This is a genomic window from Streptococcus sp. SGI.013 (assembly GCF_050315295.1).
GTDB classification, from domain to species: Bacteria; Bacillota; Bacilli; order Lactobacillales; family Streptococcaceae; genus Streptococcus; species Streptococcus porcorum.
In genome coordinates this window covers 57,672-109,759 of sequence record NZ_JBNPOS010000002.1, presented here as the reverse complement: position 1 = coordinate 109,759, position 52,088 = coordinate 57,672, and the positions used below count along the sequence as shown (strand labels likewise).

Genomic DNA, 52,088 nt, shown 5'->3' with positions numbered 1-52,088 from the left:
AAAAGTGTTCAACACTCAATCTCCCTGATATTTTACTACTGTTTATTAGATTACTCAAACGAACTAAAAGCTAATTTTTTAGATGACACATTGACTCAGAATAACACGATTCACTTTGTCACACAACATCCCCTTTTAATCGATAACATTTCACCTCTGTTTGTTATCAATATTTGGAATATTCCTCTAACAACTTCTGATATTTTTCTTGCATATCAGAAGGTGCTTCGTCGTAAGACTCTTCTGAGCTTTTCGGAGAATAATGGCTATTTATGTAAACCTTCCCATTAGTTGCTAATAAAATTTGGTAGCTTGGTTTACTCGTATCTATAACACTATCGTATAAATAACCATAGCCACTATAATTTGTTTTATTGTAACGCTCCTCGACAGGAACAAGTTCACTAATAACTGCTTCCTTCTCAGTTTTTAGATCAATAAGATTACTTTGACCAGAAGGAAGGTAATACAAACGAAATACACTTCTTGAATTTAAATCACTTATTTTATTACTTGATAGATCGACACCTAACAATGATACAGCATAGTTATCTTTTAAACGAATAAATTCTGATTGGCTGACGGTTTGACCTGTTTGATCATAAAAAACAACACTGTCTTGCTTTTGACTAATATCTCCATCGTCATACAATCCACTAATTCTCGTGAAGATAGAAGCATCAGAAGTTTCTGCTGTTATCATATAGACGTGACCACTTTGGAAATTCTTGTCATAGCTAATATCGTTAAAACCACCGTTAACAACCATTGCATCTTTTCCATAACTACTCTCCTTGAGCCATTGCCCAAAACGTCGTGTGATATTATTGATATCATTACTACTAAGACTGACACTTTTCAAGGTTGCGTCCTCTTCAATATCTTGGCCAACATCCTTAATATCAGCCCCTTTTACGATTTTACTAGAATAAGGTACAGGTTGATATAAACCACTACTTACCATCGTTAGAGTAACACTAGACCAAGGAAGGGATTTTCTTAATAATAATGAACCTTGATTATTTGGTAAAGGAAGTCGGAGACTTGTTTTAACTGTAGCTTTCTTAGATGTCTCATGAACCTCACCGGTACTCAGATTACTAATTTGATAAGTGCTGTCTTCAACAATATATCGCACTTGGAAGCTTTCAACTTCATTTGTTTTTAGGTTCCTCGCTTGAGTCACATAAGCTACTCCTGGTTGCTTCAAAGCCTTCAATTGAAATAACTTACCAACACATACAAACGAAATAAAACAACTAAACAATAGTACCGTATAAAACTTCTTACCCATTTTTCCTACCTCTCTATATAAGATTATACCATTGTAAAAAGGTCTGGAGCAAAATTTACCAGACCTTTTTACGTTTAATTCCATTTTCTTAGCGCTATCAATTGACTTGACTAACATAATAGTTTGTTTTATTTCGCCCACCTGTATAAGATTTGTCATTGGCTTTTATTGAAATAGTTTTATAAGTTTCTTTTGTTGCACTTGATAACACAGGAACCTTGATATCATCACCTTCTTGATGCCAGTCTGTTGGTTCTGACACAACTAGAGAAGGAGCCTCCATCCCCATAGGAGCTCTCATGATATAAACTAAGGTATTGTCCCCCTTAAATAAGAGATAGTGGGCTGATGATTTCTCTTTAGCTAGTGCTTTTAATTCATCAAGTGATAAATCAGTATAATTTTTCTCAATATTTTCTAGATTTGATAGCTCCCCTAATACATCTTCTTCATTATAGGTACCGCTATCATAAGTATTATAATAATCAATAATTTTTGGCAAATCTTGTTTGTAAATCCCTAACATCTCACTATCTGAATAAGCATAGATAGGATCATCAAGCCCAAAATTCATCAGATAATATTTTCCAAAGACAGATGCATTTAAGGCAAGCTCCTTGATTTCAGAAATCTCTGATGATGATAATTTATCTGTTATCGATGCCTGACTAGATGATGTACTTGAAGAAGAACTTACCTCAGTTGAAGAACTTGAAGAAGAACTTACCTCAGTTGAGGAACTGGAAGAACTGGTGCTCTCTTTTTGTTCTTCGATAACATTGTCTAAAGAGGTGAGTTTTTGGTATTCTTTAAGTAAACGTGCATATTCTTTCTGCATGTCATCTGGAGCTTTTTGATAAACATCATCACTGTCTTTATTGGTATGGAAATAAACGACACCATTTGACCCTAAAATAATGCTGTAAGTTGGAACATCTTTATTGGTTAATTTATCAGCAACATAGTAGCGTCCATAATCCATCGCGCCAATTTGCTGTTCTTTAGGAACCGTGTTCGCAATAATGTGCGTAAATTCTTCATTTTTATCCGCATAATAGGCATGTTTTTTTTCAATCAAAGTATAGATGTTAAACGCCACTGCATTTTTAGTATAATCTTCTGCCTGATTACTAGCAAGATTATTACCAAGCACAGTGAGGTCGAATTGATCTTTTTTCTCAATAAGATTTTCTCCCCCAAGCTTCTGTGCATCAGCTAAATGACCACCAGGATACCACCCAATCGTTGTTAACAATGGACCATCGACTGTCTTAACACTTAAAACTGTTGGAGAGCCTGCACCATGATCAGGAGCTAGATGAGAACGAACCGTAATGGCATCTTGTCCATACTTGCTACTGTATAACCATTTCCCAAAGTGTTTCGTAATTTTATCAACTTCTTCATCACTTAAAGACGGAACTTTAGACTCTGTTTCAGTTTTTGAATCTGAACTATCCTTGGTACTAGATTTGGCAGATGTGCTAGATTTGTTAGATGAGGACGTTGTACTTTCTGACTGAGACGTACTAGAGGAAGAACTAGACGTTTGACTGGTATCTTTTTGCTCTGTAGAAGCATCTTGTGACGAGCTGCTAGAAGACGCTGTCTGATTAACCGTTACATTTTGAACAATAGAGGTATTTTCGACTTGCTCATAAGTTGTAGATTCTACTAGAGTCAATTCTGCATACTGCCAAGGGTACACAGACCTCTGTAGGCGTAAGGAAATATCTTGATCAGGAATCTTAAATTGAACAGCCTTATTTGATCCTGTGTCAACTTTACTGGTATAGCTTTCACCTGTTGTCGTATTAGTAATTTTATAACCTTGATTATTTTTCATCCGTTGAACTTGATAAGTGACTTTCTTACCTGTCTTCTTATCTTTGACAGTGGTGCTATATACCACATCTGCGCTTGTTAATGAAGTGCTTTGCGTATACTTACCAAATGCTCCCGAGACTAAAAATACAGCAACTAATAACCCTAAATACTTTTTATTTTTCATACTTATCCTCCTAAGCAAATAAGTAACCTACAATAAAACCAAAAACAGCTACCAAAAAGACAATAGCTACTTTGAGCACTAACATCCATGTTTGGTTTAACTGTATTGTTGTTGATTGTGGCAAAACTTCAGAGGTTGTTCCAGGATGGACATCTCCTTTAGCACTAATAGGGCTTGGAAAACCAAGGTTTTTGGCATTTATAAACTCTTGTGGTTGGGGATCTCTGCCATAAACAATCTGAAATTCCTTTGTCCATTCTTGTCCAGTCATTATCGTCTCCTATTTCTTTTTAAACCTCATTAGTAAAACAAATACTCCTGCATATATGATAGCATGAATTAACAAAATTATCCAATAATCCTCTATTGTACTTGATTGCACCTTAAACCACTGTAATTGTTCTTTGGGGATAGGAATGCCAAATTTTTGCATACTAGATGGCAAATGATAAAGATCATGGCTCATTGCAAATAAACGATGACCATAGCCCAAAAACATCATCTGCTCTATTCCCTTTATTGACTTTGGCAACTGCAAAATTGTACCAGCTAAAGAAAATTGAGAAATTCCTACAATAACTGCCAGAATAACAGAAGTAATTTCACTTTTTCCACTGATAGCAGAAATAATCAATCCTAAATAGTGAGCAGATAGAAACACCAAGATAGTGGTCAACAGTATTTCAATACCAAAATGAGATAACAGCTGTCCTTTATTTGGATAATCAAAATCAAACCATTTTAAAAGAACGAGATAAAATAACACAAAGACTAAACTTTCAACAATCGCTAATAAGCTATGAAAAAATATAGTCGCCAAAGAAAATTTTATTCGATCCAAGCCTGAGAAAAAATCTCTATCTAAAATCGCCCTCTCTTTACTGACCGTTATGCTAGTCTGAACTAAAATCAATAAACTAGATGAAAAAAGTAATAGAAAGGTCGTCATGCGACTTCCCTCAAAATAGGTTAAAAAATCTTTTTCTTGAATAAATAAAATTAAAGATTCAAAAGCCACTATCCCAATAATCACTTTAAGAAAATCTTGGTAACTGTTTTTAAATTTGTACCACTGTAATACCAATCCAGACATTGCCCCTCCTATATTTTATAAATACGCCCTGAACTATCTAGTTCTTGATATAAGTCTGCAATATTCAAATCTAAATATTTTTCAATCGCATAAGCATCCGTTGTCTTAAATTCCATCAAAAGATCTTGATAGCTTCCAACAAACTTAGGCAGTCCCTTAGAAAGAAAGATGATCCGATCAAAAATACTTAAATTTTCTGTATTATGTGTGATGACAATAATAGATTTTTCTCTAGTTTTTGCCAAAATTTTTAAAGTTCTTAATAAATTACGATCACTTAAAGCATCTAAGCCACTGGAGGGTTCATCTAAAATGAAATAAGGACGTTCGCTGAGCAACTCTACACCAATACTAACTCGTCTTTTTTGACCACCACTTAACTCTGAAATTTTTTTATCAGAAAATTCACTCAAACCTAAATCTGACATCGTTTTATTTATTCTATCTTTTCGTTCTTTCGGATCTACATGTGAAAGATGGATGCGACCATAATAATCAAAAGTTTCTGAAACTTTCAGATAAGTCCTAAGTAAGTTAGCTTGCGGCACATAACTCCAGTATTTAGCGTTTCCACTTAAAAGTTGACCATTTTCTAGTATCTGAAAATCTGAACAAGTTGGCTGATGTCTCTGCAGAAGAATTTCTGTGAGAGTCGTTTTTCCACTGCCTGAGGCTCCCAGTATTCCAACTAATTCTCCCGTTTTAACCGAGAAATCTAATTGATTAAATAATAACTCTTTACTGCCTTTATACTTAAAACAAATATGCTTAAATTCTAAAATACGTTCTCTCATAACTCTCCTAAATTAATACAAATAACAAGAAAAATACCAAAGCTAGTATCACAATCAAACTAGGACTTAACCCCAAGTAGAGTAAACCCACTAGCAAGACAAGCAGACCTGTCATGGAAATCAAAACATTTTTAATAAGATATGATGTCTGAAGTGCTTTTGTTGGAGTTAGAGAGGAATTTTGAGAAACGCTGGACAAATAAGCTTCTTTGATGGCTTGATCATATTGAATCTTGGTTTCATCATTGATAAAAAAAGTTTTAGCTTTTTCTATAAAATCGATCATCTCTTGTGCTTTTATATGATCTAAACTATTTTGATTATTAATAGAATGTTGTCGCTGAGCTAATTCCTCTTGTTTCCGACTATAAAAATTATAAATCGTAGCAGCCGAATCCTCATAACTAAATTTATAGCCCAATTCATCCACAAAGGGTAAATTTTGTTTCCTATCTAAGTCATAACAAGTATAAAAATCAATCATGATATAAATTTCTCAAAAATCAAGCGAAGTTGTGTATCTTCCTCAATTTTTTCCACTTTTTCTCTTTTTAAATCAGCATCTGCTGTCACAGATAGCAACTCTTTTTGTGTCAAACTATCATAAATAGTAATATGAATAATCTGCTCATCATCGAAATGAAAAACAACCTTTCCTAATGCTTGACCCTTTAAACGTGGCTGATCTAACCTTGCTTCCAAATCTCCTAAAAATCGAACACTCATAGGATTGGTATAGTTTCCTTCTGTTACACGAATTTTAAACTGCTGTTGACCATCAGCAACTGCAAAAAATTCTTTTTCCTTTGTATGTGGAATTTGTGTATTCTTATCAACAATGACACTATTATAATAATCACCAACAAAATCGAAGGCTTGATGATCCATCTTTTTAAAGAGGATTCCCAATCCATGTGAGGTAACATCTCTGATATGATACTCTTCCTCCTCATCGTCATCGTTAAAGCTAACATGATGGTTCACCATTAAGTCAGCGATAATACTTGCTCCTTCGGACACTATAGTATCAGGATTTAAGTCATATCGGGGTTTCTGACCGCTAATTTTTTCAATCATTTCACGAACCACAGGCATCCGTGTTGAACCACCGACCAATAGAACATGATCAATTTCAGACCAAATAAGACCCGCGTGCATCAAGGCATCCTCAGTCTTAATCTGAGTATCTTTCAACAACTTTGATGTTATCTGCTTAAAGTCATCACGTGTAACCTCTACACCATACGAACCTTCTGCAGTCACTTTTTCATAAAAAACTGATGAATTAACAGACAGTTGTATTTTCATTTTTTCAGCTTGATAACGTAATTGCATTCTTTCTTGATCCGACAACCTTGTCATGTTCAAACCTTGCTTTTCTAATTCGGCACTGATAAACTTGACCAACTCTTGATCAAAATTCAATCCACCTAAACGGTGATTACCATCTGTTGCCAAAATATCATAGCGTTGATCAGAAACATCCATAATCGTCACATCAAAGGTACCCCCTCCTAAATCATAAACAAGGACCTTTCCTGAAATGTTATGTTGAGCCACATAAGCAATAGCTGCAGCAGTTGGCTCATTGATGATTCTCAAAACATTAAAGTTCGCCAAGCGCCCTGCTAATTTCGTCGCCGCACGTTGATCTGATGTAAAATAAGCTGGTACGGTAATAACGGCATCTGTGATTGGCTCTTCTAAATTGAGCTCTTGTGAAAACACATCTAGTCTCTTTTTAAACTCATGGAGTAAGAGAGCAGATAAAACAGTAGAATTTAACCGTGTTTTATCTGGTGTCTCACTTTCTATATTTTTAGCAATATCACGCTTGAAATCCTGCTTAAAATACTCTACACGTCCCACCTCAGTGCCACGATGAATAGCATCACTACCTGTAAAAACTCTGTCTTTTCCAGCTATCTGAGTAAAATATAAAGCCGATTTCAAGACCTTATCGTCTTGAGCTCCCATCGGGATAATTCTTGGTTGGCCATTATCGATGATAGCCATAGAAGAATTTGTTGTTCCTAAATCAATTCCTACTGCTCTTTTCATATTCTGATCTCCTTTTTGATCACGCATCATTTAGTAAAAAGAGAGCTAGGTTTCCCCATCTCTCAATTGATTATTTATCGTAACGTACTAGTTGAGGATAATTGTTGGCTAGCACCATTTGAGCCGCTAATTAAAAATTGCGTATAATAATCTGAACTATCCATATCAACACTACCATCTCCAACATAGTTAACAATACTAGACCAAGAAAACTCTTGGATTAGACTGCCCGAATTCCTGTGTTGACTAGTATAAGTATAATAAAAATCATAGGTTACTGTGAAGTCAACTTGGTAACTATACTTTCCAAGTGCTTTGACATCTGTAATCTTGATATTGGTAAAATTGATGCTATCTGCCGCTCTATTTTGCGCCTTTTTCATATTAACATCAATCACTTCTTTAACATCTCTATAAAATGAGTTTTCAGTCGTATTCTCAAAAACGGCCTCTAGTCCATTTGGAACAATAAACGTATCTGCATAACTCTCCATTTTAGAGTAGGCCAATTCGATTACCTTTTTAGCAGAAAGTTCATCTAATACCCCTTCTGCTTTTAGTGAAACAATACCACCATCACTAATATCTGATGCTGTTATTGCTTGTGTTTTTTGTACATCCTGACCAAGTTGTTTGGTCACATACAGTTGCTGATCATTGGTCATCAATAATTGGTTAGTTTTATATTCACCATTTGTTAATTGACCAATTTTTTTATCTTCTAAATAAAGATCACCATCTTTTAGATTACTAGTTACTGTAAAGCTTTTTTTCAAAAGGTCCAACGAGAAGCTGGTATTTTGATCTACAATCTTACTATTTTTTAGGTTAATCTTTTGATGATCAATTTCTCCCTTAGCTGAAACACTGTACTCTCCAGGATATTGATGTTTCAAAATCTTACGAAATTCAGAGGAAGTTGTTTTAGAGAACGCCTTATCATTGATCAAAACTTCTAGATTTTTGGTATTTGATGTCACTTCAATATCAACTGGTGTGACAGCGACTTTCCAATCTGGAAAAATCAAATATTTTCGACCAGCCTTCACCATAGTATCCCCAGATAAAAGGTCTTTTTGTTGATGAGGGACTGTCGAGGAGGGACGATGATAACGTAAATCAGAAGTTTTTATAGGTTTTTTAGTGTCACTCCATACCTCATACTGAAGAGAGGCCTCAAAATCATGACCAGCCACTTTCAAATAGCGCTCTGCCACAGCTTTTCTAGAATAATACTGACTTCCTAATAAAAAAACTGATAAGAAAAGGACACTAAATATCATCAGCGTAGTCAGAATGCCCCACTGAAAAGTGGTCAGTTTTCTTTTCTTTGATGGTTGAGATAAAAATGGTGTGATGGTTGTTAATTGAAATTGATTCGCTTTCGCTATTTGAAATTCTTCTATAGACGGCTTACGCCCAACGTACTTTTCAAAAGCATCCAACCATTCCATTTGTGCTTTCTGTACAGATACAGTTTGATGAGATAATTCCTCAAGCGAGAAGCCCTTTTTCTTCGCCTGTTCAAATTCTGGAAAATAAGGATCTCTCCCATGAGCCTCACGAAAGGCTGATAACCATTTATCTTTATTGCTCATATTGCCTTACCGTTTAATAAAAACTAATAAGATTAGAAAAAAGATTTGCCACGTATTCAGCAGCAATGGTTGAAGCAATTAAACCAAAAATGAACATCACCACAGCATTGACCAAAATAGCTAGAATATATTTATAAAACATGTCCATTTCAGAAACATCTCGTGAATGCGCTAGAGCAAAGACGCTTGCTATGCCAAATAAAACAATGCTAGCAATCACCAACAAACTAGACAAACTATAAACACCAATAAGAGTAAACAAGCTTGCTAATCCCATCAATAAAACGTTAATTGAAAAAAGACGACCATACCATTCAATACTTTTAGCAAACGTAAATTCTGCATCACGATACACTAAACGCTTCGCTACAAAGCCTGAAAAGACAACAGAGAAAATATACAAACCTGAAGCTACAAAAATCGCGATAAAAGCAGAAAAACCTACTGGATTTGATGCTGTCTGTGCTTGATTAAATAATGAGCTGAGGTTATTTTGAAAGCTTGCACCTGTACTCCCTATTTTTCTAGCCACAATAAAAATGGTTAAAGTATAAAATAAGGTTAGAAATCCAAGTGCTATCCATCCATTATAAGCATTGGTCTCAACTTCTGATGTTGGAGATTTCCATGCCGAAAGTAACCATTTCCAAAAATCACCTGCTGTTTTTTTAGTTTGCTGCTGAAATTCAGGGTTTAACACAGGAGAGGGTTTTCCTACTTGGGCATTCATAGTCTGTTGAGTCGGAACCTGCTGAGAACTAGCATATACTTGTTGATTTAGCTGCACAGTGTTAGAAGATGGAATTGGCTCCTCAGCAACATCATAAATAGGCGACGTCACTGATTCTACTAAAGGGGATTCCTCTTGAAAATCTCCATTAGCTAGAGCTTGTGCAATTTCCACATCGGTTGCTGCTCTTCCATTGATAGCCTCAAAATATTCCAACCAATCTGTCTTTTTCATCTTTTTCTCCTTTAGTTTGACAATAAAATTTCCTTTATTATATAATTTTTATTCGCCTTTTTCAATATCATCAGCTATCCTAAAAATTTAAAAAGAAAAAACTGATCTGATTATTAGAAAATCAATCTAACAATCAAATCAGCTTATGAAATCTCAAATATTTCTTATTTTGCTTCAATCAAACCTAACTCGCCATCCTCGCGACGATAGAGAACCTTAGTCGCATTGTCTTCAGCATCAGTGTAGATGAAGAAATCATGTCCCAATAAATCCATTTGAAGAAGGGCTTCTTCAACATCCATTGGTTTTAAATTGACATGTTTTGTCCGAACGACTTGAAGTCCTGTTTCCTCTTCAACAACCTCAGCTTCAAACTCTGTTGTGAAGACTTGTCCAGCGGATACTTTCTCACGATGCTTTTTAGCAATTTTTGTTTTATTCTTACGAATCTGACGTTCAATCTTGTCAACAACGAGGTCAACTGAGCCATACATATCTTGAGAAACATCCTCTGCACGAAGTGTGAGTGAATCAAGCAAAATAGTTACTTCCACTTTTGCAGTTTTTTCACGATAAACTTTCAAGTTCACGCGCGCATCCAACTCTTGATCAGCATGGAAATATTTCTCGACTTTGCTAAGCTTAGATTCAACATAGCTGCGGATAGCATCTGTTACTTCAATGTTTTCACCACGAATACTATATTTAATCATAAGATACCTCTTTCTTGTGCTTTAGCACTTTCTTTACACTCTTATTATAACGCTTTCACGAAAAATTGCAAGCGTTTTTTATCTTGAAAGAGAAAAACTTTTGATTTTTTTCACATTTTTTTCAGTAAAGAGCGTTTTCATTAGAGCGATTGTACTTCCTGTTGTATAAATATCATCTACAATAAGTATTTTACTGGGTAAAGCTTGATGTTTTCTTAATCTAAATATCTGATGACTAGCTAAACGCTCTTGTTTTGTTTTACTCGATTGCTTTTTAGAGTCCTTTTTTAACACCAAGTTTTGATAGGGTAATCCTGCAAACTCTAAAAGAGCTGTTACTTGATTAAATCCTCTCTCTTGATAGCGCTCTTCACTCACAGGAACTGGCACAATAGTGTAGCCTTTATATTTCTTTAAAACTTGCTTTAACTCCCTTGAAAAAACAGCAGCAAGATGGTAATCACCTTGAAATTTAAAGCGGCTAAAATACTCTTTCATTTGCTTGTCATAGACATAGAGTGCTTCATGTGCAACTAGCTCTCCCTTCTTTTCCCACATTAAGCAATCTTGACAAACTGAATCTTGATGAGCTCGAAAACATCTTAGACAATGCTTGCCAGTAATTCTTTGAAATTGATTTTTACACTCTTGACAACTATTGTTTCTTTCTGAGCGTAACAGAAAAATATCTAGAAAACCTATTTGATAAGAAATTTCTTGATGACATAGTAAGCAAAGCATCAAAACCCACCTTTTTTATTCATAACTTTAATCTCATGAATCGCTTTTTTCATTGCTCGGCTAATACCATCATGAAAAAAGAGCAATTCTCCATAAGGGCGCTCACTTGCCCGTCCTACTCTTCCCGAAATCTGAACCAAAGAAGACGATTGAAATAAACGATGATTTGCCTCTAGTACAAAAACATCGACACATGGAAAGGTCACTCCCCGTTCTAAAATTGTTGTGGCAACTAGGACATTCAACTTCCCTGTTCTAAATGCTTCAACTTGCTCTGAGCGTGTTAGTGTTTGACTAGAAACAAAACCTATAGCTTCTTTGGGATACAGCTGTGATAAGAGCTTAACAAAATGACTCCCTTCTTCAATATTAGGATAAAAAATTAAGAGAGGGTAACCTGTTTTTCTTTGTCGTTCAAAATAATAACGCCATTTTTTAGAAAGTCTTTGCTTTTGTCTCAACTTCTTCCAATCTCCTAGCCAAACGGTTTTAGGAACCACTAAGGGATGACTATGAAATCGTCTTGCTAAATCCACCTTTTTGATAACTTTTTTTCTCACTTGTTTATCTAGTTCATCTGTTGAAGTAGCAGTCAAAAAGACTTTCACTCCTTCTTTTTTCAAACTACTGTCCACGGCATGATAGAGCATTTTATTATCGACAAAAGGAAAGGCATCCACTTCATCTATAATGATTAGGTCAAAGGCTCGATAAAATTTCAAAAGTTGGTGAGTCGTCGCAATAACCAAAGGACTTCTAACATAGCGCTCGCTCTCACCATGTAAAAGAGAAATAGGACAGGAAAAATCCTTACTCAACCGTTTATATAACTCAACGCAAACATCACGCCTGGGGCTAACTAAGGCAATGGCATGCCCCTTTTTTAACTCTTGATTTAAGGTCTGATAAATCATTTCTGTTTTACCTGCACCTGTGACAGCATGAACTAAAATCGCTTCTTTTTGATCCACTGCTTTTAAAAGAACGTCTGATACTTCTTTTTGATAAGGTGTCAGTTGGCCTTTCCAAATCAGATAATCGTTTTTTGGAAAAACATCTTGCTTAAAATAATAGATAGGCTCTCCTTCAGTCACCCTTCCAAAGACCAAACAAACCCGACAATACTTTTTTCCACTAGGCAAAACATACTTGACCTGATTAGCGCAACGGCCACACCACCATTGACCTCTTTTCTTCTTTAGGGCGGGAAGCTGACTTGCTAATTCTTGCTCCTCTAAGTTTAGTTGAGATTTAACAAACCAGCGACCGTATTTATTTTCTAACATTTCCATCACTATTTTATTCGTTATCTCTTTGTCAAATGAGCTAAAAAATTGTAAAATTTTCTTATGAACTATAAAACTATCAAACAAAACGGCTCTGCCGAGGAAGAAATTAAAAAATCACGGTTTATTTGTCAGCTTAAACGGATTAATAGCGAAGAAGAAGGACGAGACTTCATCGCTCAAATCAAAAAAGAACACTACAAAGCCACTCATTCCTGCTCTGCTATGATTATTGGCGAAGACGGCCAACTCAAACGCTCTAATGACGACGGAGAACCTAGCGGCACTGCTGGTGTTCCTATGTTAACCGTTTTGGAAAAACAAGGGATCACTAATGTTGTTGCTGTTGTCACACGTTATTTTGGTGGGGTTAAACTGGGGGCCGGAGGGCTTATTCGCGCTTATGCAGGTAGCGTTGCCAATGGCTTGCGTGAAATTGGTATTGTTGAAGTAAAAGAATTACAAGGCTTAAAAATTGAACTCACCTATCCCCAATATCAAAATTTCTCCAACTTTTTACAAAGCGAAGGCTTACAAGAATTTGATCCTGATTTCTCTGTCAACGTCACAACTCAGATTTATCTAGACGATGAAAAAGTTACCGAAGTGTCCAATAAACTCATCGAATTCTATCATGGGAAGGTCGTGATTGAAAAAGGTGATAAAAAATTAGTCGAACTTCCTATCCCAACTAACTGATAACTTCTCTTTATCACGGTGATAAAAAATAAGTATTTTACTTTATATCTTATAGGGACTATACTGATATCTATAAACTATTATCGAGGTAAAGCACATGACAAAAATTTATCAAAATATCACAGAATTGGTTGGAAAAACTCCTATTATCAAATTAAATCATCTCGTACCTGAAGGTGCAGCCGATGTTTATGTCAAACTAGAAGCTTTTAACCCAGGGTCTTCCGTTAAAGATCGTATTGCCTTAGCCATGATCGAAGATGCTGAAAAAGCGGGAACTATCAAACCAGGAGACACCATTGTTGAGCCAACAAGTGGAAATACAGGAATTGGGCTAGCTTGGGTCGGAGCTGCTAAAGGATATAAAGTTATCATCGTCATGCCTGAAACTATGAGTGTCGAGCGTCGAAAAATCATTCAAGCTTACGGGGCAGAGTTGGTTCTAACTCCAGGTAGCGAAGGGATGAAAGGAGCAATTGCTAAAGCTCAAGAAATTGCAGAAGAAAAAAATGGATGGGTTCCTTTCCAATTTGTCAATCCTTCTAACCCTAAAATTCACGAAGAAACAACAGGTGTTGAAATCATTGAAGCATTTGGAGAAACAGGACTAGATGCTTTTGTTTCTGGAATTGGAACTGGCGGAACAATTTCTGGTGTTTCCCACGTTTTGAAAAAAACTAATCCTGATGTCAAAATTTATGCCGTTGAAGCTGATGAGTCAGCAGTTCTCTCAGGTGAAGCTCCTGGACCACATAAAATCCAAGGAATCTCAGCTGGCTTCATCCCAGAAACACTTGATACAGATGCTTATGACCAGATTATTCGTGTAAAGTCAGATGATGCTCTTGCAACAGGACGTGCAATTGGAGGTAAAGAAGGTTTCCTTGTGGGAATTTCTTCTGGAGCAGCCATCCATGCAGCACTCGAAGTGGCAAAAGAATTAGGAGCTGGTAAAAAAGTACTTGCAATTTTAGCTGATAATGGTGAACGCTATCTCTCTACAGCTCTCTATGATTTTGAAGTGTAGTATATTATGAAGTAAGGTATTTATCCTTACTTTTTTTATGCAAAGAAAACAAAACTCAGGCTAGAAATCTAGCCTGAGTTTATTAATCTTTATTCAAATGCTCTAGAGCTTCCTTAGTCCAAATTGGTAAGTGTTCCTCTAAAGGTTTAAATCCAATCTTATAGCGACTATTTGAAAAACGGTGACGATGTTGAAAGTGATGCTTTTCCTCCTCAAGTGTTCGAAGGGAGAGACTAGCTTTTTGAGTAAATTCATCAAAATCAACCACTTGAACCAGCACATCTTGCCCAACACTTAAGACATGGTAAATATTGTCAATATAACCTGTCTTAATTTCTGATATATGAATCAAACCCATCGTACCATTTTCAAGACTGACAAAGGCACCATAAGGCTTAATCCCTGTAATGGTTCCTCTGACTTTTTGACCAATTTTCATTAGTCCACAACCTCTACACCAAGAATAACAACATCTTCTTTTGGCTTATCGGCACTATCTGTTTCCACTGCGGAAATGGCATCTAGCACTTCAAATGAAGCCTCATCTGCTAACTGACCAAAAACAGTGTGGCGACGATCTAGGTGAGGAGTGCCACCATTAACATAAACCTCAGCAATTTCTTTTGGCCATCCGCCACGCTCTAACTCCTTAGCATTATAAGGGAAGTTTTTATTTTGAACAATAAAGAATTGACTGCCGTTAGTATTTGGTCCTGCGTTTGCCATGGAAAGAGCCCCACGTAAATTATACAATTCTTCTGAAAATTCATCTTCAAAGCTCTCGCCGTAGATGGACTCTCCTCCCATCCCTGTTCCTGTTGGGTCACCACCTTGAATCATAAAATCTTTAATAATGCGGTGGAAAATGACACCGTCATAGTAGCCATCTTTTGACAAAGCAATAAAGTTTGCTACTGTTTTAGGGGCTTGTTCAGGGAATAATTTAACGACTAAATCACCGTGATTCGTTTTAATAGTGGCTTTTGGACCATTGTGCGCTTCTAAGTTTAATTGTGGAAAGTTTAATTCTTTTTCTACCATACCTAATTTCTCCAAGGCATTAAAAATGCCATCTTCTTCTACTTTATCGGTTACATAATCTGCTTTTTCTTTTAGCTCATTGACAGCATTTCCCATGGCAATTTTTAAACCAGCATAATCAAAAATTTCCATATCATTTGGACCGTCTCCAAATACTAAAAGATTAGCAGGAGTTAATTGTTCCTTTTCTAGAACTGAATTAACGCCAGAAGCTTTCGATATCCCCAATTGAACGACATCTGATGAGTGCTTGTGCCATGGAACTAAGCGAACTTGCTCAGCTAACTCTTTTGGCAATACCAAGTTATCATTGTCTTCTGAGAATGTCCACATATGATAGACATCATTGGTCAGATGAAAGTCTGGATCGACATCACACATGCCATAAACAGGCATCATGGCATCATCAATCAAGCGACAACGGCTAGAAACAACTGGCTTGTCTTTTCCTGCAAATCCATATTCAATTCCTATCTCACGACACCATTTGACATATAATTTAGTAATTTCTGGTGCCAAGGGTTGATTGACAATTTCCTGACCTTTTTTGTCCCGAACATAACTACCATTAATCGTTACAAAATAATCAGGATCTAAGTCACGAATCTCAGGAACAATACCATACATGGCACGTCCTGAAGCAATCCCTGTCAGAATTCCTTTTGCCTTTAAACTGTTAAAAACAGCCGTAACAGATTCTGGCATATAGCCTGTATCTTTGACTCGTAAGGTATCATCAATATCAAAAAAGACAGCTCTTATTTTTTTAGCTTTATACTTTGTCTTTGCATCCATATCGCTTCTCCTTTTATTCGCTCCTACTTATTATAACATGGATTTTAATCTTGTGGGACCAAATGATGTTGAAAAGCATAGACAACTGCTTGTGTGCGGTCATCTACCTCTAGTTTGGCTAGAATATTTGAAACATGTGTTTTTACTGTTTTTAAGGAGATAAAAAGCTCATCTGCAATAGTTTGGTTATCATATCCTTTCGCTAATAAGGCTAATATATCGCGTTCTCTAGCCGTAAGAGACTGATGAAGTTCTGGATGGTTTTGATAATCCTTAATTTTTTTATCTACCTCTGTTTCAATCGCTAATTCACCACAGCTAACCTTACGAATCGCATTTAAAATTTCAGCAGCGCTAGAAGTTTTTAACATATAGCCCTTAGCTCCTGCTTTAATCACGGGATAAATTTTTTCATTATCAAGATAAGAAGTTAGAACTAAAATATTAGCTTCTTTCCATTTTTTTAAAATAGCCAAAGTAGCTTCAACACCATTCATCTCAGGCATGACAAGATCCATCACCACAACATCTGGTTTTAAAGCAAGAGCAAGCTCAATGCCTGCTTTACCATCGCTCGCCTCACCAATAACCTCAATATCAGGTTGTAAATTCAGAAAACTCTTTAACCCCATTCTAACCATCTCATGATCATCTATCAAAATAATCTTAGTTATCTCCATTCTTTTCTCCTTCTACTAAGGGAATGCGTATATCCATCGAAACTCCCCTATCTTTTGCAGACATCAACTTAATTGTTCCTGCCATATCTTTAACTCGATCTTCAATATTTTTTAAACCGTAACTGAGCTCTCTTACTTGGGCTAAATCAAAGCCTTTTCCATTATCGACCATCTTTAGCTGGATATGATTTTCTGTCTGATTCAGGTAAACTTCTAGACAAGTAGCATCTGCATGGCGTAGCGTATTACTAATAAATTCTTGAGCAATCCTAAAAAGATTCGCCTCAATGGTCTTTGGAAGCTTGGTGACATTTTCATGGTAAACCACTTCAATCTCACTTTTGTCTGTCAATTCCTTTAGAATCATTTCAAAACCTTGAGAAAGGGTCTTACCCTCTAATTCAGTGGGTCTCAAATGCAACAAGAGAACCCTAAGATCACTTTGAGCCTTATTGATAATCCCCTCAATACCAATTAACTGCTCATTTAACTGCTCCTTGTCCAAAAAATCCAAGCTAGTTGCTAGACCCGATACCATCATAGCAGAGGCAAACAACTCTTGACTAACAGTATCATGGAGATCCCTTGCAATCCGTTTTCGTTCTTTTTGAATAATCTCTTGCTTGTCAATAATCTCTAAATTGACCGTGTTTTGCAAATTCATGGTTAACTGATTCATCTTATCGGATAATAAGGTCACTGTTTTTCCCAAATCTGTATCATCTTGTTTAGAAATCGGCTTGTTATTTAAAATATGACGAAGGTCTTTATTCAGCAGCCTTTTGGAATTATAATCTGCCACAATGGAAACAAAAAGCAGCATCGCTGTCAATGAAACCGTCAACAAAATAATAGAAAAAATGAATTGCTGTAAGGCAAAAAAATCTTCTGAGATGGTCTTGATGGTGAGTCCAAAACTATCAAGGATGACAGAAACAATGCAAAAGACTGTCACACTAGCATAGAAAAAGAGCAATAAAATCTGACTTTTTTTCATGCTCTCACCACCTCAGTTTGACCTGCAATAATATTAATCACGACTTTTACCTTTTTCACGGCATCTGGGTAGCCACTACTCTGTAATTTGATAGCCTCATTACGCAAGTCATAATCAGTTTGATCGAGAAAACTAATATTACCATAAATACAACTCAAATCCAATTTTACTCCCACATCAACAGGAACGATAATCTTTGTTGGCCCATAGACTTTACGAATAACAATAACATTGTCACAACCTGTCAAAATAACATCATTCAAATTAATGACATCTGTCCCACTTAAGCGAATGACATTAATATCATCAAAAACATAAGAATCATTATCCAGATGCATCTGATAGCCAATCCATTGATGCGGATTATGACGTAAAGCAACTCCATTTTCAACAAAGTGTAAAATCGCTTCACGATTTTTTTTCTTAACTTGAGCAAAATGATTGATAACAGTGTAAGCAACAGCTAATAACAAACCAGCAATCACATAAGGATTTAACATGACAATCATAAACAAAATCAACAAACTAGTCGTCAACCAAAAATTGATTTTATCTCCTAAGTTATAAAATTTTAAAGCAATAAAGGTTAATACTAAAATTAGAACAAAGCGTGACACACTATTTGCTAAAATTGTGACAGCTGCCATTGTTAACAAGAGGGCTTCTGCCAATAAAAATAATTGAAACTTTCTCATAGGACTCCCTTCAATTTATTATTGTAACAAAAGGCTTTCATCTTTTCATCCGTCAGAAGTCTGAAAAAATAAAACAACCCAATCTCATTACAAGTTATAGTCTTATCTAAACATAAACTGAGACTTGATTTGAACATAAAAAGCTTTTAGAAAAATCTAAAAGCTTCTATATTCACTACTCAGTTGAACTACTTTCTGTATCTGTACTAGAGTCTGTTTCAGTCATTGTCGTATCTGTACTAGAATCCGAACTGGTCTTAGAATGAGAACTAGATGATGAACTTGAACTGCTACTTGCGCTCTCACTGTAGCTTTGTACTTCCTCTGTACTAGAGGAGTCTTCAGTTTCCTCTGACAAGTACAAGGTAATATTATCATTTGAACCTAGGCTAAACTGCTCCCCATAATAAGGATAGTGAGCATACACAATGGCTTGACTAGAGGGATTACTAATATCTGTTTTAATTCGAGATGACTTTATTCCTAAATCTTGTAGAATACTCTTAGCATCCGCGTAAGTCATCCCAACCAGATTTGGAATAGATACCATGTCTTCAACTGCTACTTTAAATACAATTTGGTCACTTCCGTTTACAGTAAATGTATTATTTGCGGAAGGAGTTTGATCAATAATTGTTCCTTCTGTGTACTCACTCGTGGAAACTTCTTTTTTAACAATACGGCTCTCATCTATACCATATTCTGATATTAACTCACTTTTTACTGTTTCATAGTCTTGTCCCACATAATCTTTTAAAGTTATCCCACTAATCCCTTTAGAAACAGTGATGCCAACAGTAGCACCAGATTTTCGGGAAGTTCCTGCTTTAGGATCCGTAGAGATGACTATCCCCGACTCCACACTGTCACTAGCTGATTCTGAAACCGTTCCTACTATAAATCCCTGTGCTTCCAGTTCTGATTTCGCCGCTTCCAATGTTTTACCAGTGACATCTGGAACTTGAACAGTAGAGGGACCAGTAAAAGCAAAATAAGCAAAAGCAGCTGAACTAGCTAAAACCAAGAAAAGTAACATGGTTAACATAGCTCTTAGGAAGCCACGCTTTTTCTTTTTAACAGGTTTCTTGGAAGTTTTTGTAGTAGCGTTTTCAGCCTCTGGCAAAGCATCCAGTGCTTTATCGGAACCTAGCTTTTTATTGGACTGTGTTTTTAACAGTTGATCCCTACTGGTTATGGCTGTGCTAGGCTCAGCTTTAGGTAAAATTCGTGTGTCAGTCTGATCTTCAAATTTTACTTTAGCTTCTTTAGCTCGACTAGGATGTAAACACGTCCGTAAATCCATCAGCATATCCATCGTTGACTGATAACGATTCGTTAATTTTTTAGCAGTTGCTTGAATAACGACATTCTCCAATGGTTGAGGAACAGTAGGATTTTCGGATAAAATTGATGGTAGAGGTTTTTGAAAATGTTGCAACGCTATCGTGACAGCACTATCACCATCATAAGGAATGTGCCCCGTCAACATTTCAAACAACATAATCCCCATAGCATAAATATCACTTTGAACTGTTGCCTTCGAGCCTCTAGCTTGCTCAGGTGATAAATAATGCACACTTCCTAACATCGAATTAGTCTGGGTTAAACTCGTCTCTGCAAAAGCAACAGCAATACCAAAATCAGTTACCTTAGCATGCCCGTCTCGTGTTAACAAGACATTTTGTGGTTTTAAATCCCTGTGGATAATCCCTTTTTGATGGGCTAAAGTCATAGCAGACAAGACTTCTTGCATTATCCTGACAGCGACTTGATTAGAAAGCGGAGCATGATCTTGCAGATATTTCTTTAAGTCCTCGCCATCAACATATTCCATTACTAAAAATTGCTGACCGTCTTCTTCACCAATATCACGAATCGACACAATATTAGGATGATCCAATTCAGCCATGGCACGTGCCTCACGCTGAAATCGTGTCACAGCAACCTGATCTGTTTGATAATTTGTCCGAAGAACTTTAATAGCTACTTCTTCATTATCCAGAATCAAATCATTTGCCAAATATACATCAGCCATGCCTCCACGACCGATTGATTTAAGAATACGGTAACGCCCAGCAAATAATTTGCCAATCTGGATCATTACTCATCCTCACTTTCAACTTCTACGAGAGCAACTGTAATATTATCAAAACCTCCTGCTTGATTGGCTTTATCAATGAGTGTCTGAGCTTTGGTATCTAAGGTCATTTCTGAATTTTGAAGAATCTCTGTGATTTCTTGCGAAGACACCATATTGGTTAGACCGTCACTATTCATCAAAATAAGATCCCCTGATAAGAGCCCTACTTCCTCTAAATCAACCTCAACAGGATTGGCTTGTCCGATGGACTGTGTGATAATATTTTTTTGAGGATGTACCTCTGCTTCTTCTGGAGTAATTTGACCAGCTTTAACCAAAGCGTTCACCAAAGAATGATCACTCGTTAACTGTGTATAAGATTGATCTCTAATGAGGCTGATACGAGAATCTCCAACATGAGCATAAACCAAGTGACTACCAATAATAGCCGCTGCTTCTACAGTTGTCCCCATACCTTTAAACTCTTCATCTTGTCCTAACTCATGAACGCGACGATTCACCACGTCAACCATCATTCTAAGCCAGTCCATGATGCTGTTTGGGTCTTGATAATCAGTATCTACCCATGCACAACCAAATTCTGTTACAGTCAATTCGCTAGCGATATTCCCCGCTCTGTGTCCACCCATGCCATCGGCTAAAACGATCAGTGTAACCCCTGATTTATTAACATATTTATTAACATAGTCTTGATTACTTGAACGTTTTTGTCCAATATCTGTTAAAACTGAAATTTTCATACTATGATTATTCTGACTAGGTCAGGTTCCTCCTTCAACAGTTTATAGTTTTTTTCTTAGCTGAGCTATGAAAAAACCATCTGTCATAAATTGTTCAGGTGTGATCATTAAACAACCTTCCACAACAATCTCTGATTTGGGATGTTTAAGTGCTACTTGTTCAAAATCAGGGTGCTGTTCTAAAAATTTGGCGATCACATCTTGATTTTCCTCGTTAAAAATAGTACAAGTGCTATAGGTTATTATACCACCTTTTTTTAGTGTTTGACAAACGCTAGATAGGATTTCCAATTGAATTTTCTGTAAAGACAGAAAATCTTGATTATCTTTATTATATTTAATATCTGGTTTACGACGAATAAGACCAATCCCAGAGCAGGGAGCATCAACTAAAATTTTATCAAAATGTTCTTTTGGAAAATGTGCATGCACTTGCGTTGCATCTAACTTTTGTGTGCTAATCTTATCGGCTACTCCCATTCGTTGAGCATTTTCATTTACGAGAGCTAATTTATGATCATAGAGATCAAGCGCTGTAATATGACCGCTGGTTAGATAAGAAGCCATATGAACCGTTTTTCCACCTGGTGCGCTACAAGCATCAAGCATGGTCTCCCACCCCTCTATTTCTAAAGTAGGTGCTACCAACTGGCTCGTTTCATCTTGGATAGTTATTTGTCCATTTTTAAAGGCTTGACTAGCTGCAAAATGTCCTGATGATTTGACTAAGCCTACCGGTGACAAGATGGACTTTTCTGACTGGGTAGCCTGTGCCAAGTACTCCAAATCCGATACCTTTGCAACACGAACACTAGCTTTATTTCTAACAAATAAACTCTTAAAAATAGCTTCTGCCCGCTCTACCCCAAACTGCTCAATCAATTTTTTTACTAACCAAACCGGCAAAGAATATTGGATGGAATAGCGCTTATTGATACGTTTAATCGTTGAAAAGTCTCTAACACCTTCACGCTCAATGCGGCGTAAGACAGCGTTAACCAGTTTCTCTACACCTTTTTTATTCCCACGATTTTTAGCAATGGTAACCGCATCATTTACAATGGCATGATTAGGGACCTTATCTAAGTAAAGCATTTGATAGAGACTCAGTAACAAAAGGGTGTAAACCCATGGCTCCAAGCGGTCACGATCCTCAATAAAATAAGCTAGATGCCATTCTAACGTCAGTTTTCTAGCAACTGTCCCATAAACAATCTCAGTAACCAAACCTTTATCTTTATCAGATAGGTGTGATTGTGTTAACTGCTTATTCAGAGCGATATTAGAATACGCTCCATCTCTAAAAACTTCTTCTAAAATCTGAAGCGCCTGTCCACGACTTGTCTTTTTCCAATCACTGGCCAAATTGATCACCTACTTGTATCTCACGCCCAACACCATTTAAAAAGTCCACAACTGCCATCTTAGGCTTACCAGCAGGCTGTACTGTTTTCAGCGATAAAGCGCCATTTCCTGCTGCTACAATTAGACTCTTCTTGGTTTTTTCAATCACCTGACCAGGAATCCCTTCCCCTTCAACTGGAGTGGCTTCATAAATTTTAAAGCGTTTTCCTTGATAAAGCGTATGAGCTACTGGCCACGGGTACATCCCTCTAATCTGATTAAAGAGCTCACGCGAACTCTTTGACCATTCCAAACTTTCCTCTTCTGCTGTGATATTAGGAGAAAACGTAGCCTGACTCTCATCTTGAGGCTCAGGCTTCAAATGACCTGCTATATAATCTGGAAGGGTAGCAAGAAGCAAATCACGTCCAACCACTGCTAATTTGGCAAACATGGTCCCAACATTATCCTCATCTGTGATGGGAATGGCACGTTTTGAAATCATATCTCCGGCATCCATCTTCTTAACCATCTCCATAATGGTCACTCCTGCTTCTTTTTCCCCATTAATAATTGCATAGTGAATTGGGGCTCCTCCACGGTATTTGGGTAGAAGCGAAGCATGTACGTTAACTGAAAATGAAACAGATTGCAAGAGTTTTTCTGGTAAAAACTGTCCAAAAGCTGCTGTCACAATCCCATCTGCACCTAGCGCCATCAACTCATCCATCTCTGGACTGCCTGATAGTTTTTCTGGTTGATAGATTGGCAAACCTTTTTCAAGTGCCAACTCTTTGACAGGCGTCATCTTTATTTCTCTTTTACGTCCCACTGCGCGATCAGGTTGTGTCACCACAGCTAAAATCTGATAGTCTGAATGTGATAACAAGCCATCTAGGACCGTCGCAGAAAAATCTGGTGTTCCCATAAAAATCAATTTTGTCATGTCATACCTCTAAATTCTTTTTTCTATTATACCACAGCCATGTATTAGACAAAATTCTGTGGCTCATGGTCAATAATCAAGCGTAAATCTTTTTGACCTGGAAGTTGAGTCCAAGCTAAAATCTGATTTAGAGCCTCCTCCAAATGATCCTCAAAACGATACTTGATCATGACTTGATAATGGTAAAGGTTGTGGGTTCTTGCAATAGGTTTTGGAGCTGGTCCTAAAAACTTGGCTTGCAAAGACAGATGTTCTTTCAACAAGGCTAGTACCTCGTAACTTTTTTGCGTCACCACTCCTTCATCTTTATGAGATAAGGTCAGTCCAACCGTATAGTAGTAGGGAGGATACTGCATTTGATGGCGAATAGCCATCTCATGACGATAAAATGCCTCATAGTCCTGCTCTTTTGCTAGGGCAATGGCATAATGCTTTGGATTATAAGTTTGAATAAGAACTTCGCCAGCCTTGTCTGCACGACCAGCACGACCAGCTACTTGCGTTAAAAGTTGAAAAGTACGCTCACTCGATCTAAAATCTGGCAGATTTAAAGCCGTATCGGCATTTAAAACTCCTACTAAGGTCACATTAGGAAAATCCAAGCCCTTAGCAATCATCTGAGTTCCCAATAAAATATCAGCCTCTCCTTTTCCAAACTGATCCAGCAAAGTCTCATGAGCCCCTTTTTGACGCGTTGTATCAACATCCATTCGGATGATCCTAGCATTAGGAAAAGCTTCTAATAACTCATCATAAGCCTTTTGAGTGCCTGTTCCATAATAACGGATACTTCTAGAATGACAATTAGGGCATAGCCTTGGGATAGACTTTTCATAAGCACAGTAATGGCAATTCATCGTCTTGGTATCCATGTGGAGCGTCAAGGAAATATCACAATTAGGACAAGTATCTACATAAGCACAATCACGGCACATGACAAAACTGGAATAACCACGTCGATTTAGCATTAAGACAATCTGCTCTTTCTTAGCCAAACGCTCTCCTATTTTTTCTAACAAAGGAGGCGTGAAATTAGAGAGCTCTTGTTGTCCAATATAGTCCCTAAAATCAACAATAGCCACATCTGGAATCTGCGCCAAAGGATTGGCACGCTTGGTCAGTAAAAGATGACGATAGACGCCTTTACTGGCGCGTGCACGACTTTCAATACTTGGTGTTGCACTCCCTAAAACCAAACTAGCCCCATGATAATTGGCACGTAAAATAGCAACATCACGAGCATGATATCTAGGATTAGACTCTTGTTTATAGGAGGATTCATGCTCCTCGTCAATTATAATGGCACCAATATTATCTAAGGGCGCAAAGATTGCAGATCTAGCTCCAACTACTACTTGAGCCTCCTTATTTTTTATCTTGCGCCATTCATCATATTTCTCACCATCAGACAAGCCTGAGTGTAAAATCGCTACCTTTTCTCCAAATCGAGAAATAAAACGCTTCGTCATCTGAGGGGTTAGAGAAATCTCAGGAACCAGGACAATCGCTGTTTTCCCCATCTTCAGTACCCGATCAATAACATGAAGATAGACTTCTGTTTTGCCACTACCAGTAATCCCTTGTAAGAGAGTCGGACGATTTTCTCCTACTTGAGAAAGGATGGCTTTAACCGCTTGATTCTGCTCTTCATTTAAGGCAAGGAAAGTCTCTTTTTCTATCCCCTCAAAATAGATATCACTGCGGTTAACAGCAACCTCTACCACCTCTAGTAAACCTTCTTTGACAAAATAAGTCACTACATCACGAGAAAATAAGTCATATAATTCCTTTAAGGTTCCCTTATAAGAAGATTTTAGTAGAAGATAGTCCTTTAACTGCTGACGTTTCTTCGCCCGATTACTAATAGTGTGCTCCTGTAATCTAGACACCCTAACTTGATAGTGTTTTTCAGTTTTAATCGTTTGCTTATCTTTTGCCAGATAAGTCACCTTGATTTTCCCTTGGCTAACGAATTGCGCTGCTTTCTCTCTTAAAACAGGTGATAAGTCTGAAAATAAAATACCCGATTTTCCTTTAAAAAGTACACTCCTGTCCTCCTCGGATAAGATTTCTTCAGCTTCTAACCATTTGTCGTAGGTTGACTGTAGTAGATTTGGCAACATGGCTTTTAAGATGGAGATTTTATAAGAAAAAACAGTTTTTCTCATTTGATCTGCTAAAAAGAGCTGTTCTTGGCTCAAAACTGGTTCTAAATCAAGAACCTCACCAATCGTTTTTAACTCTTTCCCCTCATTGTCCTCCAAACCAACCACAAATCCTTGTAAAAGCCGATTGCCACGTCCAAATGGAACATGAACACGCATTCCCTCAGCAATAAAAGTCCCTTCTGGAACAAGGTAAGAGAAGGGTTTATCCGTCTGCTGTAGTGGAATATCCACAATAACTTTAGCAATTTTAGGCATCTCTCTCCTCCTATTCTTCCTTTAGCGATTGAATTGAAAAATCTAAGATTGAAACAACCTTAGATTTTTTCTCCTTCTTCTTCTTTTTCTTTTGCAATCTGTTCTTTGATTTTACGTTCTTCCTCTTCTGCTGCTAAGCGAGCCTCCTCTGCACGACGGCGGACAGCTTGACGCTTAGACTCTGGATCTGGATGAACTACAACATTACCAGACTCAATTTCCTCTAAGGCACGCAAGGTAGATTTCACAGATTTGAACTCTTGAGTAGGCTCTGCACCTGCTTCTAATTCATGTGCGCGTTTTGCTTGTAAAATTACAAGAGAGTACTTTGATGGTACCTTGTCCAACAACTTATCAATAGACGGTTTTAACATCATAACTTTTTACCACTTTTCTATTTTTATCTTTTTGTCTCAATAGCAACCATATCCGTATAACGTCCGATGACACGATCAACACGAAAATGTTCTGCTTCAATAATACGTTTCACACGCTCCGCTGCTAAAGGAACCTCATCGTTAACAACGGCATAATCATACTCACGCATCAAGGCAATCTCTTCTTTAGCACGTTCAATACGTTGGTGAATGACATCTGCGCTATCTGTACCACGTCCAACAAGACGACCTTTTAATTCTTCTAAATCAGGTGGCGTTAAAAAAATAAAGACACCATCTGGCACTTTTGATTTAACTTGAAGCGCTCCTTGTACTTCAATTTCAAGGAAAACATCAATCCCTTTATCTAAGGTCTCATTGACATAGGTTAAGGGCGTGCCATAATAATTTCCAACATACTCAGCATACTCTAACATCTGCCCTTGCTTGATGAGTTCTTCAAACTCTTCGCGCGTACGGAAATGATAGTCTACACCATCAACCTCACCTGGACGTTGTGGACGTGTCGTCATTGATACTGAATATTCAAATTTATTGCCTGGGTGACTAAAAATTTCTTGTCTGACTGTCCCTTTTCCCACACCTGATGGGCCTGAGAAAACAATCAATAAACCACGTTCCGTCATCTTGTCTCCTTAATTGTCTTTCTACCTAGTTTATCAAAAATCATCTATTTTTTCAATACTTATCTCTATGCTAGATACCTCTGGCCAATAAAAAAACAGCCAAAGCTGTCTTTTTATTTTGCATAATCTATCGCACGTAACTCGCGAATGACCGTTACCTTAATATTTCCTGGGTAATCCAAGTTTTGTTCAATCTTTTCACGAATCTTATGTGCTAAAATCGTCACTTGATCATCAGAGACTTTATTCGGTTGAACCATGATTCGAATTTCACGTCCTGCTTGGAGGGCAAAACTAGTTTGTACACCATCAAAACTTGTCGCAATCTCTTCTAAATCACGAAGACGCTTAATATAATTTTCCATTGATTCATTACGAGCTCCTGGACGAGCTGAACTCAAGGCATCTGCCGCGGCAACTAAAACCGCAATAACATTATCTGGTTCAACATCTCCATGGTGGCTAGCAATTGTATTCACTACAACAGGATGCTCTTTATATTTGCGGGCAAATTCTGTTCCAATCTCAACATGACTCCCCTCGACCTCACGATCAATAGCTTTCCCCATATCATGCAAGAAACCTGCTCGACGAGCTAGCGCAACATTCTCACCCAACTCACCTGCTAAAATACCAGCGAGCTTACCAACTTCTACAGAGTGACGGAGAACATTTTGCCCGTAGCTTGTCCTAAACTGTAACCGTCCCATGATTTTAATCAAATCAGGATGCAAATTCAAAGCACCAATCTCAAAAGCGGCCGCTTCTCCATATTCTCGGATACGGTGATCCATCTCTAGTCGATTTTTTTCAACCAACTCTTCGATACGGGCTGGATGAATCCGTCCATCTTGAATAAGAGCTTCAAGAGTCATTCGAGCAATCTCTCGGCGAATCGGATCAAATCCTGATAAAACAACCACCTCTGGTGTGTCATCGATGATAATATCAATACCAGTTAAACTCTCAAGAGTACGAATATTACGCCCTTCTCGACCGATAATCCGTCCTTTCATGCTATCATCTGGCAGGTGGACTGTTGTAATAGTATGCTCTGTCACATAATCACCAGCAAGGCGTTGCATCGCTTGAGATAACAAATCCTTAGCCATCTTATCAGACTTATCTTTAACCTCAAGCTCCGCTTCTTTTATGCGACTGGCAATCTCATGAGTTAAGTTATTCTCTGTCTCTGTTAAGATAATCTCACGCGCTTCTGCAATAGTCATGGCAGCAACGCGTTCTAATTCTGATTTCTTTTCTTCTTCTAATTGGGCAACTTGTTCTTCACGCTCATCAATGTATCTAGATTTATCTGAAAGACTTTGTTCTTTTTGTTCGAGTAGCTTTTCTTTTCCACTCAAATTTTCATCCTTACGATCAAGAGAAGAGGCACGTTCTGTTAGACGTGTTTCCATTTGTTTCAACTCTTGCTTTTCGGATTTAAACTCTTTTTCAATCTCTTCACGATATCTTCTAGCTTCTTCCTTTGCCTCTAAAAGTAACTCTTTTTTATAAGCTTTACCTTCTCTGTCTGCCGTTTGTTTAATCTGTTCAGCATCTACTTGAGCTTGACTTCTTAAATTAACAGCATCTTGTTCAGCATTTAAAAGCGTTAGTTCTGCTGCTTCTTTAGCCGACTTTAATCGAGCTGAAATAACAACATAACCAAGGACTAAACCAATGAGAGAAAAAACAAGTGCTAAAATCACATTTAGCATGTCTTCCTCCTTAATATCTTTTTTCTATTTTCGATAGAAAACCGAATTCTATTTTAACATAAATTAAGCCTTTTCACAATGAAAAAACCAACCCATTTGCTGACAAAATATGATATGATAACTGTACCAATAAAAAAGGAGAAAAAACATGCCAAAAGATGTTACTGTCGAAAGCTTTGAGCTTGATCATACAATTGTAAAAGCCCCTTATATCCGATTGATTTCAGAAGAATTTGGGCCAAAGGGAGATGTCATTACTAACTTTGATGTCAGACTGGTTCAACCAAACGAGGATGCTATTCCTACGTCTGGCTTACACACTATCGAACACCTCTTAGCTAAATTGATTCGTCAACGCATGGACGGACTTATAGATTGCTCACCATTTGGGTGCCGAACAGGCTTTCACATGATTGTCTGGGGGCAGCCTACAGCAACTGAGATTGCTAAAGTTATCAAATCTAGTCTAGAAGAAATCGCCACAAAGACAACTTGGGAAGATGTCCCTGGAACAACTATTGAGTCCTGCGGTAATTACAAGGACCACAGTCTTTTTTCAGCAAAAGAATGGGCTAAACTTATTTTAGAACAAGGAATCTCAGATCAAGCTTTTGAGCGTCATATTATTTAAAAAAATACAGGCCACTTTATTAAGTGGACCTGTATTTTTTTTAAAAATCTAGAGCATCTGAATTTCCTGAAGCATTACCAACAAAATAACCTGTCTTACAGTTAATAGAAAATAGGTAAGTGCCATCTGGTTTGTACATATTGTAGTAACCAACACCGTTAATAATGTTAACCGGCTCAAGAATGAATTCATTGCCTGTGATGTAACCTCTAGCTTGTGAGGTTGCTATAATTTTTTCCATTACTCCTGGGGTGAAAATCCAAGCTGCATTTGTTTTGTCTGCTACAGCCGTTTCGTTATAAGGAACACGGCTCATCTGACGTTGTAAAATTGCTGGATCATAATTTTGAATACCATAGCTAGTCGAAGCTATTGTTGTAGCTGATGCTGCTGGTACAGTTTGAGTTACCTCACTGGTTTGAGAACTTGTTTCTGATGACGGAGTTGTTGCTGCCTCTTCCGTTACCGCCACTACATCAGAACCTGTCGCTGGTACGCTAACCTCCGAAGTATTTGTTACAGCAGCTACTCCTCCTGACTGTTGAGTTCTCCCACTTGTGATAACTTGCTGTAACAAGCTATCCAAAATAGCATTCCCTGTATTTTTCATATCGGTTGTAATGCTGTCAAAATTAGCATCAGATTTAACTGCTACATCTGCAACAGCCTCACCATCAACAATGGCTGCAGATTCAAACTGAGCATTCACAGCTTGTGTGGTTGCAATAGCTTTACTTAATTTGTCATACTTTGATTTAGCATCATCATAAGCCGTTGTTCCTTCAAGCTTTTTCAAAGCTTCCTCTAAGGATGAAAGATTAGCAAATTCGCTATTTTTTAGTTTTGTTTGCTCTTCATCTACAAAGAAGTTCTTATAAAGATTTTCAAAATTCGTCACATCTTCTTGGCTAGCTGTTTTCTCAGTTGAAGATGAACTGGTTTTACTTTTAGCTGTTGAACTCTTTGAAGTTGAGGAAGAGCTAGTAGTTGTGGCTTGATTACTAAAATAATTTAAGCCATAAGCAATCCCAAAAATTCCTACTACAAGAGCCCCTAATAGAGCAAAAATCAATTTTTTATTTTTATAAACTGGATCTTGTTCTTCCTCCTCTAAAGCAAATAAGTCTTCCTCGGTTCCCACTTGAACCTCATCTTCTGGCAATATATTTCGTTGCTCTTGACTTAAAATCTCATCTTTTTTAGACGCCTCAAGAACTGGGGAAGGAATGATTTTAGTTTCTTGTTCATCATCTTCTGTCTCTGATAAAACAGCCTCATTAATTAAACCAGCAGTAGCTAGTTCTTCTTTTTGCTTTTTAATAAACTTATCCAGTGCAGACGTATCTAAATCCTTAAACGAAATATCTTCTCCAGATTCTGTTGTAAACTTACGATCAGCAATTTCCTCACGATGACGTTTAATATATTTATCTAAAACGCTATCTTCTTCAGAAATACCTACTTGTAATTCTGAGCCCTTCCGTTTAGCTTCTTCAACCGTCATATTTTGAGCCTCTTTTAACTCCAAGACTCCTTCTTCTTGCTGTTGATTTTGATTCTCTTTATTTGACACCGCTATTCCCTTTCTCTTTTATCTGACGTCTTACTCGTTCACCAAAATATTGATATAAATCAACTTTTAAAGTCCCATTATAAAGTTTTCGTTTTTTATCAGCAAGACTACCATATTTTGTCTCAAAGTGTTCATCGCTTGTTAGGATAAACTTACTCCACGTTTTCAGCGGAGCAAAGGTCTGCCCCATTTCATTATACAGGATGTCCACTGCTTTGTCATCCAACAATCGCTCCCCATATGGAGGGTTTGAAATAATAACCCCATTGATTTTGTCGGTTTTTAGGTCTTGAAGACGCATTTGTTTCAATTTGATGACATCTGCAAGTCCAGCTTCCTCAGCATTTTTCTTAGCGATATCGATCATCCGTCCATCAATATCAAATCCTGAAATATCTAATTCGACATCATAATCAGCCTTACTTTCAGCTTCATCACGCACAGTTTGAACTAAGTTAGAATCAACCCAGTTCCACTGTTCAAAGGCAAAGTCACGATTAAAGCCTGGTGCAATATTCATCCCAATCATCGCCGCCTCAATACAAAAGGTTCCTGATCCACAGGTTGGATCAATGAGAGGCTTGTCTGGATACCAGTTGGAGAGTTGGATAATCGCGGCAGCCATATTTTCCTTAATCGGTGCCCCACCTTTCTCTGTACGGTAACCACGTTTAAATAAGCTAGAGCCTGTTGTATCAAGTAATAATGTTGCTCTGTCTTTTAATAGTGAGACTTCTATTTTAAACTCTGCACCATTTTCCATCAAAGGAACCCCTTCTGGACGATGAAAATGTTTTTGCAACTTTTTAACAACAGCTTTTTTAGTTATAGCCTGCACGCTAGGCTCATTGTGTAACTTAGATTTGACACACTTTGCCTTAGAAATCGGAAAACGACATCCCAATGGAAGATAATTTTCCCAGTCTAGAGCAAAAACTCCTTGGAATAATTCCTCGAACGTTCTAGCTTGAAACTCGCCGACCACAATTTTGATGCGATCGGCTGATCGAAGCCAAAGATTCGTCTCGATGATCTCTTTAACGCCTCCTTCAAAAATAACCTTTCCATTTTCTACTTGGCATTCCAAACCTAAATCACGAATCTCACGGCCAACAACTGCCTCTAGCCCTGCCGCAGCTGTCGCTACCAATTTAAATTTTTCCTTCATTTTATCCTCTTTATATTAAATAAAGGAGCCAAAGATTTCTCCCAGCTCCAACCCTATTTATGCAATTTTCTATAAGCCATGTTTTGTTCCAGTGGTACTAGGTCCTACCACCTTCGATAATCATCTGTCTACTGCTTAAACAGTCAGGATTTCTGTTCGTTTCCATCCATCCCATGCCCCGACCAAAGTTTGGGTTGCTAGCTTGAGGGGTTTACCGCGTTCCATTTTTTACGTTTCCATAAAAACTTCGTCACTGTGGCACTTTCAGACCTACTCTGGCATATCTAAAGACTTAGCCATTTTAGCCGCCGTAACGTCAAAGACGTCCCTAGGCTTATGCATTCGCCTAGCACAAACACTACTGGCATCACAGCCAGTGCTAGCATGGACTTTCCTCATGGTAGAGAGCTACCACGCGATTATCCAAAAATTGCACGACACTTCTATTCGATAATTTGCTTACCAAATACTTCTTTTTCTAAACGGCTAATTCGTTTTAAAATATCAAAATTTGTCACTGCAGTAGTTGCAGTTGCTGGACGACTTGCTTCTGATTTAGGCGTTGAAATAGCAGTACTTGACGCCATTGAACCTTGAGCTGAGTGAGCAAAATTAACTTTAGCTGATGCAGATTGTGTTGTTGCAACTGTACGTGTCTTTAGCTCCTCTTTGAGTTTTTTATTCTCCTCACGAAGGGTCTTAACTAGCTCCTCATAAGCCTCATAATCTCTGATGACATCATCAAGAAATTCGTCTACCTCTTCTTTACTATAGCCTCTCATATTAGTTTTAAAATCTTGTTCAAAAATATCTTTTGGTGAAAATTTAATATTAGACATCTTCTATTCTCCATACTGTTCATTCTTAAAATAGATATTAAAAATACCCATTGTTATTTATATTACAAAATTTGATGAAAAATTGCAAGAATAAAGTCTCTTTCAGGACTATTCTTCATAAAATATTTCATTTAACTCATCAAAATCTAATATTTTAATGGGATAATTTTCTTTCTCTACCATCTTATCATATAGATATTTCAGATTTGTTTCATGTTCATGACTATAAAAGAGATAGGCCCCATCACTGTTTTCAACTAAAAATTCATTGTAACATCGAAATTGTGTAGGATTTTGATAAGCTTCATAGCTATATTTCACAAAATCTACTTGCTTAAAAGCAGCTAATTTCTCTCGGTTGCTATCATTCCAATTTTCTCCCTGATTAGCAAAACAAAAAACGGTTCCTATAGAAAAATCATACTCTCTCTTAAGATCTTGAGCAACTTCTAACACCCAATATTCAAAACCTAAATTCCCTGTAAAAATCAGCCATTTCAAACCTGCATCTAAGTAGCGTTCTAATTGTCTTTTGATTGCCTTTTTGATGATCACAATACGTGGATCATTGTCTTTAAAAATGCCTAGGTCAGTATTTTTATAGCCTGATACAAGAATTACAGTCATAAATGTTTGTCCTTTTAAAAAATATGGTATAATGGATAGGGTTTAATTTTGAAGTAAACCACAATATCATAAGTCAGAGGGAGGAAAATGGTAAAATACCCTCATACGATTTCAAGACGCTCTGTTGGTACCTCGTCCCAGAAAAAAAGCACTAACTTTGCTAATCGAGGGATGAACTTTGAAACAGCTATTAATGCCACTAATGATTATTACCTTCATCATGGTCTTGCTGTAATTCATAAGAAACCAACACCTGTTCAAATTGTCAAAGTAGATTACCCTAGACGAAGTCGTGCTAAGATTGTTGAAGCTTATTTTAGGCAGGCCTCAACCACTGACTACTCTGGTGTATATAAGGGACATTACTTAGATTTTGAAGCAAAAGAAACTCGGCAAAAAACCTCTATGCCACTAAAAAACTTTCATGTCCATCAGATTCAACATATGGAAGCTGTTCTTAAACAAGGTGGTATTTCCTTTGTATTGCTTCATTTTTCAAGTCTTAAGCAAACTTATCTTTTACCCGCTAAAGCTTTGATAGACTTCTATCAAGCTGAGGAAGGGAATAAATCTATGCCTCTTGATTATATCAAAAAACAGGCATATCTTGTAAAGGAAGCTGCTTTTCCACAAGTTCCTTATCTAGACATTATTGAAAAAAATTTTTTAGGCGGTGATTAACATCAAAAAAGAAAGCATACTCAAATTTTTAAAATACGCTCTCAGTATTACTCTTAGTCTGACTATTTTTATAATTGTAGCAGGTGGTCTTCTCTTCCTCTTCTACATCAGCTCAGCACCTAAACTATCTGAAAAGCAATTAAAAGCTACCAATCTCAGTATGGTTTATGATAGTGAAAACAACTTAATCGGTGAACTTGGTTCTGAAAACCGTGAAAGTGTTACAGCAGATAATATTCCTCTCGACTTGGTTAACGCCATTACTTCCATTGAGGACCATCGTTATTTTAAACATCGTGGAATAGATATCTTCCGTATCGCCAGCTCTGCGCTACACAATTTAACAAGTAGCACAACTCAAGGGGGATCGACACTTGATCAACAATTGATTAAACTGACTTATTTTTCAACCTCAGAAGAAGATCAAACCTTAAAACGTAAAGCACAAGAAGCTTGGCTTGCTCTTCAACTCGAGCGAAAATACACCAAACAGGAAATCCTAACATACTACATCAATAAAGTCTATATGGCAAACGGAACCTATGGGATGCTAACGGCTGCTAAAGAGTATTATCACAAAGATCTCAAAGATCTCTCCATCGCACAATTAGCACTTCTTGCTGGAATGCCCCAAGCTCCTAACCAATACGATCCTTATACCAATCCTGATGCTGCAAAAGCTAGACGTGATACCGTTCTTCAAAGAATGTATGAATTTGAACACATTACCGAGGAAGAATACAAAACGGCTATCAATACTCCCGTCACAGATGGCTTACAAGAACTCGTTCAAGAATCTAGCTACCCAGCTTATATGGATAACTATCTTAAACAAGTTATTGAAGAGGTTCAAGAACAGACAGGTGCTGATATCTTTAAATCTGGTATGAAAGTCTATACCAATGTTAACAGTGAAGCGCAGCAGCAACTTTATAACATCTTTAACACTTATGACTATGTTGCTTATCCAAATGATAGCCTTCAAGCAGCCTCTACAGTTATCGATGTTACTAATGGTAAAGTAATCGCACAACTTGGAGCACGTAATCAAGATGAAGCTGTCTCATTTGGAACCAACCAAGCCGTTCTAACCGATCGCGATTGGGGATCTGCCATGAAAACTATCTCCGCGTACGCACCAGCTATTGATTACGGAGCTTACAGCTCAACTGGCCAACTGCTAAATGACTCTTATTATACTTGGCCTGGAACAGACATTCAACTATTCGACTGGGATCGTCAATATAACGGTTGGATGAGTATGCAAACAGCTATTCAACAGTCACGTAACGTCCCCGCTGCGCGTGCACTTGAGGCTGCAGGACTAGATAATGCCTTAGCTTTCTTGAACAAACTTGGTATTAATTATCCTGAAATGGTTTATGCCAATGCTATCTCAAGTAATACCAGCAGCACAGACTCTCAATACGGAGCAAGTAGCGAAAAGATGGCTGCTGCTTATGCCGCCTTCTCAAACGGTGGGATTTACTATAAACCTCAGTACGTTAATAAAATTGAATTTAATGACGGTAGCGTCAAAACATATGATCCTGTTGGAAACCGAGCGATGAAGGAAACAACAGCCTATATGATGACAGATATGATGAAAACTGTTCTCAGCTATCGTACAGGTACTAACGCTGCTATCTCTGGAGTCTTCCAAGCTGGTAAAACAGGGACATCAAACTACACAGATGATGAACTAGTTCAAATTGCATACGATACAGGAATTTCAACAGACTCTGTTGGTACAATGGCTCCAGACGAGTCATTTGTCGGATATACTCCGCAGTACTCTATGGCAGTTTGGACGGGTTATAAAAATCGCCTTACTCCGCTATATGGTGATCAGCTCGATCTTGCAGCCGACATCTACCGTTCTATGATGACCTACCTCAACCCTTATGGTAATTCTGATTGGACAATGCCAGATGGTCTATACCGTAGTGGCGGCTATCTTTTCTTAGATGGTGCAAGCACAAGAAATACAGCCGTAGCCGACACAAGTAATGCAACTGCTGCTAGTCGTAATGCAACTTACACTAGCCAATCTGTTGAAAATGATGATGAGGAAGATACAACAACAGTGACCAGTAGCACCCTAACAACTGATAGCTCTTCAGCAGTAAGTTCAACAGAAGAACAAACTACAGCTAGTAGTCAAACCAATACTACACCATCTAGCTCTGCTAGCGGAACACAATAAAATAATTTCTATAATATACAAATAAGCACTTCCAATTGGAAATGCTTATTTTTTATATCAGGTAAAACTGATAAATCAAACGATTTTTAGACATTAAGCCAAAGCTCCCATAGGGTCCCAAGGGGCTAAAGAAATCGGTGCTGCTTCATAAGCTGCTAACTCTTCAGCTGTCAGAAGATCTTTTCTTACCACAATTTGATAAGTGTATTGGTCCATCCAAGCATCACTGGCAACAAAATAACCTTTGTCACCGACCTTTTCTCCCCATGAATTTTCTACCTTCCACTTAAGCGCTTGTCCATTTTCATCTAAATCAACACCCGCAAGAACCATGGCATGTGTCATCAAACTCTCACTGTAATCAAGACGACCAGCCTTATCTTGTTTTAGTTCAATATCCATACTGGAGGTGAAATCATATATTCCAGTAGCCATCACTCCTGTTTGACGATTGCTAGATTGTCCCACATCTGAGCCAAACCAAACCGTTTCACCCAATTTCATTTGAGCAATAGCGAGTTCTTTAAGACGTTTCATTTCAACATTAAGGTAACGAACACTTGGGGCACCTACGACATTTCCCAATAATTCAACCGTGTAAGATTGATTGTAAGGTTTATCCTGTGTCGGAGCATTAATAATAGACACATAATCAGATAACTTCAGCCCGACATACTTTTTATAAAATTCTTGAGGGCTGATATCTGTTTCAGAATGGTACTGATTATCTTTATCCCGATAAGCAAAGTTAAAGTGACGAGGAGGCAATCCTAGAGTCATTGCTAAAAAGTTAAAAACTTCTTGTAATAACTCTTCTTTTTTAGCTTGTAGGATCTCAATAGCAGCTCCGCTTGCAACCAAGTCACGTAAAATCTGCGCATCTTGTCGTAACAGCTTGTTAAGATATTGGTTAAGCTCACGGCTATTGCTAGAAGCAACTGATTCTGGATAAACGGATTTGGGAACCACACCATATTTTTCAAAAAGAGCAACAACCATATCCCACTGGCCTCCATCCTGTTGCGGAACATCTAGTAAAAATTTTACTTTACGACTAGATAGCTCTTGGTCTGCTGTGGCTATAATCTGCTCTAAAAACCAATTTGATTTTTCATACTTATCCCAGAAAAAAGTGTGTGCTTGAGAAAGCTCAAAATTTTCCAGCTGATAATCACTAATCAGTTGGTGCCGAAAAGTGTTTAAAGCAGCAAACATCCAACAACGCCCAGAAGCCTTTTGATTGGTAACAGAATCTTTTGTAACATCCAGTGAAAAGACATAATCATTTTCAATACTAGACTGACGATTTTCTAACGACTTCAAAAGACCATTATGTGTTACAGCATTTTCTATTGCCTGATATTTCGCATTGGCCTCATAATTGTCAAATAAACGATCTGTAAATGATGATGTTAATTCAAACATAAATTCCTCCTTTGTCTTATCTTTATTATACTCTTTAAAAGAAAAAGAGACTAGCATTTGCTAATCCCTTAATATGATTTCCAAAAATCATCAAAGATAGTAATAGGCAAGTGACGCTTATGTTCACCCTTATGCCACCAAGCTTCAATTTTTTCTTGGGCATCTTGTGATACTGTTTTACCTTCTAGATAATCATCAATATCATGATAAGTCACTCCGAGAGCGACCTCATCTGCAATCCCTGGTTTATTTTCTTCAAGATCAGCAGTCGGCACCTTTTCATAAAGGGCAGGATCAGCTCCAAGCTCTACTAATAATTGTTTCCCTTGGCGTTTATTTAAACGATAAAGGGGAAGAATATCGGCACCACCATCACCAAACTTTGTAAAAAATCCCGTCAGATTTTCCGCAGCATGATCTGTTCCAATCACAGCTCCCTTATGTTCACCAGCAATAGCATACTGGCTAATCATACGCATACGAGCTTTTATATTACCTTTATTAAAATCAGAAACTAGAACTCCCGCCTGTGCTAAATCAGCCACAGCGCCATCCACACCTGCCTTAACATTAACTGTTAAACTCACATCAGGTTTAATAAAGGAAAGGGCGCGCTGGGCATCTGCCTCATCAGCTTGAATGCCATATGGCAAGCGAACAGCAATAAACTGATAAGTGTCATCTCCTGTTTCTTGACGTAGCTCTTCCATAGCTAGCTGGGCCAAACGTCCTGCTAAACTGGAATCTTGTCCACCTGAAATTCCTAAAACATAGGTTTTTAAAAACGGGTGCTTTAGCATATAGGCTTTTAAAAAATCAATTGACTTTCTAACTTCCTCTTTAGCGTCAATCTCTGGCTTAACCCCTAATTCTTTGATAATTTCTTCTTGTAAGCTCACTCTAGATCTCCTTTTTGATAGGCTTCTTTTCTGATGCGATCAATCAAATTCATTTTATTTTCCCAAACATCACGCGCTAAATCAACAGGATAATGTTGCGGGTTCAAGACACGCTTATACTCATCCCAAAGTTTATCAAATTCCTGACGTGCATATTGTTTAATCTCGCTTAGACTCGGTAAAGTATAAACACAGGTTCCCTTATCAAAAATATCAACTAATAACGGTACAGCATCAAAGTCTGTAACAGTTTTGTTAATATAGGTATAAACAGGATGAAACATTTCAATCTCATCAAGCTGTGTCACATCTGCACCATCAAATGTCACATAGTCTCCCTCAGACTTTCCTTTGGCACGGCTAGTAATCCGCCAGACTTGTTTTTTCCCTGGGGTTGAAACCTTTTCAGCATTACTTGATAACTTGATGGTATCTTGCATCTCACCATTGTCATCCTCAATAGAAACAATTTTATAAACGGCACCTAAAGCGGGTTGGTCATAAGCTGTAATCAGTTTGGTTCCGACACCCCAGACATCAATCTTAGCCTTTTGCATCTTTAAGTTTAAAATGGTATTTTCATCCAAATCATTAGAAGCATAAATTTTAGCATCAGTGTAACCTGCTTCATCTAGTTGTTCACGAACTTTTTTAGAGATGTAAGCCATATCTCCTGAGTCAATACGAACCCCTCTAAAGTTAATCTTTTTACCAAACTCTTTAGCAACTTTGATGGCAGCAGGTACTCCTAAACGAAGAGTGTCATAAGTATCCACTAAAAAGACACAATTTTGATGGGTTTCTGCATAAGCTTTAAAAGCGTCATAGTCGTTTCCATAAGCTTGAACAAAAGAGTGAGCGTGTGTTCCAGAAACAGGAATATCAAATAGTTTGCCTGCACGGACATTACTGGTAGCATCTGCTCCACCAATAACTGCTGCTCGTGTCCCCCAAATCGCCGCATCCATTTCTTGCGCACGCCGTGTACCAAACTCAAGTAAAGGCTCATCACCAATAACAGATTTAATCCTTGCAGCTTTTGTCGCAATCAGAGTTTGAAAGTTCAAAATGTTTAAAATAGCCGTTTCAACTAACTGACACTGCCCTAATGGTCCTTCAATTTGCATAATGGGCTCATTAGCAAAGACAAGATCCCCTTCTTTAGCAGACCTTACTGATAACTCTAGTTGAAAATGACGCAAGTAATCAAGGAAATCTTCACGATAACCTAAATCATGAAGATAAGCAATATCTTGCTCTGTAAATCTTAAGTTTTCTAAATAGCGTACCACACGTTCCAGCCCAGCAAATACGGCATAACCATTTTTAAATGGTTGATTTCGGAAATAAACCTCAAAAACCGCCTTTTTATTGTGCATTCCTTTTTCAAAATAGACTTGCATCATATTGATTTGGTATAAATCAGTATGCAAGGTTAAACTGTCATCTAAATACATGACTCACTCCTTTAATCTAATGCTACTATTATAGCATAAATTTAAGTTTCAAGCTGAAAGTTCCCTCTAATCCTTTTTTCCTAAACAAAAAACAGGAGCTTGTAGCCTTCTCCTGCTTTATGTTAAGATTTAATCTAATCCTGCAATAAATTGATAAACCTGCTGTCCAGCCATAGCTCCATCACCCACAGCTGTTGTGATCTGGCGAAGATCTTTTTGACGAACATCACCAATCGCATAAATTCCTTTACGGTTCGTTCTCATATGATCATCTGTGATGATCCAACCGTCCTCATCTGTAATGTCTAAATCAGCTACCATGTTAGAAACTGGATCTAAACCAACATAGATAAAGACACCACCAAATTCATGATTTGTCACCTCACCAGTTTTCACATTCTTAATGTCAACGCTGGTAACTTTCAGATCATTTCCTTTAATCTCTTCAACTACTGAATCCCAGATAAAATCAATCTTCTCATGCGCAAAAGCGCGATCTTGCAATAATTTTTGAGCTCGCAAGGCATCGCGACGGTGGACAATGGTAACTTTATTGGCAAAGCGGGTCAAAAAAAGTGCCTCTTCAACCGCAGAATCACCACCTCCTACCACCAACAAATCTTGGTTTCTAAAAAAAGCACCATCACACACAGCACAATAAGAAACTCCTCGACTACTATAGGTATCCTCACCCTTAACTTCCAGTAAGCGATGTTTCGCACCTGTCGCAATAATCACGGTTTTCGTTTCATAAGTAGCATCTGAGGTGATGACTTTCTTGATGTCCCCTTCGTCTTTTATGGCTTCCACAATACCATAAAGATTTTCGACACCCAGCTTTTCAAGTGGTTCATACATTTTCATAGAAAGCTCTGGCCCAGAAATCATTTCAAAACCAGGATAGTTTTCAATATCTGATGTATTGTTCATCTGTCCACCTGGGGCTCCTTGCTCTAAAGTAGCCACTTTTAGGTTAGATCTGGCAGCATATAAGGCAGCTGTCATACCCGCAGGACCTGCACCAATCACAATTGTATCGTACATCTCTTTCTCCTCTTTGACTATAGATGTTCTACATTTTAAACATTCTTTTTATTTTTTGCAAGCCTTATGCTTTTAACATCAATATAATCCCTGTAAAAGCAAATGATAAGATAGGAATTGTCATAATAGCAATTAAAAGAATATCATATAAAAAAGCTTGTCTTTCTTTGACCGTTTTGTCCATTTTTCGCAACATCCGATAAGCTGTCCAAACGGCTAAAATCACGACCACAAAAATAGCGGCTGATAGCAAACCTTGTAAATAAAGGCTTAAAATCTCTGTTAACATGCCTTCTCCCATACTTTTCAGTTAAAAATCACCTTACTTTTAAGTGCTTTAAACACAAATGATAAGGCCAAGACAATTGTCTCAGCCCCCATTATATCAAATATAGGTTTTTTTGTAACTAGCAAAAAATTCTTTGGTTCGATCCTCTTTAGGATGATCAAAAATCTCATCTGGACTTCCTTGCTCCAAAATATGACCTTTTTCCAAAAATAAGACCTTATCTGCTACCTGACGAACAAAATTCATATCATGACTAACCAAGACCATGGTTTGACCGCTTTTTGCTGCATCTGCAATAGATTTTTCTACCTCGCCCACCAATTCTGGATCAAGTGCTGATGTGGGCTCATCTAAGAGCAAAACATCAGGTTTCATCGCAAGAGCACGTGCTAGGGCGACCCTTTGTTTTTGTCCACCAGATAGGTGACGCGGATAATGGTTTTCTCTATCTGACAAGCCTACCTTGGCTAACTCTTCTTTGGCGATACGAGTCGCCTCCTCATCAGATAGTTTTTTGACCACTTTCAATCCTTCTTTAACATTATCTAGTGCCGTACGACGTTCAAATAAGTTAAATTGTTGGAAAACCATCGCTAATTTACGACGTAAGACTAAAATATCTTCTTTGCTAATTTGGGAAAAATCTACTGAAAAATCACCAATTTTGATCGATCCAGAATCCGGCTTTTCTAAGTAGTTCATGGACCTTAAAAAAGTGGATTTCCCTGCACCTGAAGCACCAACTAGAGCAACTACTTCCCCTTTTTTAATCTCAAGATTAAGATTATCCAAAACTTTTTGCCCAGAAAATTCTTTGGTTAAATTTGAAATGGTAATCATTAACGTACCTCCCCTACTGGATGATTAGCAAGACGGTCTGGAGACTTAATTTCCATTTTCTTTTCAATTAAGCGACCAACTTGCTCAATCACAATACTGACAACCCAATATACAATAGCAACAGAGATAAACCGTTCAAAATAGCGGTAATCAGAACCACCTAAAATTTGTGCTTGGGCAAACATCTCGACAATCCCTGCGTTAAAAGCCAAAGATGTCCCTTTGGTCAAGCCGATCAAAGTATTAATTAGGGTAGGGGTTGCGACAACAGCTGCATTAGGAATAATGACACGTCGATAAACTTGTTGTGAGGTCATCCCTAAGCTCCTTGCAGCTTCAATTTCTCCAGGATTGACAGATTGAATCGCCGCACGCAATGTTTCACTGGTATAGGCCGCTTCATTGAAAGCAAAGGCAGTGATTGCAAAAACTTCTGCTGGAATAGCATTAATGTTAACATCCAATCCATATTTCTGTCTCATCGCTTTCAGAAGAAGAGGAATACCATAGTAGGTTAACATCAACTGAACCAAAACAGGTGTCCCACGTAAAAAGCTCACAAATAAGGCTTGAATAGGATAAAGAAACTTAACCTTATTGATTTTAACAATCGCAAATAATAAAGCCAGCAAAAGACCAAATAGTGACCCAGCTAAAGTTAAGCCCAAAGTTGTTGGTAATTTTTCAATAATGGTCGGCAAAGCATCAAAAACTGCTCGCCAACTAAATAATTGTCCATCTGGTATTTTTTCAAGTAGCTTGTCATACCAGCCAGTTGCTAAAAAAAGCGTCATGTTTTCTCCCTATCTAGATATTATTTTAAGGTTGAGACAAAATCATCACCAAAATACTTGATGCTGAGTTTTTTGAGTGTTCCATCTTCTTTTAACGTTTTTAAACGTTGGTTAACAAAATTAGCAAGCTCTTTGCCTTCTTCATCTTTTGAAAATAAGAGGTATTCTAAACCATCCTTATCACCACCGACACTGTCTTTCAAAGCTGTGGTATCCAAATCAAGATCTTGATCATCAATGATGTAATCTAAAGAAATAGCATCATACAAGATAAAGTCACTCTTTCCTGTCTCTACTCCTTGTAAACGTGTTGAAATAGCTGTTGAACTAGCCACATAGTTGATTTCAATTGGTTTTTTATCGGCATGCTCTTTATTCCAATCTTCTAGCACCTGTGCATAATTAGAACCTGCCAAGGCTTCTGTCGATTTTCCAGACAAATCATCTAAACTATCATAACTTGTCCCATCTTTTGATGCAATGGCATAATTGGATTTAGAAATAGGATCTGAAAAAATGTATTTCTCAGCACGCTCAGCATTGTAATTAAAATCATTTGCAGCTAATTGGTAACGTCCTGCATCTAGGCCTGTTAAAATGGAAGAAAAGGCAACAGTCTCATATTTAACCGTATATTTTTTAGAATCTTTAAAAATCGCCTTCACCACATCAATATCATAGCCTTTAAACTGATCGTCTTTCTTATAAGTAAAAGGAGCTGTATCCGAATCTGTTGCAACCGTGATGGTCTTGGTACTTGCTCCTGCTGTTTCATAAGCTAAAACACCTAGTGTTAAAGCTGATAAAATAGTTAAACCTTTTAGAACTTTCTGATTCATCGTCATAAGATACTCTCCCAAATGATAATATCTTCCAGTTTATCATGTCCTAAAAGGTCTGTATAATACTTATTATCTATCGCCGTGATAAGATTTTTATATCACCTTTAGAAACTTTGTTTCTTAGCTTTACGTTCAGCACGTCCTTTAGCACGGGCTTCTGCACGCTTAGTCTTACGGCGTTTTTCATCCACAGCCCACTGAATTTTCTTTTTATAACCTGGCTTGATTTTTTTCTTTTTCTTTTTCACCAACCCAATCATCTCAGTGTCTAATTTTTCACGCGTCTTTTCACGGTTAACTCGTCGATCACGATCATAGGTCTCTTGAAACTCACCATCTTTTAAAACTTTAGGAACGAACTTAATTCCCATCTTCTCCAATTCACGAATATCGGAGTCATCACTTGGTTGATAAAGCGTAATCGCTACTCCCGCCAAACCATTTCGCCCTGTTCGCCCTACACGATGAACAAAGAAGGAAAGATCTTGTGGAATAGCATCATTAATCACATGACTGACACCTTCAATATCAATTCCACGTGCAGCAAGATCTGTTGCTACAATGTACTCAAATTCCAAGTTTTTAACTTGATTCATAATACGCTTGCGCTCACGTGGTGGCACACCGCCATGGATTTTCGCAACTTTGAGACCATTTGCAACTAAGAAACTATGTAAATCATCTGCTCGTTCTTTCGTATTAACAAAAATCATGGCAACATAGGGATTAAGAACTTTTGAAATAGATAAAATTTGAGCATTTTTATCACGTCCCTTAGTAGAAATCAGCCAGTTATCAATGGTATCTGCAATGACCGTTGACGTTTTGATTTTCTCCATCACTGGATGAGTTAAATATTTTTTCAAGAAAGGCTGTAATTTTTGTGGGATTGTCGCTGAAAAGACCAAGATTTGAACATCTTTTGGTAGGCTAGCAGCAATCTTATCAACGGTATCTAAAAATCCCATATCAAGTGTCATATCTGCTTCATCAACTACAAAAGTATGGGCCTTATGGATCTCTAAATCACCTGATTTCACCAAATCATAGACACGACCTGGAGTTCCAATCACAATGTGAGGTTGACTAGCCTTTAACTTTTCAATTTGACGTAGCTTGTCCGTTCCTCCAACGTAGTTGACCACACGAATATCTGTTTCTGATTTTTCTGCAATCTGACGAGCAGCTAAATAAATTTGCGTGGCTAATTCACGACTAGGCGCTGTTATGACAACCTGAACCTGATCTAAATCTTCATTTATCTTTTGAAAAATTGGAAGTAAAAAAGTATGCGTCTTTCCTGATCCTGTCTTTGATTCCCCTACCAAATCACGTCCTGAAAGGACAACTGGAATCAATTTCTCTTGTACCTCCGTGGGAGCCTTAAAATTTAGTTCCTCCAAAGCTTCTTTGATATAGTTTTTAAATTTAAATTTTGTAAATGTCATAATGTAACCTCTTTTTTCATTCTCTTCTATTATAACACTAAAGAGAAAGAAATAGCAAAAAACACCGATTTCTCGGTGCTTTTGATTATAGATACAATAAAGCTAGGGCTAAAAGACTAGAAACTAGACCAAGTGTCCACAAGAAAGCATCTACTTTCCACTCACTCCATCTCTGTGCTTTGCCACTTAGACCTCCCAACTCAAGATGGTGATGGAAAGGAGTCATCCTAAAGATACGACGCCCTTCTCCATATTTTCTTTTAGTGTATTTAAAATAGCTAACTTGCAACATCACTGAAGAAGTTTCAATCACATACACTAGACCAATTAGTAACAAGGTCCACTCCACACGAAGCGCAATAGAGATCGTTGCTAGCATCCCTCCAAGAGCCAGACTCCCCACATCTCCCATAAAGATTTTAGCAGGCTTATGATTATACACAAAGAAGCCTAATAACGCTCCAATCATAGTGATACAAACCAGTAAAATATCATACTTATGATCTACAAAAGCAATGATAGAATACGCTACTAAACTGATCACAACCGATATAGAGGCCAACCCATCAATACCATCTGTGAGGTTGACCGCATTAGAAAATCCAACAAGCCAAAATAAAACAAAAGGAAGGTAAAGCACACCTAAATTAATGACATGTCCAAAAACATTCAGCTCACCTCCACCTGCCGCATTAACATGCGAAAGGTAAAAGACTAGACCACCTATAAGCTGGAGAGCCAATTTTTGTTTTGGATTGAGCCCTTCGTTAATCTTTCTAAAGACCTTTAAAAAATCATCTAAAAATCCTACCACACCGTAAAGCAATAAGATAAATAAAATCGCTAAAACGCCACCTGTCAGCATCTTCATGCTAGCTGCAAACACAAAACTCACCACAATAGCGACTAACAAGAAAACAACACCACCCATTGTCGGTGTTCCTGCCTTAGCTTGATGTTGCTTAACATCTTCGTGCATTTGTTGGCCACCAATTTTAGCCTTTTGATAAAATTTGATAAAGAATGGCATCACCAGTAGCGTTAAAAGAAAGGCTACCGCTCCTGCCGTTAAACTTGATAACATCTTATTCTCCTAAAGTTATTGTTAAATTTTTAAGGTCTTTTATTTTTGTTCCTGTATCTTTACTTTGCTTGATAACACGACCTGAGCTGCCTTTAATTTTGATATCAATACCAGTCCACTTAGCAAAAGTCTCAACATTTTGCTTAGTCCAACCATACATATCAGGAAGCGTTGTCAAGGTATTACTTAAAATTAAGATTTGTTTATTTTCTGGAAGATTTGTTCCTACTTCCTCTGAAATTTTACTAATTTTTGTTCCAGTTCCTAAAACAATAGGTTGAACAAGATTTCGACGTAATTCATCCGCAACATCACCTGGATTTTCACCAATATAGTCTTTTAACTGATAGCTAGTTTGTTCTGCTTTTGGTGTTGCAACAGGTTCTTGTAAAGAATCCTTCATCAACATGGCCTCTTCTAAAACAGGATTGATCACATCTTGCCAGAACATTTCACTCCAAGTCTCAGGCTGTTGGACAGTTGCATACATAATAAAATCAGGCTCATCTGACGGAACCATGGCCACAACAGAAAAAATATTGTCATTTTCACCTTTTAAATAACCTGATCCATCCTCAGCAGCAATTTCTGCCGTTCCTGATTTAACAGCGACAGATTCATTCCCTACTTGAATAATGGGAACACCATCCGCTTGAAGCGTACCGTAAGTAGGATCCGTTCCAACGGTCACCATATACTGCAATGTTTCTGATACGGCTTCTGCCGAAACAGGATTACCGACAATCTCTTTTTGAGCTGCGCGTGTCGTATTAGTGTTGGGATCATAAATTTTACTAATAAACTTAGGTTCCAACATAACACCATCATTTGAAATAGCTGTAAATGCTCGTAACATTTGAACTTGTGTTGTCGCAATCGCCTGCCCAAAAGAACTCATCGCAATAGAGACATAATTATCAGACGGCAGTAAACCATAGGCTTCTCCACCCATTCCAAACCGTGTTTGGAAACCAAATTTAAATTTAGCAAGGTAGGTTAACCATTTATCATTTCCCATAGCTTGCTCTAGCTTCGTCATCCCAACGTTAGAAGAAAAGGCAAACCCTTGCGCATAGGTCATGTACTCTCCCGTTGAAATCCCTTTGTTAACAGACCAGTCTTTAATCGTAGCATCTGCAATCGTTAAGCTAGCATTGTTAAAGACTTCATTAGGATTAAAGACACCTTCATCTATAGCAGATGCTAGCAGCATCACTTTTAAGGTCGAACCTGGTTCGTAGTTAGTTTGATAAAGCTGACTTTGCCAAGTAAAATCTTCTCTGTCCAATCCTTCTTTAGTATCTGAATTGAAGCTTGGTCTCTGAGTCGTTGCTAAAATTTCACCTGTTTTAGCATTCACTAAGGTTGCACTGGTTTGCTTACCATTACTTTTTTCCTGAAAAACATCCATCTGGGTTTCCAAGTAAGTTTGAATTGGAGCAGAAATCGTGGTGTAAATATCTTTACCATCCACTACCTTTTGAACCGTTTTTGCCGTTCCAAGTAAAGTGTTACCATTCTTATCTTTTTGATAAGTCACTTGTCCATCTGTCCCAGACAAGATGCTGTCCATAGAAGCTTCTAAACCTGTTGAACCGACAAGGCTTTTTGAGCCATCTTCATTTTCTTGGAGTTGTGCTAAACCAATAAAATCAGAAGCAAACATTCCATTAGGATACATTCGTCCAGGACTGGTATCAAAGGCTACTCCCTTAATACCAGCTTTTTCCAAAGCATCAGACATCTCCTTCATGGTACTATAAGTAATGTTTGAACCTTTATTGCCAAAAGAAACTTGTGTCAGATTATTTTGGGAGAGTTGACTTCGTACATAATCTTCTTCTATATCTAAATATTGCTTAAAAATAGAAGCGACTGTATCATACTGGGAAGCTTGGACATATAACTTCTCTTTCAATGCTGAAACATAGGTTTTATCAATGATAGCATAAACACTATAGGTTGTAGAATCCTCAGCAATAGGATTACCACTACGATCATAAATAGTCCCTCGTTTAGCTTGAACCGTACGGGTAGTTTGATAAACGGCCTGGGCACCTTTTGACAAATCAACACCAAATTTGGTATCTGTTCCAATAATAATCGCAAAATTGACAATAAAAACAAACAGGATAATGACAGAGAGATAAATCAGATACTTCCCTACCTGTTCTCTATTTCGAGCCGGCTGTCGACGGTTTTTAACTGAAAAATCCAAAAAATATTTTTTTAATCTTCGCATCACCTATTCCACCTTTTGAATATTATCATTTTGAACACTCAAACCAGCTTGATTGGCAATTTGTGCAATGCGATCATAGCGACTTAATTCATTGATTTCTTGCTTGGCATTATTAACCTCAGTCTGTTGATCTGAAATTTGACTATTTAAAGAAGTAATTTCTTGTTGAAGTTGCAAATTTCGACTTTGTAAATAAATCACACTAATAGCTAAGGTAATCGCTGTCAAAACGATGGCACCATAAAAGCTCTTTTCAACTCTAGAAAAGGTTTTGACTCGGTGTTCAATGACTCTTAAGACAGCTTGATTTTGCCTTTCATTTTTATTTATTCTACTCATTTTATTACCCTTTTGGCTACTCTTAATTTGGCTGAATGGGCTCGGTTATTGAAATCCAACTCTTCTTGACTTGGTAAAATCGGCTTACGATTAACCAACTCAAAACGAGGTTTCAAATCATCTGGAATAAATGGCAGTCCCTTTGGTACTTCAACTGTGCTAGCTTCTTTAAAAAGTTGCTTGGTCAAACGATCCTCTAAGGAATGGAAGGTAATCACTGATATCCGACCATTGACAGCTAATAAATCCATGGCTTGTTGAATAGACTCATCCGCCGCCCCAAGCTCATCATTCACCTCAATTCGAATGGCTTGAAAAATTTGTTTTGCAGGATGTCCTTTTTTCTTCAACTCTTTTGCAGGTTTAGCTGATTTAATCAAATCAGCTAACTCTGTTGTTGTTTCAATTGGTTTAACCGCACGCGCCTGTTCAATCTTTCGAGCAATTTGTTTTGAAAACTTATCCTCACCATACTTAAAGAAAATGCGTACCAAATCATGATAGTCATAGCCATTAACAACATCATAAGCTGTTAATTTTGCCTCACGGTTCATTCTCATGTCTAAAGGAGCATCTTTTTTATAAGAGAATCCACGTTCACGCTCATCAAGCTGAGGACTAGAAACTCCTAGATCATAGAGAATACCATCGATTTCTGTCACCCCTTTTTCAGCCAAACGGGCCTTTAAATGTCTAAAGTTATCCTTGATAAAGGTCACCTGTCCTTTTTCAATAAAAGGCTTTAGACGAATGTTAGCATTGTCAATCGCTTTTTGGTCTTGATCAAAGGCATAAAGGTGTCCTTTTTCACTTAATTTTCCTAATAAATACTCACTGTGTCCTGCTCCTCCTAAAGTGGCATCAACATAAACCCCATCAGGCTTAATATCAAGCATATCTACGGTTTCATGCAACAGGACTGTGATATGATGAAATTCATTTGTCATAACCTCTATTTTACCATAATTTTTTAGAGATAGAAAAAGAAAAGAGGTTAGATCCTACTAACCCCTTAACGTGTCTTTGGCTTATTCTCTAATTTGCCCCTCACCATTGATATAAAATTTAGTACTGGTCAAAGCTTCCAATCCCATAGGCCCACGAGCATGCATTTTTTGTGTTGAAATCCCAATTTCTGCACCTAGTCCAAAGACAAAGCCGTCTGTAAAACGTGTAGAGGCATTCACATAAACAGCTGCGGCATCCACTTGATCTTGAAAAGCTTCTGCTTGCTTGAGATTTTGTGTGATAATGCTCTCTGAATGGTGACTAGTATAGGTATTGATCCAATCAATTGCTTCTTGACAACTTGAAACCACCTTAACCGACATAATATAGTCTAAAAATTCTGTAGCAAAATCCTCTTCACAAGCTGGTTTAGAGTGTTCAAAAATAGCTGCTGCCTTCTCATCAGCTCGAAACTCCACCTCATGCACCTTGGCAATTTCTTTCTCAAGTTTTGGTAAAAATGATGAGGCAACTGCTTCATGCACCACCAAACTCTCTGCAGCATTGCAGACACTTGGACGCTGCGTTTTAGCATTAATGACAATTTTTGTTGCCATCTCAAGATCTGCAGACTCATCAACATAAATATGAACATTACCAACCCCTGTTTCAATAACAGGAACCTTTGCGGTTTCTTTCACACGATTAATCAACCCCGCACCACCACGTGGAATTAAGACATCAATGTAATCTACAGCTTGCATCATCTCCTCAGCCACTGCATGACTCGTGTCTTCTACCAACTGAACAACATTAGGATCAATTCCTTCACTCTCCAGAGTTTGACGAATAATATTGACCAAAGCCTTGTTGGAATTGATCGCATCACGGCCACCACGCAAGATAATGCTGTTACTCGTTTTAAAAGCAAGGCTAAAGGCATCAACGGTCACATTAGGACGACTCTCAAAAATCATACCAACAACCCCTAAAGGCACACGCTTTTGAACAATTTTCAACCCATCAAGATTAGTATAGCCGCGTACCACCTCACCAATAGGATCTGTTAAGTCAGCAACCTGGCGCAGTCCTTCAGCCATAGCTTCAATACGATTGGCATCTAAACGTAAACGATCCACCATGATGGAGGTAATTCCATTTGCTGCCGCATTTTCAAGGTCAAGTAAGTTTTCAGTTAAAATATAACTGGTCTGTGCAACCAAATGATTGGCGACTTGTTTTAACAAGTGATTTTTTTGTGCTGTCCCTAATCTCCATAAGGTCTGACTAGATTTTTTAGCTTTTTCCCCTAATTCATTAATATAACTCATCCTCTACTCCTTTCTAAAGAGCGTCCCTAGGTTTTCACCATCTAACACGCGAAGAATATCTCTAGGATTTTCACCATTCATCAAGACCATTTGTCCATTATTTTCAAAGACAATCTGGGCACTCTGTATTTTACTTAACATCCCACCTGTCCCAAATTTACTTCCTGCACCACCAGCAGATTGAATAATCTCATCTGTAATCTCAGGTACAAAGTGCCGCAATTTAGCATCATCATAAACATTAGGATTTTTATCAAATAAACCATCGATATCAGACAGCATAATCAATAAATCTGCTCCCACAATGTTAGCCACAATAGCAGATAGACGGTCGTTATCTCCGAATTTAGTGGTATGATCCATCTCATCAACACTAACAGAGTCATTTTCATTCACAATAGGAACAATCCCCATGGATAAAAGAGTCTCAAAAGCATTAGTCACATTAGATAGGCTCTCTGGAAATTCAACCACATCGCGTGTCAACAAAATCTGTGAGACAGTTGTCTGATAGTGAGAAAAAATCTGAGCATAGAGATTCATCATAGCCACCTGTCCAACACTTGAAACAGCTTGTTGGCGTTCTACTTCTT

The 52,088-nt window shown here is 37.7% G+C and carries 49 protein-coding genes and 1 other RNA gene (1 of these 50 only partly in view); 5 read left to right on the top strand and 45 right to left on the bottom strand.

The features are described 5' to 3' along the window. Positions 1-166: 166 nt before the first annotated feature. From ACQRDX_RS01075 to ACQRDX_RS01020, 12 genes are all read right to left on the bottom strand, one after another. Positions 167-1,186: a hypothetical protein gene (locus ACQRDX_RS01075; RefSeq protein ID WP_427893632.1), complete on the bottom strand. Its 1,020-nt coding sequence runs from the start codon at positions 1,184-1,186 to the stop codon at positions 167-169. Between the two features lie 205 nt (positions 1,187-1,391). Next, positions 1,392-3,305 (bottom strand): hypothetical protein, encoded by a 1,914-nt coding sequence (locus ACQRDX_RS01070; protein ID WP_427893634.1) that lies wholly within the window; start codon positions 3,303-3,305, stop codon positions 1,392-1,394. A gap of 10 nt (positions 3,306-3,315) precedes the next feature. Next, a complete protein-coding gene (locus ACQRDX_RS01065; RefSeq protein ID WP_427893636.1) occupies positions 3,316-3,576 on the bottom strand; it encodes a hypothetical protein in 261 nt (86 codons plus the stop codon). A gap of 9 nt (positions 3,577-3,585) precedes the next feature. Further along, positions 3,586-4,398: an ABC transporter permease gene (locus ACQRDX_RS01060; RefSeq protein ID WP_427893638.1), complete on the bottom strand. Its 813-nt coding sequence runs from the start codon at positions 4,396-4,398 to the stop codon at positions 3,586-3,588. 8 nt (positions 4,399-4,406) lie between these two features. Further along, positions 4,407-5,192 carry an ATP-binding cassette domain-containing protein gene (locus tag ACQRDX_RS01055; RefSeq protein ID WP_427893640.1) on the bottom strand — a complete coding sequence of 262 codons (786 nt, stop codon included), beginning with the start codon at positions 5,190-5,192 and terminating at the stop codon, positions 4,407-4,409. 7 nt (positions 5,193-5,199) lie between these two features. Beyond that, positions 5,200-5,676 carry a hypothetical protein gene (locus ACQRDX_RS01050; RefSeq protein ID WP_427893642.1) on the bottom strand — a complete coding sequence of 159 codons (477 nt, stop codon included), beginning with the start codon at positions 5,674-5,676 and terminating at the stop codon, positions 5,200-5,202. Continuing rightward, on the bottom strand, positions 5,673-7,253 hold the full coding sequence (locus tag ACQRDX_RS01045; RefSeq protein WP_427893644.1) for an Hsp70 family protein: 1,581 nt from the start codon (positions 7,251-7,253) through the stop codon (positions 5,673-5,675). The genes ACQRDX_RS01050 and ACQRDX_RS01045 overlap by 4 nt, the downstream gene beginning before the upstream one ends. A gap of 74 nt (positions 7,254-7,327) precedes the next feature. Further along, complete coding sequence (locus tag ACQRDX_RS01040; protein WP_427893646.1) at positions 7,328-8,851, bottom strand: zinc ribbon domain-containing protein; 1,524 nt, start codon at positions 8,849-8,851, stop codon at positions 7,328-7,330. Positions 8,852-8,864: 13 nt separating this feature from the next. After that, positions 8,865-9,815 (bottom strand): DUF6574 domain-containing protein, encoded by a 951-nt coding sequence (locus ACQRDX_RS01035; RefSeq protein ID WP_427893648.1) that lies wholly within the window; start codon positions 9,813-9,815, stop codon positions 8,865-8,867. 164 nt (positions 9,816-9,979) lie between these two features. Continuing rightward, positions 9,980-10,528 carry a ribosome hibernation-promoting factor, HPF/YfiA family gene (gene hpf / locus ACQRDX_RS01030; RefSeq protein WP_354369733.1) on the bottom strand — a complete coding sequence of 183 codons (549 nt, stop codon included), beginning with the start codon at positions 10,526-10,528 and terminating at the stop codon, positions 9,980-9,982. Between the two features lie 78 nt (positions 10,529-10,606). Next, the gene (locus ACQRDX_RS01025; protein WP_427893651.1) at positions 10,607-11,269 is read right to left on the bottom strand and encodes a ComF family protein; all 663 of its coding nucleotides are present in this window, start codon (positions 11,267-11,269) and stop codon (positions 10,607-10,609) included. Continuing rightward, entirely contained in the window at positions 11,269-12,561 is a 1,293-nt protein-coding gene (locus ACQRDX_RS01020; protein ID WP_427893787.1) for a DEAD/DEAH box helicase, read from the bottom strand. The genes ACQRDX_RS01025 and ACQRDX_RS01020 overlap by 1 nt, the downstream gene beginning before the upstream one ends. Before the next feature lie 57 nt (positions 12,562-12,618). Here ACQRDX_RS01020 and ACQRDX_RS01015 point away from each other — a divergent pair, with 57 nt between their 5' ends. Continuing rightward, positions 12,619-13,254, top strand: coding sequence for a YigZ family protein (locus ACQRDX_RS01015; protein WP_427893653.1), 636 nt, complete (start codon positions 12,619-12,621; stop codon positions 13,252-13,254). A gap of 97 nt (positions 13,255-13,351) precedes the next feature. Continuing rightward, the gene (gene cysK, locus ACQRDX_RS01010) at positions 13,352-14,281 is read left to right on the top strand and encodes a cysteine synthase A (protein ID WP_427893655.1); all 930 of its coding nucleotides are present in this window, start codon (positions 13,352-13,354) and stop codon (positions 14,279-14,281) included. Positions 14,282-14,363: 82 nt separating this feature from the next. On the opposite strand, the gene ACQRDX_RS01005 is transcribed toward cysK, so the two are convergent. The 13 genes from ACQRDX_RS01005 to ACQRDX_RS00945 all read right to left on the bottom strand — a co-directional run bounded on the left by ACQRDX_RS01005 (position 14,364) and on the right by ACQRDX_RS00945 (position 28,788). Continuing rightward, positions 14,364-14,720, bottom strand: a complete 357-nt coding sequence (locus ACQRDX_RS01005) for a S1 RNA-binding domain-containing protein (protein WP_427893657.1) — start codon at positions 14,718-14,720, stop codon at positions 14,364-14,366. Next, positions 14,720-16,117 (bottom strand): Cof-type HAD-IIB family hydrolase, encoded by a 1,398-nt coding sequence (locus ACQRDX_RS01000; RefSeq protein ID WP_427893659.1) that lies wholly within the window; start codon positions 16,115-16,117, stop codon positions 14,720-14,722. The genes ACQRDX_RS01005 and ACQRDX_RS01000 overlap by 1 nt, the downstream gene beginning before the upstream one ends. 44 nt (positions 16,118-16,161) lie before the next feature. Next, complete coding sequence (locus tag ACQRDX_RS00995; protein ID WP_427893661.1) at positions 16,162-16,797, bottom strand: response regulator; 636 nt, start codon at positions 16,795-16,797, stop codon at positions 16,162-16,164. Then, complete coding sequence (locus ACQRDX_RS00990) at positions 16,784-17,794, bottom strand: sensor histidine kinase (RefSeq protein ID WP_427893663.1); 1,011 nt, start codon at positions 17,792-17,794, stop codon at positions 16,784-16,786. The genes ACQRDX_RS00995 and ACQRDX_RS00990 overlap by 14 nt, the downstream gene beginning before the upstream one ends. Next, on the bottom strand, positions 17,791-18,489 hold the full coding sequence (gene liaF, locus ACQRDX_RS00985) for a cell wall-active antibiotics response protein LiaF (protein WP_427893665.1): 699 nt from the start codon (positions 18,487-18,489) through the stop codon (positions 17,791-17,793). The genes ACQRDX_RS00990 and liaF overlap by 4 nt, the downstream gene beginning before the upstream one ends. A 175-nt stretch (positions 18,490-18,664) precedes the next feature. Then, positions 18,665-20,590 (bottom strand): Stk1 family PASTA domain-containing Ser/Thr kinase, encoded by a 1,926-nt coding sequence (gene pknB / locus ACQRDX_RS00980; protein ID WP_427893667.1) that lies wholly within the window; start codon positions 20,588-20,590, stop codon positions 18,665-18,667. Further along, positions 20,590-21,330 (bottom strand): Stp1/IreP family PP2C-type Ser/Thr phosphatase, encoded by a 741-nt coding sequence (locus tag ACQRDX_RS00975; RefSeq protein WP_427893669.1) that lies wholly within the window; start codon positions 21,328-21,330, stop codon positions 20,590-20,592. The genes pknB and ACQRDX_RS00975 overlap by 1 nt, the downstream gene beginning before the upstream one ends. Positions 21,331-21,372: 42 nt before the next feature. Further along, a complete protein-coding gene (gene rsmB / locus ACQRDX_RS00970; RefSeq protein WP_427893671.1) occupies positions 21,373-22,695 on the bottom strand; it encodes a 16S rRNA (cytosine(967)-C(5))-methyltransferase RsmB in 1,323 nt (440 codons plus the stop codon). Continuing rightward, the gene (gene fmt, locus ACQRDX_RS00965; protein ID WP_427893673.1) at positions 22,685-23,620 is read right to left on the bottom strand and encodes a methionyl-tRNA formyltransferase; all 936 of its coding nucleotides are present in this window, start codon (positions 23,618-23,620) and stop codon (positions 22,685-22,687) included. Before fmt ends, rsmB begins: the two co-directional genes overlap by 11 nt. A 44-nt stretch (positions 23,621-23,664) precedes the next feature. Next, positions 23,665-26,043: a primosomal protein N' gene (locus tag ACQRDX_RS00960; protein ID WP_427893675.1), complete on the bottom strand. Its 2,379-nt coding sequence runs from the start codon at positions 26,041-26,043 to the stop codon at positions 23,665-23,667. Positions 26,044-26,102: 59 nt separating this feature from the next. After that, a complete protein-coding gene (rpoZ, locus tag ACQRDX_RS00955) occupies positions 26,103-26,420 on the bottom strand; it encodes a DNA-directed RNA polymerase subunit omega (protein WP_354369869.1) in 318 nt (105 codons plus the stop codon). 23 nt (positions 26,421-26,443) lie between these two features. Next, positions 26,444-27,067 carry a guanylate kinase gene (gene gmk, locus ACQRDX_RS00950; protein WP_354369870.1) on the bottom strand — a complete coding sequence of 208 codons (624 nt, stop codon included), beginning with the start codon at positions 27,065-27,067 and terminating at the stop codon, positions 26,444-26,446. Between the two features lie 113 nt (positions 27,068-27,180). Continuing rightward, a complete protein-coding gene (locus ACQRDX_RS00945) occupies positions 27,181-28,788 on the bottom strand; it encodes a ribonuclease Y (protein WP_354369422.1) in 1,608 nt (535 codons plus the stop codon). Between the two features lie 148 nt (positions 28,789-28,936). Here ACQRDX_RS00945 and ACQRDX_RS00940 point away from each other — a divergent pair, with 148 nt between their 5' ends. Further along, positions 28,937-29,419, top strand: a complete 483-nt coding sequence (locus tag ACQRDX_RS00940; RefSeq protein ID WP_427893678.1) for an S-ribosylhomocysteine lyase — start codon at positions 28,937-28,939, stop codon at positions 29,417-29,419. 40 nt (positions 29,420-29,459) lie between these two features. On the opposite strand, the gene ACQRDX_RS00935 is transcribed toward ACQRDX_RS00940, so the two are convergent. The 5 genes from ACQRDX_RS00935 to ACQRDX_RS00915 all read right to left on the bottom strand — a co-directional run bounded on the left by ACQRDX_RS00935 (position 29,460) and on the right by ACQRDX_RS00915 (position 33,626). After that, positions 29,460-30,992: a cell division site-positioning protein MapZ family protein gene (locus tag ACQRDX_RS00935; RefSeq protein ID WP_427893680.1), complete on the bottom strand. Its 1,533-nt coding sequence runs from the start codon at positions 30,990-30,992 to the stop codon at positions 29,460-29,462. Next, positions 30,982-32,160, bottom strand: a complete 1,179-nt coding sequence (locus tag ACQRDX_RS00930; RefSeq protein ID WP_427893682.1) for a THUMP domain-containing class I SAM-dependent RNA methyltransferase — start codon at positions 32,158-32,160, stop codon at positions 30,982-30,984. The genes ACQRDX_RS00935 and ACQRDX_RS00930 overlap by 11 nt, the downstream gene beginning before the upstream one ends. A gap of 67 nt (positions 32,161-32,227) precedes the next feature. Then, positions 32,228-32,591, bottom strand: an RNA gene (gene rnpB / locus ACQRDX_RS00925) — RNase P RNA component class B. Between the two features lie 12 nt (positions 32,592-32,603). Continuing rightward, on the bottom strand, positions 32,604-32,999 hold the full coding sequence (gene gpsB, locus ACQRDX_RS00920; protein WP_354369430.1) for a cell division regulator GpsB: 396 nt from the start codon (positions 32,997-32,999) through the stop codon (positions 32,604-32,606). Positions 33,000-33,107: 108 nt separating this feature from the next. Then, positions 33,108-33,626: a DUF1273 domain-containing protein gene (locus ACQRDX_RS00915; protein WP_354369432.1), complete on the bottom strand. Its 519-nt coding sequence runs from the start codon at positions 33,624-33,626 to the stop codon at positions 33,108-33,110. A gap of 87 nt (positions 33,627-33,713) precedes the next feature. On the opposite strand from ACQRDX_RS00915, the gene recU reads away from it, so the two are divergent. Together recU and pbp1a are read left to right on the top strand one after the other, a co-directional pair. Then, positions 33,714-34,307: a Holliday junction resolvase RecU gene (gene recU / locus ACQRDX_RS00910; protein ID WP_427893684.1), complete on the top strand. Its 594-nt coding sequence runs from the start codon at positions 33,714-33,716 to the stop codon at positions 34,305-34,307. After that, the gene (gene pbp1a / locus ACQRDX_RS00905; RefSeq protein ID WP_427893686.1) at positions 34,300-36,513 is read left to right on the top strand and encodes a penicillin-binding protein PBP1A; all 2,214 of its coding nucleotides are present in this window, start codon (positions 34,300-34,302) and stop codon (positions 36,511-36,513) included. The genes recU and pbp1a overlap by 8 nt, the downstream gene beginning before the upstream one ends. Positions 36,514-36,606: 93 nt before the next feature. Here pbp1a and pepC read toward each other — a convergent pair whose 3' ends face one another. From pepC to proB, 15 genes are all read right to left on the bottom strand, one after another. Continuing rightward, positions 36,607-37,938 carry an aminopeptidase C gene (gene pepC, locus ACQRDX_RS00900; RefSeq protein WP_427893688.1) on the bottom strand — a complete coding sequence of 444 codons (1,332 nt, stop codon included), beginning with the start codon at positions 37,936-37,938 and terminating at the stop codon, positions 36,607-36,609. A 68-nt stretch (positions 37,939-38,006) separates the two neighbouring features. Then, positions 38,007-38,837, bottom strand: coding sequence for an ammonia-dependent NAD(+) synthetase (gene nadE, locus ACQRDX_RS00895; RefSeq protein WP_354369440.1), 831 nt, complete (start codon positions 38,835-38,837; stop codon positions 38,007-38,009). Continuing rightward, positions 38,834-40,294, bottom strand: a complete 1,461-nt coding sequence (locus tag ACQRDX_RS00890; RefSeq protein ID WP_354369442.1) for a nicotinate phosphoribosyltransferase — start codon at positions 40,292-40,294, stop codon at positions 38,834-38,836. Before ACQRDX_RS00890 ends, nadE begins: the two co-directional genes overlap by 4 nt. 129 nt (positions 40,295-40,423) lie before the next feature. Beyond that, entirely contained in the window at positions 40,424-41,338 is a 915-nt protein-coding gene (trxB, locus tag ACQRDX_RS00885) for a thioredoxin-disulfide reductase (protein ID WP_354369443.1), read from the bottom strand. Positions 41,339-41,402: 64 nt separating this feature from the next. Beyond that, the gene (locus ACQRDX_RS00880) at positions 41,403-41,627 is read right to left on the bottom strand and encodes a DUF4059 family protein (protein ID WP_354369445.1); all 225 of its coding nucleotides are present in this window, start codon (positions 41,625-41,627) and stop codon (positions 41,403-41,405) included. A 96-nt stretch (positions 41,628-41,723) separates the two neighbouring features. Then, positions 41,724-42,467: an amino acid ABC transporter ATP-binding protein gene (locus ACQRDX_RS00875; protein ID WP_427893692.1), complete on the bottom strand. Its 744-nt coding sequence runs from the start codon at positions 42,465-42,467 to the stop codon at positions 41,724-41,726. Further along, the gene (locus ACQRDX_RS00870; protein ID WP_354369449.1) at positions 42,467-43,261 is read right to left on the bottom strand and encodes an amino acid ABC transporter permease; all 795 of its coding nucleotides are present in this window, start codon (positions 43,259-43,261) and stop codon (positions 42,467-42,469) included. Before ACQRDX_RS00870 ends, ACQRDX_RS00875 begins: the two co-directional genes overlap by 1 nt. Positions 43,262-43,281: 20 nt before the next feature. Beyond that, positions 43,282-44,100: a transporter substrate-binding domain-containing protein gene (locus tag ACQRDX_RS00865; RefSeq protein WP_354369467.1), complete on the bottom strand. Its 819-nt coding sequence runs from the start codon at positions 44,098-44,100 to the stop codon at positions 43,282-43,284. 107 nt (positions 44,101-44,207) lie between these two features. Beyond that, a complete protein-coding gene (locus ACQRDX_RS00860; protein WP_354369451.1) occupies positions 44,208-45,551 on the bottom strand; it encodes a DEAD/DEAH box helicase in 1,344 nt (447 codons plus the stop codon). An 85-nt stretch (positions 45,552-45,636) separates the two neighbouring features. Then, positions 45,637-46,635 (bottom strand): phospho-N-acetylmuramoyl-pentapeptide-transferase, encoded by a 999-nt coding sequence (gene mraY, locus ACQRDX_RS00855; RefSeq protein ID WP_427893695.1) that lies wholly within the window; start codon positions 46,633-46,635, stop codon positions 45,637-45,639. 1 nt (position 46,636) lies between these two features. Beyond that, a complete protein-coding gene (gene pbp2X / locus ACQRDX_RS00850) occupies positions 46,637-48,877 on the bottom strand; it encodes a penicillin-binding protein PBP2X (RefSeq protein WP_427893697.1) in 2,241 nt (746 codons plus the stop codon). A gap of 3 nt (positions 48,878-48,880) precedes the next feature. Continuing rightward, positions 48,881-49,216 (bottom strand): cell division protein FtsL, encoded by a 336-nt coding sequence (gene ftsL, locus ACQRDX_RS00845; protein WP_427893699.1) that lies wholly within the window; start codon positions 49,214-49,216, stop codon positions 48,881-48,883. Beyond that, positions 49,213-50,163, bottom strand: coding sequence for a 16S rRNA (cytosine(1402)-N(4))-methyltransferase RsmH (gene rsmH / locus ACQRDX_RS00840; RefSeq protein ID WP_354369459.1), 951 nt, complete (start codon positions 50,161-50,163; stop codon positions 49,213-49,215). Before rsmH ends, ftsL begins: the two co-directional genes overlap by 4 nt. A gap of 81 nt (positions 50,164-50,244) precedes the next feature. Then, positions 50,245-51,495: a glutamate-5-semialdehyde dehydrogenase gene (locus ACQRDX_RS00835; RefSeq protein ID WP_427893701.1), complete on the bottom strand. Its 1,251-nt coding sequence runs from the start codon at positions 51,493-51,495 to the stop codon at positions 50,245-50,247. Positions 51,496-51,498: 3 nt separating this feature from the next. Further along, positions 51,499-52,088, bottom strand: partial view of a glutamate 5-kinase gene (gene proB / locus ACQRDX_RS00830; protein WP_427893703.1) — the 3' portion only. The gene runs 211 nt beyond the window's last position; the window shows 590 of its 801 coding nt (coding positions 212-801); its start codon lies off the right edge, out of view; its stop codon occupies positions 51,499-51,501.

Coding starts and splice junctions, on each gene's coding strand:
- ACQRDX_RS01025 (WP_427893651.1), bottom strand. CDS start 11,269: ATGCTTTGCTTACTATGTCATCAAGAAATTTCTTATCAAATAGGTTTT.
- ACQRDX_RS01035 (WP_427893648.1), bottom strand. CDS start 9,815: ATGAAAAAGACAGATTGGTTGGAATATTTTGAGGCTATCAATGGAAGA.
- pknB (WP_427893667.1), bottom strand. CDS start 20,590: ATGATCCAGATTGGCAAATTATTTGCTGGGCGTTACCGTATTCTTAAA.
- ACQRDX_RS00960 (WP_427893675.1), bottom strand. CDS start 26,043: ATGCCTAAAATTGCTAAAGTTATTGTGGATATTCCACTACAGCAGACG.
- ACQRDX_RS01020 (WP_427893787.1), bottom strand. CDS start 12,561: ATGGAAATGTTAGAAAATAAATACGGTCGCTGGTTTGTTAAATCTCAA.
- ACQRDX_RS00975 (WP_427893669.1), bottom strand. CDS start 21,330: ATGAAAATTTCAGTTTTAACAGATATTGGACAAAAACGTTCAAGTAAT.
- trxB (WP_354369443.1), bottom strand. CDS start 41,338: ATGTACGATACAATTGTGATTGGTGCAGGTCCTGCGGGTATGACAGCT.
- ACQRDX_RS01040 (WP_427893646.1), bottom strand. CDS start 8,851: ATGAGCAATAAAGATAAATGGTTATCAGCCTTTCGTGAGGCTCATGGG.
- ACQRDX_RS01000 (WP_427893659.1), bottom strand. CDS start 16,117: ATGGATGCAAAGACAAAGTATAAAGCTAAAAAAATAAGAGCTGTCTTT.
- pepC (WP_427893688.1), bottom strand. CDS start 37,938: ATGTTTGAATTAACATCATCATTTACAGATCGTTTATTTGACAATTAT.
- ACQRDX_RS00880 (WP_354369445.1), bottom strand. CDS start 41,627: ATGTTAACAGAGATTTTAAGCCTTTATTTACAAGGTTTGCTATCAGCC.
- ACQRDX_RS00945 (WP_354369422.1), bottom strand. CDS start 28,788: ATGCTAAATGTGATTTTAGCACTTGTTTTTTCTCTCATTGGTTTAGTC.
- ACQRDX_RS01015 (WP_427893653.1), top strand. CDS start 12,619: ATGAACTATAAAACTATCAAACAAAACGGCTCTGCCGAGGAAGAAATT.
- ACQRDX_RS00865 (WP_354369467.1), bottom strand. CDS start 44,100: ATGAATCAGAAAGTTCTAAAAGGTTTAACTATTTTATCAGCTTTAACA.
- rpoZ (WP_354369869.1), bottom strand. CDS start 26,420: ATGATGTTAAAACCGTCTATTGATAAGTTGTTGGACAAGGTACCATCA.
- ACQRDX_RS00930 (WP_427893682.1), bottom strand. CDS start 32,160: ATGAAGGAAAAATTTAAATTGGTAGCGACAGCTGCGGCAGGGCTAGAG.
- hpf (WP_354369733.1), bottom strand. CDS start 10,528: ATGATTAAATATAGTATTCGTGGTGAAAACATTGAAGTAACAGATGCT.
- ACQRDX_RS01060 (WP_427893638.1), bottom strand. CDS start 4,398: ATGTCTGGATTGGTATTACAGTGGTACAAATTTAAAAACAGTTACCAA.
- ACQRDX_RS00860 (WP_354369451.1), bottom strand. CDS start 45,551: ATGACATTTACAAAATTTAAATTTAAAAACTATATCAAAGAAGCTTTG.
- recU (WP_427893684.1), top strand. CDS start 33,714: ATGGTAAAATACCCTCATACGATTTCAAGACGCTCTGTTGGTACCTCG.
- pbp2X (WP_427893697.1), bottom strand. CDS start 48,877: ATGCGAAGATTAAAAAAATATTTTTTGGATTTTTCAGTTAAAAACCGT.
- liaF (WP_427893665.1), bottom strand. CDS start 18,489: ATGAGAAAGTTTCAATTATTTTTATTGGCAGAAGCCCTCTTGTTAACA.
- ftsL (WP_427893699.1), bottom strand. CDS start 49,216: ATGAGTAGAATAAATAAAAATGAAAGGCAAAATCAAGCTGTCTTAAGA.
- ACQRDX_RS01050 (WP_427893642.1), bottom strand. CDS start 5,676: ATGATTGATTTTTATACTTGTTATGACTTAGATAGGAAACAAAATTTA.
- mraY (WP_427893695.1), bottom strand. CDS start 46,635: ATGTTATCAAGTTTAACGGCAGGAGCGGTAGCCTTTCTTTTAACGCTA.
- ACQRDX_RS00890 (WP_354369442.1), bottom strand. CDS start 40,294: ATGTATTTAGATGACAGTTTAACCTTGCATACTGATTTATACCAAATC.
- ACQRDX_RS01065 (WP_427893636.1), bottom strand. CDS start 3,576: ATGACTGGACAAGAATGGACAAAGGAATTTCAGATTGTTTATGGCAGA.
- ACQRDX_RS00915 (WP_354369432.1), bottom strand. CDS start 33,626: ATGACTGTAATTCTTGTATCAGGCTATAAAAATACTGACCTAGGCATT.
- gmk (WP_354369870.1), bottom strand. CDS start 27,067: ATGACGGAACGTGGTTTATTGATTGTTTTCTCAGGCCCATCAGGTGTG.
- rsmH (WP_354369459.1), bottom strand. CDS start 50,163: ATGACAAATGAATTTCATCATATCACAGTCCTGTTGCATGAAACCGTA.
- cysK (WP_427893655.1), top strand. CDS start 13,352: ATGACAAAAATTTATCAAAATATCACAGAATTGGTTGGAAAAACTCCT.
- ACQRDX_RS01005 (WP_427893657.1), bottom strand. CDS start 14,720: ATGAAAATTGGTCAAAAAGTCAGAGGAACCATTACAGGGATTAAGCCT.
- ACQRDX_RS00940 (WP_427893678.1), top strand. CDS start 28,937: ATGCCAAAAGATGTTACTGTCGAAAGCTTTGAGCTTGATCATACAATT.
- ACQRDX_RS00995 (WP_427893661.1), bottom strand. CDS start 16,797: ATGGAGATAACTAAGATTATTTTGATAGATGATCATGAGATGGTTAGA.
- ACQRDX_RS00990 (WP_427893663.1), bottom strand. CDS start 17,794: ATGAAAAAAAGTCAGATTTTATTGCTCTTTTTCTATGCTAGTGTGACA.
- gpsB (WP_354369430.1), bottom strand. CDS start 32,999: ATGTCTAATATTAAATTTTCACCAAAAGATATTTTTGAACAAGATTTT.
- ACQRDX_RS01070 (WP_427893634.1), bottom strand. CDS start 3,305: ATGAAAAATAAAAAGTATTTAGGGTTATTAGTTGCTGTATTTTTAGTC.
- ACQRDX_RS01055 (WP_427893640.1), bottom strand. CDS start 5,192: ATGAGAGAACGTATTTTAGAATTTAAGCATATTTGTTTTAAGTATAAA.
- fmt (WP_427893673.1), bottom strand. CDS start 23,620: ATGACAAAATTGATTTTTATGGGAACACCAGATTTTTCTGCGACGGTC.
- ACQRDX_RS01045 (WP_427893644.1), bottom strand. CDS start 7,253: ATGAAAAGAGCAGTAGGAATTGATTTAGGAACAACAAATTCTTCTATG.
- ACQRDX_RS00835 (WP_427893701.1), bottom strand. CDS start 51,495: ATGAGTTATATTAATGAATTAGGGGAAAAAGCTAAAAAATCTAGTCAG.
- ACQRDX_RS00870 (WP_354369449.1), bottom strand. CDS start 43,261: ATGACGCTTTTTTTAGCAACTGGCTGGTATGACAAGCTACTTGAAAAA.
- ACQRDX_RS00875 (WP_427893692.1), bottom strand. CDS start 42,467: ATGATTACCATTTCAAATTTAACCAAAGAATTTTCTGGGCAAAAAGTT.